The sequence below is a fragment of the Fangia hongkongensis FSC776 = DSM 21703 genome (assembly GCF_000379445.1).
GTDB classification, from domain to species: Bacteria; Pseudomonadota; Gammaproteobacteria; order Francisellales; family Francisellaceae; genus Fangia; species Fangia hongkongensis.
The window spans coordinates 115,343-173,013 of record NZ_KB902271.1; the positions used below are offsets into that span (position 1 = coordinate 115,343).

The following is a 57,671-nucleotide window of genomic DNA, read 5'->3' on the forward strand; positions in this document are numbered from 1 at the left end:
TAAAGCAGCTTTGGATGCAAATGCACCCTGCCACTTATGCTGGGAGCTGTCAGGCTGATGTTGATATCTTATTTCAAAATCTGCCACTTTTTTCATTTATCCAAACTTTGTTCTCAGGCTCAGCAGATTGTGCTAATGTCGACTGGCAGCTGTTTGGAATAAGCCTTGCTGGCTATGGATTTATTTTCTTCATAGTATTTAGTACGGTTCACTTTTATCAGTTTTTATTTTATAACTCATCTTCAAAAAATAATATTCAAAAAACCAAGGATAACCAAAGGGACAACATATGACTGATCAAATACAAAAACCCTCAAGAAAAAAGCTTATTATCGCTTTTGCAGTAGTGATTATCGCACTTTTGATAATTTTTGGGGGCATTTTTGGCTTTGCCCACATGGTAAACAGCAAAAAAGAAGAGGCCATGAAAACATGGAAGATGCAGCCTGCTGAAGTAACAGCAACAACAGCAAAATCAGTCAATTGGAACCCAAGCATTAAGGCTACCGGTCAAGCAGTTGCCATTCAAAGTGTGAATGTAACCACCCAATCAGCAGGTGGCTTAATTGACTCTATCTCATTTGAATCAGGTCAAATGGTTAAAAAAGGCCAAGTTCTCTTTACTCTTGATACGTCACAATTAAAAGCACAGCTCGCACAAGCAAAGGCACAATTGCAACTATCTAAAATCACCTATGATCGAAACAAAGAGTTGATCAAACAAAATGCTGTTTCTGAACAAACGCTTGATCAGTCAAAGGCAACTTATGATTCAGATTTAGCGAGCGTGCAATCTATTGAGGCAGATATTAACTTCAATATTATTCGTGCACCATTTGATGGCAAAATAGGGATTAGACAAATCAGTCTTGGTCAGTTCTTCCAAGCAGGAAATAGCGCTGCAACTCTCACAATGATTTCCCCTATTTACATCAACTTCCCTGTTCCACAAAATCAAATGGATCAAATTCACATCGGTGGAAAAATCAAATTTACAAGTGATGCCTATCCTGGCAAAACTTTTGAGGCAAAAATTACAGCAATTAACTCTGAAGTATCAAGTAACAACTTGGCGCTTAATGTACAAGCTACTTATGATAATAAAGATAAAAAAGCCATGATTTATCCGGGCATGTTCTTAGATGTCAGCGTTGTGCTTCCTGCCATGCCAAACACGATCATCCTACCACGAAATGCCATTAACTATACCTTATATGGTGAGACAGTTGCGGTTTTAAATCCTGTGATGAAAAATGGCAAACCAGTTATGGCTGAATACAGTGCATTTAAAGATGGCTCTGTTCAAATGGTTTCAACTGGTAAAGCACAATACACAGTTAAATTGCAGCCAGTACAAACAACAGCAACTGATGACAATCAAGTCATTGTCCACAAAGGAATAAAAGCAGGTCAGCTGGTTGCTACTTCTGGACAAAACAAACTACAAAATGATGACCCAGCAGTTGTTAACAATGAATTTAACTTCAAGAATAACCCATAGGATTTGAGCTTATGCATTTTATTGATATCTTCATTAAACGGCCGGTACTTTCAACCGTCATAAGCTTGCTTATCCTTGTGGCAGGGATCGGAACGGCATTGACTTTGCAAGTACGCCAGTATCCGTACATGAATAATGCGACTATTACAGTCACCACATCTTACCCAGGGGCTAACCCAAGTGTTATCCAAGGCTTTGTAACCACGCCTATTGAGCAATCTGTAGGTAGTGCAGATGGCATAGATTACATGACATCACAAAGTGCACTTGGAACCAGTACCATTACGGTTAACGTTAAGCTTGGCTCAGATCCAAACAATGTTCTTAGCCAAGTAGTGCAAAAAGTAAATGCTGTATTAAACCAGCTGCCAAAAGCAGCCGAATCCCCTGCCATCACTATGGAATCAGGAAACTCATTCCCTTCACTGATTTTAAGTTTCACCAGTGATGATTTAAATGAGCAGCAAATTACAGCCTATATCAAAAACCAGCTTACACCAAAGCTTCAATCACTAGGCGGCATCTCAAACATTATTATTTGGGGGCAAAAGCCTTATGCCATGCGTGTTTGGTTAAACTATGACAAAATGGCCAAACTGGGTGTTTCACCTGATGATATTGCTAATGCTCTGCAATCCAATAGTTTGATTGCAGCCGGTGGACAAATTAAAGGACCTTATTTTAACATCACCCTAAACCCAACCACTAACCTTGAAACCGCTCAACAGTATGGCTCGCTTGTTGTTAAAAATGCTGACGGGCATCAAATTTACCTTCGTGATGTTGCCAAAGTTGAACTTGGCGCACAGAACTATACATCCAATGTAAGCTTTAATGGTAAAGAAGGGGTATTTGCAGGTGTGGTGGCGGCATCTGATGCCAACGTATTAACAGTTGTTCAAAAGATTCTAGATCAAATGCCAGAGATTCGTGAAGGCCTCCCAAGCGGTATGATCATGAATACAGTGTATAACAACACCACTTATATTAATGCCTCTATTGTAGATGTCGTTAAAACATTAATTGAAGCGGTTATTATTGTGACCGTGGTGTTATTTTTATTTATTGGTTCATTACGCTCTGTGATTATTCCGATTGTCGCCATTCCGCTATCGATGATCGGCGCATTTTTCCTGATGTTCTTAATGGGCTTTTCAATCAACCTGTTAACGCTCTTATCGATGGTGCTTGCCATTGGTCTTGTTGTCGATGATGCCATTGTTGTTTTAGAGAATATCTACCGGCATATTGAAGAGGGACTCTCTCCTTTTAAAGCAGCTGTCCAAGGGGCAAGGGAAATTGCTAATCCTGTAATTTTAATGACCTTAACCTTGGTTGCGGTATATCTTCCAATCGGGATGATGGGCGGACTGACAGGTATTCTATTTACTGAGTTTGCTTATACATTGGCAGGTGCCGTTGTGATCTCTGGGATCGTTGCCTATACTTTCTCACCAATGCTATGCTCTAAAGTGTTATCACACTCTATTACAGAAGCCAAAACAGTTAAGTTTATCGATGCTTTATTTGAGCGCTTAAAAAATGGATATGATAAAGCACTTCATCATATCATGCAGGTTCGTGTTGTAATCATCCTCTTTGCTGTTGTTGTATTGGCAAGTTGTTACTTCCTATTAATCGGTACAAAATCTGAGCTCTCACCAGTTGAAGATCAGGCCTTTATTGGAATTCAAGGGACAGCACCATCTCCTGCTAATATTCATTATTTAAACACATTCACACCTTCTATTTACAAAGAAATGGATAGTATGCCGGGCAAGGAGTCTGCCTTTGTGGTAAATGGTTATCCACAATCCAATAACACATTTGGTGGACTGGTGTTAAAGCCTTGGGATGATCGAAGCAAAACACAGATGGAAATCAAGCCACTATTGCAAAACAAACTAAATAGTGTTGCTGGAACACAGGTTTACACCTTTGAAATGCCATCGCTACCGGGCATTCCATTTGGACCGCCAGTGCAATATGTTGTCCAATCCATTGGTAGCTATCAAGGCATCAACGATGTCGCAAATAACCTTATTCATAAAATGATGACAAGTGGTTTGTTTGTCTTTGCACAAAGCGATTTAAAATTTGATAACCCGCAAATGATGGTTAAAATTGATCGCTCTAAAGCTGCAGCGTTAGGTATTAGCATGCAACAAATTGCAAACACCTTAGGTTATGCTTATTCTGGAGGTTATGTGAATTACTTCAGTCTTCTAGGCTATAGTTATCAGGTTATCCCAGAGCTTCAAGACAGCATGAAACTCACTAAGGAGCAATTAGGGCAAATTCAAATTCAAGCGTCCAATGGCACCTTGGTTCCATTATCAGCTATTGTCACATTTGATACCCAAAGTGTACCACTCAGTTTAAATAGATTCCAACAGCTAAACTCAGCCACCATCTCAGCTGTCCCATCCCCGGGTGTCAGTCAAGGTCAGGCAGTTGATTACCTACAAGGTTTATCTAAAACTGAACTGCCAAAAGGCTACACGCATGAGTACTCTGGCTCAGCAAGACAGTTCTTGGAAAATTCAAACCAAATGGTGATTGCATTTATTTTTGCCATTATTGTTATTTTCCTAATGCTTGCAGCACAGTTTGAAAGCTTCCGTGATCCACTGATTATTCTGATCAGTGTTCCAATGTCGATTTGTGGTGCACTGATTCCGCTTTATATTGGTCAGCTCTTTAACTTTGGTTATGCTTCGATTAATATCTATACACAAGTGGGACTTGTTACCCTGATTGGGCTGATCAGCAAACACGGGATTTTGATTACTGAGTTTGCCAATAAATTGCAAGAAGAGGGCTACAGTAAAGTTGATGCTGTATTGAAATCAGCAAGCCTACGTCTTCGCCCTATTTTGATGACAACCGCCGCAATGGTCGTTGGGGTTCTACCACTTGTTTATGCAACGGGCGCCGGCGCGGTATCTCGCCAGTCAATCGGTATTGTTATTGCATCAGGGATGACCATCGGTACACTCTTCACCCTCTTTGTTGTCCCTGTTGTCTATAGCTACCTTGCTAAAGATAGAAGCAAATTGATCGCAAGATGGAAAGAAGAAGATAAGATGATTGCAGAGATTAATAAATCTCATTCACTTGAATAAGACAACCTATCGCATCTACTATACTTCTTTCTAATTACATTTAGTCAGGAGGATTTTCTAACCTACAAAGATAATGAAGAATGTATCGATGTTCTAATAACAGAGTGTAAATACTGAATTTTCTCATGCAATTCTTCTTTATGCCTACAGCCCAACTTTTCCTTTAAGGCGGCTAGAACCCCCTCAACTGTGCGAACGGATAAATAAGCATGATGGCAAATTTCCTTAGGCTTATATAGCCCACTATAGATGAGCTTAAAAACCTTAAGCTCTGAACGCCCTAAATTTAACTGCTTTGTAATTGCGCTATCAAAGTTATATTGATATGAATTTTCAATATCTCGCATATTAATACACTGACTTATCTCATGCATATCTTGATAATATCTATCTTGAGATATCCTCTGGTATAAGTCATTCAATCCACGATCTACAGCATGCTTCTGAGTTAACAAACACTCAACAGCACTTCTGTTTGGCAACTCTGTCAACAGGGAGATAATTCCACCATCAAGCTGATAACGTTGATAGCTCCATGGATGCAAATTTTTTCCCTTAGCATTATTAAGTAAGCTTAAAAACACATCATTTTTTTCAAGTTTCTCATTTGATTCTAGGTAATGATAGACATCAGCATCAAACGTATTTTGAGGTAGTTTCAACATTGCATTATAGTTAAAATATGGCAAGTTATTATAGATTAGGGAGTACGCCCATATCTCTGCTGTATCTCCACCTTTTAAGACAGCATATAATATTTCACCTGACGGTTTGTATACCAAAATACCAAGGGCACCATTGTAGGAAATAGCTTTTAATGCTTGATCTAAATAAGTATTTAAACTTTTAATTTTCTTCGTATCAATTGCATGATGGATATATTCTATTTTATGCATTGTTATTATTCAGCTTATTTGATATTTTATCATTGTCCAACCCTAACTCTGTAATCTCTGCCTATACAAAATCAAGAAAAGAACAAATAATAATCAAAAATACCTTTCTATGTTAACCTATTTTGACTTTATTTTGAACAATATGGTGATTTAACCGAAATCGCGTTAGAGATACCTTAACCTCCAAAACGCTATTTTATCTTCCATACAATATATACCCCAAAACCAGTTGGCTCGAGATTACTGAGTTTTACAGATCCACCGGTTTGATGCACTGGTGTTTTTAATCCGCCATTTGATATCAGCGATGACTGCTTTATAAAAGGACATAATGATAACTGCCTACTATAAGTGCTCACTGATAGTTTATACATCTATAATAATTATCGCTAAAACGGCTGAGAAATTCCTAACAGGTTCAATATCTGAGCCACAATAACAAGTGCGCCCAAGGTTAAAGCATAATAGTTTTTAAATGGGCTTTTCTCTGATTTATCTAAATACACTGGGGTAAATACAAAAATGACCACAGCAAAAATAGCTGCGTATTGAAGTGCGAGGATAAACCCTTTTGGATAAAACACCGTAAAAACAAATGGTGGAATAAAGGTTAATAAAAATCCAATGACTTTATTCATCTGATAACCAAAACGGCTACAGGTATCTTTAATATAATGATAAAGCGATAGCCCCACACAAATAAAGGATGTGATAATAGATATATTGATAAAGACCGACAAGAAGGTGTTTATCCACGCGCTTTGGGTTGCCACTTTCACTTCAGCCATAAAGCTATTTAAGGTATTGCCTGCCTGAAATATCGACTCATAACTGTGCGCGCCTGTCTGTGGCAAAATCGCCAAACACACTGCCACCCAAATAAGATAAATGACAAGCACCATTAAGCTGCCGATAAGGACACTTTTTCTTACAGCTTTCACATCCCCTTTTTGATACTCATACAGCACAGGGATAATATTTTGAAAACCAAATGATGGCAAAAGCGTTGGCCATGCAAAAATAAGTGCATAGAGCGATAATGGACCATGAATGAAATTCGCCCATTTTAAACAAACCAGCATACTAATCACGCACAAGGCATAAAAGATCAACTTGAGTGATACAAAAGAGCGATTGACATAATCACTTAACTTTGCACTTAAAATAACTAAACCAAAGATTAAAATAAAGACAATTGCATCAATAGACACACTTACATGTTGCGCGGCAGCCACAAGGCTTACTAATGCTGCTCCTTGTGTTGTATAAGCAGCCATCAGTGCATATAACAAAAGCAGATACACAATAGTAAAGATGATTTGCAGGCTTATCGGCATATGAGATTTAATCAAAGTAGTATAATTCACCCCAAGTGGATATTTCTCACAAACACGAATAAGCTTAAGACCTGTAACATACATCACAGACCAAGATAATATAATCAAAATCACCGATGCCCATAAGCCACTTGCTGCGGTAATTAAAGGCAGCGATAACATCCCTGCACCAATGGTTGTTCCCACGACTAAAAAGGCGCCGCCAAGGGATTTTTGCATGTTTCTCTCCAAAGATAAATATAAACAATGTAACGATACACAAATACAATCTATCTGCCAAGTAATAAATGTTTTGTTGTTGGTATCTATAGCAAATTTCAACTATCATGTCAGCGACAACAATAACCGAATATACAGGCAGGGACTATGTTACAACACTTGAATTTAAAAAGACTTCTTGTGATTTTTTCACTTTTATTTTTAGCTTTTTCAAGCTTTCAAATTGCTGAGGCAAAGCGTTTTGGCGGTGGCTCAAGCCATGGCTATTCGCGCTCAGCGGCACCTGCAAAAAACACAAACTCTACCGCTGCCAACCAAACCCAGAAAAAAGGCGGCTTTGGCATGCTTGGCGGAATTTTGGCGGCACTTGGTTTAGGCGCGCTTTTTGCTTGGCTGTTTAGCGCTCAAGGAATGACTGGACTTATTATTGTCCTTTTAATTCTTGCAGCTCTCGTTTTTATGTTCAGACGAAGTAAATTAGCACAACAGATGCAACAAAATCATATGAACTCACAACAAGCTTCAGCGCAAAACACACGAGAAGAGAGTCATCAATCTCAAAGTGCATTTACACAACATGCAAATACACTAGAGGCAACAGCCGCAGAAAACACAAGTGTAGGGATCCAAGATGGTAAATTGCCTGATGGCACACCAGAGTCTGTTTTTAATCATCAGGCATTAAACTTATTCAATCAGCTTCAATCGCTGAATACACAAAGCGGGCTTGAAAAAATCAAAGGCTATTTAACTGAAGATTTATATGTCAGTGTTAAAGATGATATTCATGAAAATACCGACATTGCTGAGTTTAAAGATTTAAACTCCAAGGTGATCTCTTGTGAAAAACAAGGCGATAGCTGGGTTGCCAGTGTGATGTTTATCGGACAGGTAAAAGAAGATAATACTAGCAATTGGGAAAGTTTTGAAGAAGTCTGGCACTTCACTCGCAAAGATCAAGAGCACTTATGGCAAGTTGCAGGTATTCAGCAGTTTTAGTGATTTCATAACAACCTAACTTAACACGTATTCAGTACGCTTTTCAGTCAATATCTTCTTTTATATAATTCCTCCTACATTTTTGTAACAAACCATTAGGAGAGTATAATGAAAGATAAACTAGTAAATAGCATAAAAATTATTCCTGTATTAGTACCATTGTTGTTAGCGGCTTGTGGCACTGGCTCCAATAGTGGGAACAACCCTCAGCCATCACACACAGAGACGTTATCATTTTCTAGCCAAAGCTCTCCTGAATATGCAAACATAACCAGCATGCAATCACCAAGTGGCTTTATTGAAGTAATAGCGACACAAAGTCCAAATATTATGTTCAACATGCAAGCAATAAACTCAATAAGTTCTTTTACTATCTTATCTATTGATGGTAGCGATGGCATTACCATTGATGAGGATCATTCAACCTGTCATACAGGTGATAAACTTTATACTGATGATAAATGTCGCATTTACTATATAATCCACCGTAACAATAAAGCTACTATGGATCAACAAACTATTGATATCACCACCTCTGAGGGGCATTATCAGAAGACTATTCAAACCAAGTTTGTTAATAAATGTGATCAAAATTTAGTCACCATCAATACAAATTCACCAGAAATTTTTACTTCTTTGAATAAGACGACCACATTAAATATAAACCCTAGTGACTTAAACAGTCCAAGTGTCTTAATTGAGCGCAGCTTCTACGATGATTATATTAGCTCTACAAACCTGACTAAAGACTTACCTAGAAAACTAGTACAACCCTTGATAAACGGCAAACGATCAAAAGATTGGTATTACAAAATTTCAAAATTAGATAATCTTAACGCAAATAGCGGGTTAACTATTTTCTGGCTTCAAGGAATGCTTGATAAGCTACCTAATAGCACTTATGCAGCTGAACTTAAGCAACCTAGCAAAAAACCTGTGTTTATTGTTGAAGGGTCCAACTCAAAAAACCAGTATGGGGCATACTATCCAAAGTTCAATATAATACAAACACCTAATAAACACTAGTCGAATAACATCGGCTTTAAAAACGCCCCTGTATAAGAGTCTTTACTCTTAGCAATTTTCTCGGGGGCACCTTCAGCAATGATCTGACCACCACCATCTCCACCTTCTGGACCCAAATCGATAATCCAATCAGCTACTTTAATCACATCTAGGTTATGCTCAATAATCACAATGCTATTTCCCTGTTCTCTTAAGCGCACAATGACATTTAATAGCTGCTGTATATCATGAAAATGTAAACCAGTTGTTGGCTCATCGAGAATATATAATGTCTGCCCTGTTGCCGATTTTGACAGCTCTTTGGCAAGTTTCACCCTTTGTGCTTCCCCTCCTGACAAGGTCGTTGCATTTTGTCCAAGCGTAATATAAGACAGCCCTACATCCATTAAGGTTTGCAGGCGCTTTTTAATCTGCGGGACTGCATGAAAGAAAGACAAAGCCTCCTCGACACTCATATTAAGAACTTCAGAGATATTCTTATCTTTATAAGTCACCTCTAGCGTCTCTCGATTATAGCGCTTGCCTTGACAAACATCACATGGCACATAAACATCCGGCAAAAAGTGCATCTCTACCTTTAATACCCCATCTCCCTGACACGCCTCACAGCGCCCCCCTTTCACATTAAAGCTAAAGCGTCCCGGTTGATAGCCACGAGAGCGTGCTTCGTTGGTTGCTGCAAAAAGCTCACGAATTGGAGTGAAAACGCCGGTATATGTTGCTGGGTTTGATCTTGGAGTACGCCCAATTGGGCTTTGATCAATATCAATCACCTTATCCAAATGCTCAAACCCTTTATATTTATCATATTTCTCAGGGGTTAATGAGTTATTTCTATTTAATAATTTTGCTGCCAAAGGATACAAGGTGCGATTGATTAAGGTTGACTTTCCTGAACCTGAAACACCAGTAATGCAGGTTAAAAGACCAAGTGGCAGTTTTAAATAAACATTTTTTAAATTATTCCCTGCGGCACCAATTACTTCAAGGAAGTGGCCTTTTTTAGGTTTTAAACGTTTAGCGCCTATGGTGATTTTCTCTTTTCCAGAGAGATAGTTTGCTGTCAGTGAACGTTGATTGTCTAAAATCTCACTTAAACGACCTTCAGCGACAATTTCACCACCATGCACCCCGGCCCCAGGCCCAATATCAATAATATGATCTGCCTGTTTAATGGCATCTTCATCATGTTCAACGACAATAACCGTATTGCCTAAATCTCTTAAATGATGAAGGGTATCCAAGAGCTTTTGATTATCTCGTTGATGTAAACCAATCGATGGCTCATCAAGGATATACATCACACCGACAAGGCCAGCTCCTATCTGACTTGCCAAACGAATTCGTTGTGCCTCACCACCCGATAGCGTATCAGCTTGGCGAGATAGGTTTAAATAATCCAAGCCAACATTTACTAAAAACCCTAATCTTGAGAGAATCTCTTTTAACAAGCGCTCTGCAATGACCTTTTTTTGCCCTTTGAGCGAAAGTCCATCTAGCCACTTTACCGCATCTTTAATTGATAATGCGGTCAGATCTGCAATATTTTTATGATCAATAAAGACATTTCTTGCCCCTTCATTTAAGCGTGTTTTATGGCAAGTTGGGCAAGGCAGGTTACTCATTAGTTTCGATAACTCTTCACGAATTAATGCCGAATCCGTCTCTTTATAACGGCGCTCAAAATTGCCCAGCACCCCTTCAAAAGGCTTAATATTATGATAACTTCTGCCTCTTGAGCTTTTAAAATTCACCTCGATTTTGGTTTTGCCTGAGCCATTTAGAACCAGATTTTTTGCCTCATCACTCAAATCCTTAAATGGTGTTGCTAAAGAAAACTCAAAGTGCTTTGCTAGTGCTTCAAGCTGTGCAAAATAATAGCCATTTCGTCTATCCCATCCAGAAACAGCTCCTTGTTGTAATGATAAAGTAGCATCTGGAATAATCTTTTCAATATCAAAGTAAGATTTTGTGCCAAGCCCATCACAGCTCGGGCAAGCACCACTTGGGCTATTAAAGGAGAAAATCCGTGGTGTAAGCTCTTTTAATGAATAATTACAAAATGGACAGGCATGCTTTGATGAGAAAATAATATCCTCTTGCTCCCCTGAGAGAAAGACAAGCTTCGCGATACCTGAGGATAAATCAAGCGCGGTTTCAAAAGACTCTGCCAGTCTTTGCTGATGCTTTTTATGTGGTTTAAAGCGATCCACTATGACTTCAATGGTATGCTTCTTATAGCGATCAAGCTTTGGCGGATTGTCAAGCTCATAGACTTCATTGTTAATACGTGCACGCAAATAGCCTTCTTGGTAGAGCTTCTCCATTAATTGAATATGCTCACCTTTTTTATCAATAATCACAGGTGCCACAATCATTAACTTTTCATCTTCATCAATTGAAAGAGTATGATCCACCATTTGTGTGATGGTTTGTGCTTTCAGTAACACCTTATGCTCCGGACACATCGGATCGCCAATTCTTGCAAAAAGTACCCTAAGATAATCATAAATCTCCGTCACGGTGCCAACGGTTGAGCGTGGATTGTGAGAGGTGGTTTTTTGCTCGATAGAAATAGCAGGAGATAAACCTTCGATATGATCAACCTCTGGTTTATCCATCAAAGAGAGAAATTGTCTTGCATAACTTGATAACGACTCAACATATCGCCTTTGACCTTCCGCATAAAGCGTATCAAAAGCAAGTGAAGACTTACCAGAGCCACTTAAGCCAGTAATAACCGTTAATTTATCTCGAGGAATCTCAAGATCTATATTTTTTAAATTGTGTGTTTTTGCACCTTTAATAAGGATTTTATCCATTATTCAACTGCTTATTGCATCATCAAAACTTCATTGATTATATACCCACAATCACCTTGATGAAAGCTTATACCACCCGCAAACCATTTTACCCTATTTCTGCCATTGAATTTCTTGTTCTTTTGAGTCATCAGATATTGCTAATAGTCCCAGCTATTACCTGCAACCCAATGACTCAAAACTATCAAAAACTTCTTCAACATTAAACACCGCAAAATGATTCGCGAGTGGTATATTGCTTGAGTAATCACAATCACAAAACATTTCAAAGCTCTCTTAGTTTTTTTGCTCTGATGTAATGATAAATCAAGTGCGTGTCTATTTGCTATTTGAATATACAAGGCGCATAATCTTACTATCAAACTGAACGAACACTCAATATGCAAACAAAAAACCAAACTTGGATTGCCTGCACAATTGGCATTATTATGCTAATGGAGCTGATCGATGGTAGTGCACTTAATACCTCTTTGCCTCAAATGGCACAGAGCTTTAACATTAGTCCTATTAATCTAAAAGTTGCCATTACCATCTATCTTTTAACCCTTGGGCTATTTATTCCAGCCTCTTCATGGGTTGCAGATAGAATTGGTATTAAGAAGCTTTTAATCATTTCTGTTTCAGGTTTTATTGTCTCCTCTGTGCTTTGTGGCTTGTCGCAAAATTTGACCATGCTGATTGTATTTCGCGCCTGTCAGGGTTTTTTTGGCGCCTTTACCATGCCAGTTGCCCGTTTAGCACTTATCCGTATATTTAAAGGCAACCTGTTATACGCCATGTCTATTACAGGTGCGATTATTACTGTGGGGCCGATGATAGGGCCACTTTTAGGCGGCGCAATTACAACTTATCTTCACTGGCGATTTATCTTTTTTATTAACATCCCTGTCGGCATATTCACTCTGATTGCAATTATTTATCTTCTACCTTCACTGAACGAGCGAACACAGCCTAACAAGAAATTTGATCTTAAAGGCTTTTTGCTTTTAGGATTTGCTATTGCATTACTAATGCTGTTTGTTGACACCTTAATCGACCCAAGCATTCCCATGAGTATCAAACTCACCTCTCTTGTCATCGCTATCATTTTAGCGATTCGCTATCTATATCATGCTAAGGCTAAACAATCTCACGCGATTATTGATTTTGGGATATTTAAAAATAAACTCTTTCGGTTTTTTATTGCCCATAGTGTCACGCTTCGACTGTCAACTGTGGGGATTATGTTTCTATTTCCACTTTTCCTGCAAACAAAAGAAGGATTTACGCCCCTTGAATCTGGATTGACTTTCTTGGCATTTATCATTCCTGCTTGGATGATAAAACGCTTTATTAAGCGAATTCTAAATTACTTTGGCTTTTACAAGTTATATATCATTATCACCTTTGTATTGTTTCTGTGCTTTGTTTCCTGTGCAGTGATATTTATGCACTTTAACTTTGTGTTTTACTTACTGATCCAAGTTGTCCTTGGCTTATTATTTGGTAGTTATACAACGCTGAGTAATACCGCTGCCTACTCTCAAGCAACCGATGATGAAATGGGTACAGCAAGTGTTATCATGAGCACCGTGATCCAACTTTCAAGCGCCTTTGCAGTTGCTTGGGTTGCAGTGCTTTTAGGGTTTGTCTCTGGCGCCAAAGAAATCAGTGCTGATTTGCCGATTCCAAATTATGCCTTTTCCGCTGTCATGATTGTCAGCGCCGCTGGCATGTTTGTGAGCTTTCTTGCCTCTGTACGCGCCTCTCCAAGCGCACTTAAAGCCATTCAGCTAGATTGATGTAGATGCTACGCTTCAGATTTTAAAACAATAATATGCCTTTTAGCCTCAAGCTGTGGCACTTCAACAGGAAAATTTTGGGCTGATAGTGGCAATTTTGCTATTGAGTCCTCTTCAATCATCTCTCCTTTCATCGCAATCAACTCGCCGCCTTCTTTTAACAAGTGCTTGGTGAGTGCATAAAAGTCACTAACAGAGCTAAATGCCCGAGAGATCACTTGATCAAATTTCTGATCAGGCAGATAAGTTTCAACCCTTGTGTGAATAGGAAAAAGATTATCTAATTGAAGTGCTTTTTTAGCATGATTTAAAAAACGCACTTTCTTGCCGACACTGTCAATTAATGTAAATGATTTTTGCGGATATAAAATCGCCAGTGGAATACCAGGAAGACCACCGCCCGTTCCCACATCAGCAATATGCTCTCCCGTAATAAAAGGCGCCACTGACAAACTATCAAAAAGATGTTTAATCAGCATGTCATTAAACCTTGTAATTGCGGTCATATTGTAGGTTTTATTCCACTTTTGCAACAGCGCCAAATACTCAAGCCAACGATCAATTTGGCCATCAACCACATCAAGCCCAAGCTTCTCAACTGCTTGGCGCACCATTATATGACCATCCCCAGTCATGTCGTTCATGCAATCAATACTTATCATAGATGTAAGATATACTTTAAATAATGAATATCTCTCTATGGTAAAACATTTTGACACAAATAGGCATTACAATTAGAGGATTTAGATCTCAATAATCACCTCCTCTTTGCTTGATCGGAACTTTTCAGGTCGCTCCATTGCGCTATATCCAAAGGCACAAATTGCACCTGAAATATCAAAATCTTTAAAATCAATATTGGTTTCTTTCTCTAACACAGCTTTGACTTCTTCTGGGTAAAATCCCTCAATAGGACAGCTACTAATCCCTAAAGACTGCGCCGCATTTAACATATTAGATAATGCAATATAACACTGCCTTTTCGCCCACTGCGTTGTTTCCTCTGCACTTAAATGCACTGTGACACGCTCAGCATAGGCATCTTGCATTTCTTGAGGCAGTTTTCTTCTGGCAATCTTTTCAGCCACATAGTCTGTTTTGCCTCTGAAGTTATGCCCCAAGCGACTTAGAATCACCACGATAAAACTAGAGTCTGTAATTTGAGGTTGTCCCCAACAATGTGGCTTTAGCTGCTCTCTAAGCGCTTTATTACTAATGGCAACAAACTTCCAAGGCTCCAAGCCAAAAGAAGATGGGGAGAGTCTTCCTGCCTCTAAAATAAATGCTTTATCTTCCTTAGAGACACTTCTGGTTGGATCAAATTTTTTGCAAGCAAAGCGCGCGTTTAATATATCTAAATAATTCATCTTGTGCTCTCTTATTATTTTATTATTGTTATACTAATATAAACCATTATGCCAGCTTTATAGCGGTTAATGTTTTATCATTTGCCATGAATATGACCCACTATTATGCAAGCTTTTTATACCCCTTTCAAAGCATACAAGCAGTAAACATATGAATCAAATCTATCATCATACGGATACTTTATTTAAAAACGATTCAATCACTTCAAAGCTCACTTCAATATTATCATAGTGATGCCCTTGACCTGTTTTGATATCAATATTGGCGCCATTAAAGCCATCAACAGCAAATGCCGCTGGCGTGACAACATCATCTTCTTGCAGCAATAACAGATAATCTTCAAGCGATGTAATCTGAGTTGGCATAAGCGATAACAGCGCTTTTGCATCTTCTGACACCTCTTGATAAGCCGGCAAATCTGCAATTAAATCCAGTCTTGTTGCCGGGTTGATTAAAATCACCTGATCAACATCATCACGAAGCTGCTTAAATAAGTGCGCCATAAATCCACCAAGTGAGCTCCCGATAATCACTTTTTTATCTGCTTTTACATTATCTAAACGCGTATGAATATCCAAAAGAGCACTTTCAGCATGCATTTCAAGCTTTGGTGCATCAATATGTACATTGTTATAGGTTTCATTCAGCCAAGTTTTAAGCTTATTCGCCTTAATTGAGTTGGGGGATCCTTGATAGCCGTGTAAGTACAAAAAATAATATGAATGCATTTTTCTATCCTCTGAAAAAGTGTTGAAAGGTATTAATCAAATGATACCCTGTTGTTGATTTCACTTTGTCAAAATCACTTATGCCTTGATAGTTAACATACTCAACAGGGTTATTGTTCTCAATATAGTTCTTTATAAAAACAGCGGCAGCAGCATCTTTTTTGTGCGCATCCTTGGCAAGTGCATAATAGCGAATTTGCTCCAAAATCGGCCAAATGCGATAGGTGTCATTACTACCTGATTGAATCTCAGGCTTCACTAAACCATTTTCCAACACACCAAGGTGCTCGGCGGATTGCACTATAGATTTTTCATCTATAGTGAGTGTTTTATTGTGCTCTAGCTCAATATTTGTATTAAGACCAAGGCGCTTTGCATCGAGTATCAGCGAGCACCATTCAAAGCTATGCCCCGGTTCATAGAGTGCATTTTCACAAGTGCTATCATACTCTTTAATCAACAATTTCTCTTCATCGTAAAAACGCCTGATGATATTTGCAAGTAACTGCTCTGCATGTAATTTATAGTGACTTTCTTTTGTATACTCATAAGCAGATAAATAGGCCTCAAATAAATGCATCATTGCATTTTGGCAAATCACGCCCTTTTCATCTTTTAATGAGATAAAATCCACTTCAAGGTATTTTGCTTTTATCAGCTCAGCTATTTCTGTAATGTCATCTAAAATCACTTTCTCTTTATAATCATTGTATAAATGTGAAAAAGAAAACAGCAAAAAGGCATATTCATACAAATCATCCATAGGAGCATCATTAGGATATTTACACCAATCCTTAGCACCATGATGATAGTAGTCATTTTTAAGCTTTTGATATAATAGATAGGCTGCTTTTTTTGCATCTTTCACACCAAATAACCTGTGATAACATAACAAAAAGAATATACTTCTTGTTTGGCTAAGCGCCCTTGTTTGTGAAAATGGCTTTTCTTTGGGTTTATTTAAGAATTCAGGGGCATACCCATAGACCGTAATTGCTTGAATAAGCGAAGCATAATAGTGATCTAAAAGCTTTTTTATTGGTTTTATTTGTTCTATTGGAGATTGCATAGCCAACCATAACCTAACAACATTCACACCATCATATCCTATTTCAAAACATGGCTTAATAGAAAATACAAAAATTAATGCTATCGCCACATTGTACTTGGAAATTGTGACTGCTATGATGCCTGCAATATTTGATGGGAGAGCATAAAATGAAAAAAACACTGAGTTTACTTTTAGGAATATCGCTTGTGACAGCGAGCCATGCAGGTCTGATAAACCAAGAAAAACCCGTTAAACATATGGCTGATATTATTCCTTTTGCTGATAAACTTGCCAACACCTATGGCAAGGACAAACTCTGTATTGTCTATGACATTGATAATACGCTGATTACCAATAAAGGGCGTTTTGCCAGTGAAAGCTGGGTATACTGGCAAGCATCTCAAGGCAATAATTATGCCAAAAAACTGCTTGGTGATAATAAGGCTAATATTTATGATTTTATCGATGCCATTCGCTATTTTATTAACTATCAGCCCGTTGAAAAAGACAGCGCTGAAATCATCAGTAAACTACAAGATGCCTACCCTTCTATTGCGCTCACTTCTCGTGGGTTTAGCAGCATCGCCACAACGACAAGACAGCTTCAGTACAATCACTTTGATTTTAGCAAAAATCCCATTGGGGATGGCAACTTTGATAATAGCTACTTGCACTTAAATAAGTATAAAAATGGCTATAGCATGTATATCAATGGTATTCAATTTGCCGCAGGTGGTGATAAGGGCAAGCTTCTACAGACATTAATCCTGAAAGAACGCGCTAAAACTGACAACCCTAATTTATGTCAAGCCATAGTGTATGTTGATGATACCAAATCCAAAGCGGATATGATTAAAAGGGAACTTAAGGGCAAGTTTGCTTACTATTCACTTCATTACACCTACTTGCCAGACCCTGAAGACAAGGAAAACTGGCAGCCTAACAACTGGAAAAAAGCCTCTGGCGAGATTACTGATTTAGTCAATACCTTAAATGGGTAATTGAAAACCTAATAGCAATCATCACTTTTATTATTTCTTTGTTTCTTCAGTTGGACTTTTTGGCTGAATATTTATAGGCTTAAATCATCTTTAAGACAAACCTGATCCGTTATGAAAGTTAAAAAGATCTATCTGCTAAAACTGCTCTCATTAAGCTTTATCATGCTCATATCTTTTGGTTTTACCAGTTATTATCTTTTTAGTTTTGCCCATAGCGAATCCACAGAGAAAGCAAGGCAGGTTTTACGCGCCTTTATTTATCTACAAAACACCATTACCGCTGAATCAAGCTTTATTACACCGCAAAAAAAAGCAGAGCTTCTACACAATATTCAAAAGAACAACAAGAATCTAAGTATTAGTGCAACGCCTTTGTTTACGCCTGTTTCACTTAACCTTTCAGATCAAAGCATTGCCAATGATCTTATCAAAGCCGCTCAATTTGACCAAAGAAACTTTTCGATTTATCTACCCAAATTAGATAAATGGATCAACATTGAGCATCATAACCTTCTTTGGCTAAATATGCTCTTTTTGGTCATTCTACAGATTATTTTTATGAGCTTTTTGATCTATTACAGTTACTCAAGCATCAAGCTTCTTGCCCCTTGGGTTAAAGCAAAAGCCTTATCTCGTAAGATCATCATCAACAATGCCCCCAACCAAAACCCCTCGCTCTCAGGACCAAAGCTGATTGCGCAATCTGCTGATTTAATGGATAAAATCATCTATAAAATTGAGCACTTTGAATCAGAGCGCGCTTTGATGTTAAATGCACTGACACATGATATCAGAACACCACTTGCACGCTTAATGTTATTATGTGAAAAGATCCAAGATGAAACGCTCGCTGAAAAAATAGAAAGTGATATTATCGCGATTAATGATCATCTGACCAAGATGCTAAACTTTACACAAAAAACCTTTAGTCAGGAGGCTGTAACTGAGATTTCCCTTTATCATGCGCTTGAGAAGTTATCGCAAGAATATGACAGTGATAAAGTACAATTTAATGCAGAAAATTCAATGGCAAAGTATCTTGTAAAAGCACAAGAAAACCAATTACTTAGCGCCTTTAAAAACCTCATTGATAATGCGTTAAAATATGCTGGAAACTGTGATATTCATTTACAGCTAAAATCACCGCAGCAAATAGAAGTAATTTTTAGTGATAATGGCCCGGGAGTAAATGAGACATCACTCAATACTCTCAGTCGCCCTTTTTACCGTGAAGATAGCGCAAGAAATACTAAAACCCAAGGATCAGGGCTTGGCTTATCCATTAGCCAACTTATTTTTATCAATCACAACGCCACGATGAAAATTGAAAATAAGCTACACGGCACAGGGCTTGTTATTAGTGTTTGTTTTCAGGTTGGTTAGTGATGTTTTCGGCTATAAAAACACTACATAAACATAAAGTTCAAGGCAACACTGGCTTGCCAGCCTTGTTTCATCTGCGTGCCATTTAAATTTTGATAAATAGGATACCCTGCCTCAATAGCAAGTGATTGACCTTGTAATACACCACTGCCACTGATTCTTGCTGTGGCAAATAAATTAATCACCTTACCACCACTATTTGCAGGGTTATAATCCACGCCCCAGTTTGCATTGGTTCCAGCAGCAACACCATCTGTTTTTGTCGTGATAATGCCTTGAAGTTTTGAGCCAACTGATAGTAATGACAACACTTGATAATTTGCAAGCAACGTTAGCTGATAAACATCACCAAGCTGGTATGATCTGTAGTTTTTATAAAGGCGCTGCAAAGTCTCAAGCTCTGCTGAGGTAACAAGTTTATGCCAAAAATAAGTGTAATTTATTCCCAAAATAGGATCGAATGTTCCAGAGCCCATTTGCATTGGGTAGCCATATAATGTGTCACTCATCATAGGCATATCACCACTGTAGTTAATTCGCCCTGTTGGCAATGACACCCCACCTTGCAACTGAAGCTTTTGCACTTTAGTATTAATCAGATTATAGCCACCGACAACTTGGGTATCACTAAAACCCTCAGAGCGCATGCTAGAGCTTGTTGTTTTGCCCATCATATTCATATCCATGTCCATTGTTTTGATATTGTATGAGTTCATTAACATCACACTCCAATCGCCACGCATATACATTGCCATAAACATCAGCATGTACATGTTCATGCTTTTGGGAACCATCATATCCGAGCTTGAACCAGATACGCTGTTTGTTCCACTTTGGAGCCCATCCATATTCATATACATTGGCATTACATTAAACATCCACATGCCCAGATTATCCATATGATGGTGTTGATGGTTATTCATGGACATTGTCATCATGTCATTTCCACCATTTCCCATGCTTGCCATCTCTTTATTCACAGCAGGCGCTTTCATCTCATTTGCCAATGCAAAATGACTCAATAGCCCTACAGCGAATATTGCTACCATTAATACTCTTTTATACATAAAACTCACCTTCTCTTATAGTCATGCTGCAACCGCTTAAAATCACACGCTTACATTGATGTTTTAGTAGCACCATGTTATCGCGCAAAGTAACGTTGCAACATAAAGCTATCATCTTTTATAAAGTACCCGATTATACATAACTGTTTAATTTACAAAATCCTTTTTGATGCTTTTTGGGCGCCTTTTTTGCTTCTAAAAGCGATATTGCGCTAACAAGGCTTTTTTCAGCAGATTATTTCAATTATATTGATTGAACCTGCATCTGAATTTGGTGTTCTTATAGATGAACCATAAAGAGATAATCAATCATGTTTTAAAAAGTCCAAATCCTAAAGTAAAGCTTGCTATTACCGACATCGATGGGGTACTTAGAGGCAAATATATCAACAAAGAGAAATTTCAATCTGCATTAGAGGGTGGCTTTGGTTTTTGTAGTGTTGTCTTTGGTTGGGACTCAAGTGATGCGCTATATAACAATAGCTCCCCTGTGGCTGGATGGCATAATGGCTACAAAGATCACATTGCTGAGATTGACCTTTCAAGCTACCGCCAAGTCCCTTGGGATGATGAGGTTAGTTTTTTCCTTGCTGATTTTTCACAGTCAAATCATCAAGCTTGCCCAAGAACACTATTGAAAAAAATAGCCCATCAAGCTGAGAATATGGGATTTCAAGCACTTTTTTCACAGGAGTTTGAATGGTTTAACTTTAAAGAGACAAATCAGAGTATCTATAATAAACCACCAAGCGAGCTACAACCTTTAAGCAACGGAATGTTTGGTTACTCTTTATTAAAACTCCAACAAAACCATGATTATCTCAATGATTTGTATAATCTATTGTTACAGTTTAATGTGCCACTTGAAGGTCTGCATACAGAGACAGGTCCGGGTGTTCTTGAAGCTGCCATCTATTACACTGAGATTATTGAATCAGCAGATCGTGCAAGCTTATTTAAAGCAGCAACAAAGGAAATTGCACTTAAACACGGTATTATGCCTACCTTTATGGCAAAGATATCGCCTGATCTCCCCGGCTCGTCAGGACATGTTCACCAAAGTCTCTCAGATGGCAAAAAGAACCTCTTTTTTGATGCTAATGAGACTCATTGCATGAGTCCTTTGATGCAAAGTTATCTTGCCGGTCAAATGAAAGTGTTACCTGAATTGCTACCGATGATCGCCCCAACAGTAAATAGCTATAAAAGATTGGTGGAGGGCATGTGGGCACCGACCATTATGAACTGGGGAATTGATAACAGAACCACCACTTTTCGCGTGATAAACAACAGCGAAAAAGCGATGCGCATTGAAGCTCGCGCCCCTGGTGCTGATGCAAATCCCTATCTTGCCATGGCAGCTTTATTAGCAGCTGGGCTTTATGGCATCAAACATAACCTAAGCCTTGATACCAAAGCCATTGCAGGCAATGGCTATCAAGATGATAACGGGGAAAGGCTAGCGCCTAACCTATGGCAAGCAACACAGAAAATGAAAACCTCCGAAATTGCCTGTGAGTTATTAGGAGAGGAATTTATCAATCATTTTTCAGCCACCCGTGAATGGGAATGGCAAGAATATTCAAAATCCGTCAGCGATTGGGAATATAAACGCTATTTTGAAATTATCTAAGGATTAAACTATGAGCAATATAATGCAATTTAACTTTCCAACCACTATCCGCTTTGGATCAGAAGCGCTAAAAGAAGCACCTTTGTATTTACAACACAATAACTGTAAAAATGTACTTATTGTCACCGACCCAGCCTTAGCACAGCTGCCAATGATTGCGACATTACAAGCGTTATTAAAAGCACAGCAAATTGACAGCATAATCTTCAGTGAGCTTGCCAAAAACCCGACTGAAAAAGATGTAGAAAACGGGGCTGAGTGCTTTAGAAAACACCACTGTGACAGCGTAATTGGAATCGGTGGTGGTGTGAGCATGGATGCAGCCAGAGCCATCATTTTGATGGTCAATCATTCAGGGCACCTGTTTGATTATGAAGATGGCACAGGAAATGATGCTCAGGTTAAAGCAGATAATATCCCTTATTTTATTGCAATACCAACAACAAGCGGAACAGGCAGTGAAGTCGGCAGGAGCGCCATTATTTCTGACAGCACTACCCACCAAAAAAAGGTGATTTTTGCCCCACCACTTTTGGCAAAGGTTATTCTAGCCGATCCAAGCTTAACCTTATCACTGCCCAAATCAATTACTGCTGCAACTGGTATCGATGCACTTGTGCATAATGTTGAGGCTTATCTTGTCGATAGCTTTCATCCAATGTGTGATGGGATTGCCCTTGAGGGTATTCGCCTGATTGATCAATCCCTACTAAAGGCCATTAATACACCCGATGATATCAAGGCAAGATATAACATGATGGCAGCGTCCACTATGGGGGCTGTTGCCTTTCAAAAAGGCCTAGGTGTCGTTCATTCACTGGCTCATGCTTTATCTGCATTTAATAATATGCACCACGGGCTTGCCAATGCATTGATGTTCACCGAGTCACTAAGATTCAATCAAGCGGTTTGTGAGGAGAAGTACCAACACCTAGAGCATATGTTAAAAGTAGAAGATTTTGTCACCTACTGTGATACGCTCATTACTAAAGCTGGGATTCAAACAGGGCTCAATCACTATGGTATTCATGAAAGTGATCTTGACACCATCGCTGAAATTGCACTTCAAGATACTTGTCATTTATCCAACCCTAGAAAAGTCAGCTACTTGGATTTTGTCGCTATTTTAAAGGCAAGCTTATGAGCAAAAGAACCAACATGAAAAAGGTTGGCATCACCTGCTGCACGATGCCCCCTGATCAAAAGCGCTCAACTTTTTCACAAAAAAGCTTATTTTATATCGAATCTGATATGGCTAACTTTTTCTCCTCCAACAATATCATGCCTATTTTAATTCCTGATTTTAGTGACGAAACAATACTTCAAAGCTTTGTCCTTGAGCTTGATGCCGTTATCTTCCACGGAGGGGATGACCTTTGCCCTGAAAGCTATAATGCCCCCTATCTCAATAAAGCAAAATGGCCGGGCAATCGCGCACGTGATATCTATGAGCTTAAAGTAATGGATATTGCTTTTCAGCATAAAATCCCGATCCTTGGTATCTGTAGAGGACAACAGCTTATTAACACCTACTTTGGTGGCACGCTATATCAAGATATTCAAAGCGAAGTCAAAAACGCTCTTGAGCATCGAAATGCCAATGACTATGATAAAATCCACCATTCTATTACCTTCACAGATGATAGCCTCCTTGGCACTACAATCTATCCAGATGAGCAAAAACCCGTGGTGAATAGCGTTCATCATCAGGCAATAAAATCACTTGGGGAAAAGCTTATTTGTGAAGCTTACTCTCCACAAGATCAAGTCATAGAAGCAATACGATATGATGATGAAAAACATTTTATTTATGCTGTTCAATGGCACCCTGAATTCAGTCACACACTTGGAAAATGCGTGCTTGATCCACAGCCACTTTTAGACTATTTCATCCAACAAATAAGTAAAGAGCGCTGAACACTTAAGCGCAAATATTAATCTAAACGAATATAGGGTACTTATACGTGAAAATCTATAATCCTGCAACAGGCAAAGTAATAACGACACTTGAAGCTGACAATGTAAAAACGATAAAAAGTAAACTTGCGAAAATTCATGTGCAAAATAATGCATGGCAACAGCTCGCGCTTGATGAGCGCATCGCTATTATTGACACATTTAAAACCAATTTACTTGAAAGCAAAGATGCACTTACCAATGATTTGACACTCGAGACAGGCAAGCCGATTAAAGAGTCTCTTGCTGAAATTGAAGGGGCGTGCTATCGCATTGATTATTTCACTGCTCATGCAAAGGAAGTCCTGAAAGAGGAATATTTTAATCAAAATACCAATACACAGGAAAAGCTAAGCTATGAGCCCCTTGGTGCAATTGCCAATATCTCTGCCTGGAACTATCCATTTCTTGTTGGCGTAAATGTTTTTATTCCTGCGCTTATTACTGGCAATCATGTTGCCTACAAACCCTCTGAGTTTGCAAGTTTAACAGGGCTTAATATTCAAGCCTCGTTATATCAATCTGGCGTACCGGAAAGTGCATTTCAAACCTTCATTGGGGGCAAAGAGGTTGGTGAGGCTTTATTAAGTGAAGACCTTGATGGTTATTTTTTCACTGGCAGTTATCATACAGGGCGATTCATTGCTGAGAAAGTAGCATATAAGCTTGTTCCTGTCGGGCTTGAGCTAGGCGGAAAGGATCCAGCCTATGTCAGTGAATTTAATAGTGATATCAATAAAGTTGCAAGCAGCCTAGTGGAGGGTGCTTTTTATAATAATGGGCAAAGCTGCTGTGCTGTGGAGCGAATTTATGTTCATACCAAGCATTATCAAGCATTTTGTCAGGCATTTGTTGACCACAGCAAAGGACTTATTGTTGGCAACCCGATGGATAAGCTTGTGACAAATGGCGCGATTACACGCCCGCAACATTTAGCCTTTCTACAAGATCAAGTTGAAGATGCATGCCAAAAAGGGGCAAAGCTGCTCACAGGTGGCAACATCATTCCTTCTGAAGGCAATTTCTTTGAGCCCACGGTTTTGAGCAATGTGAATCATTCAATGAAAGTTATGTATGAAGAAAGCTTTGGCCCTATCATTGGGATCCAAGAGGTAAAAGATGAACATCAGGCGCTTACACTTATGAATGATACGCAATATGGCTTAACTGCTAGCATCTTTAGTGACAATGAAGAAGAGGCCAAACATTTTATGCATCAACTAGATGCTGGCAATGTCTATATGAACTGTGCTGATCGAGTTTCGCCCTTTTTGCCTTGGGCTGGCAGGAAACGATCAGGACTTGGTGCAACACTTTCCAAACATGGCTTATATGCCTTTTGCAAAACAAAAGGCTGGCATTTTCGTAAAGCTTAATTAAACAAAGACTGTACCCTGATGAAATCGAAGTTTCCACTTGCCGTTGTCCTTACGCCAAATTGAACTTCTATTGGCTTTTTCCAATCCATTATAGTGTGTGATACTGATATAAATCACCTGCATCACAGTTTCACTAATAGGCAAAACTTTAAAATCAGGTAATGGAAGCGTGGCTTTAATATCTGCTATTGCTTTTGTATTTAGAATGTCCTTACGAGTATAAATCTTCCCTGAACGGCCAAATTCAATAAAATCTTCAGCTAGAATACTCTCCATGTAATGAGAGTCAAAACGCGTTTCACTTCGCCATAAAGAAGTTTCAAGCTTTTGTAATAACGCGATTAAATCACTCATTACTATCAGGTTTATTGGCTGATTGTTCCTTTTTCACCGCTTCTGTTTCTTGAGGTTTGATCTCAGCATCTTGCTCCTTTTGTGCTGATCCTGCCGGCGTCTTTGGCAGCTCTTTAGCTGGCTTAGACTCATCCTTTGGTACATAACTACTGCCCCAATCGCCAGGCTCTCTAACCGGCTGCCTATCCATTAAATCATCCACCTGCATTGCATCAATGGTCTCATATTTCATTAACGCATCTGCCATCGCATGAAGAATGTCCATATTATCGTTTAATACTTGATAAGCTCTTTCATAGTTCTCATCAATAAGACGTCTGACTTCTTTATCAATATCAAGCGCTGTTTCATCCGCAAAATGCTTCGAATTTTTCCCCATTGACTGTCCAAGAAATGGCTGCTGATCATCTTCATCATACAAAATAGGACCCATTTTTTCTGACAAGCCCCACTTGGTGACCATACTTCTGGCAATGTTAGTCGCCACTTGAATATCATTGGATGCACCTGTTGTCACTTTCTCATGCCCAAAGATCAAATCTTCTGCAATACGACCGCCAAATATACTTGAAAGACGGCTTAATAACTGCTCACGAGACTGACTCACCTGATCACCATCTGGTAGATACATAGTCACACCCAGCGCGCGTCCTCTTGGAATAATACTGACCTTATAGACAGGATCATGATCAGGCACCAAACGTCCAACAATTGCATGTCCTGCTTCATGGTAAGCAGTTAGTCGCTTTTGCTCATCAGTCATTGCCATTGAGCGGCGCTCGCTACCCATTAAAATTTTATCTTTAGCTTTTTCAAACTCTTCCATGCCGACAACTTTTTTGTCACCTCTAGCGGCAAAAAGTGCAGCTTCATTGACTAAGTTAGCAAGCTCAGCACCTGAAAATCCAGGTGTCCCACGAGCAATCCAATCAACACGAACTTCATCTGAAACAACAATTTTACGCATGTGAACTTTTAGAATTTGCTCACGACCTTTAACACTTGGCAAGCCAACTGTTACCTGCCTGTCAAAACGACCTGGTCTTAATAAAGCTGGATCTAAAACATCCGGGCGGTTTGTTGCTGCAATCACAATCACCCCTTCATTGTCAGCAAAACCATCCATTTCAACAAGCATCTGGTTTAATGTTTGTTCACGCTCATCATGACCACCACCAAGACCTGCTCCACGATGACGACCCACAGCATCAATCTCATCAATAAAGATAATACAAGGCGCCCGGCGCTTTGCTTGCTCAAACATATCTCGCACACGAGAAGCACCAACACCAACGAACATTTCAACAAAATCAGAACCCGAAATTGAGAAAAATGGCACTTTTGCCTCTCCTGCAATTGCACGAGCTAACAGTGTTTTACCTGTCCCCGGAGGACCAACCATTAAAACACCACGTGGGATTTTCCCACCAATTTTTTCGTATTTAGTTGGGTTTTTAAGAAAATCAACGATCTCAGCAACTTCTTCTTTTGCTTCATCAACACCGGCAACATCGGCAAGTGTTACTTTAATTTGGTCTTCACCTAAAAGCTTGGCTTTACTTTTTCCAAAGGAGAAAGCGCCGCTTTTACCGCCACCTGCACGCATCATCAAGAATATAAAGAACCCTGCAATTAATAAAAGTGGCAACCAGTTAAATAAAAATGCCAAGAACAAGCTTGGTTTTTCTGGCGCTTTTGCAGAGACCTGAGTCTTCTTCTCTAGCATTTGATCAACAATCTTTTCATTGAGCATTGGGGCATAGGTTGTGAATTTCTCCCCGTCACTTAAGACCCCAGTAAAGGTTCTGCCATTAACATCCACAGACTGGATCTGTCCATTTTGTAGCTGCTGCACAAAGTTAGAATAGTTAATGGTTTTTGTATTTTCAGAGGTTTTGCTCATATTGCTAAATATAAACACAAGCCCAATTGCGATCAGCCCCCAAAATAGTGCATTTCGCAAAAAGTCATTTCTCTTCATAGAAGTGTGATCCCTATTGAGTTTTCTTTATCATCTATCATTCTAGATACTTATTATAATACATCGCTTGCCTTGCGCCTATGGCTATACAGTAAAATCTCATAATCGACTCAAAGCGCCCGCCACCATAGCACAAAAAAGGACCATATGACAAATGACTTCCACCAACATTTGCCCTTTGACTAGCGAATTGGCGTATCTCCACAGCGAAATAGCTCAAGATCATGTTCTTTGACTGCAAGCTGGCTCGAGGCATCTCTTAGCGCAGTTCTCACCCCCTCTTCAACAACTGGGTGGTAAAAAGGCATTGCAAGAATCTCATCAACACTCATACGATTGGCAATTGCCCATGACAGTAGATGCGCTAAATGCTCACCCTCTGGCGCTTGTAGCTCTGCGCCAAGAAGTTTGCCATCAGACGCTCTTGCGTAAAGGTGTAAGAGCCCCTGCTCTTTTGATTTCACAATACTTCGGCCTTGCCCTTCAAAGCTCACCTTTCCTGTAACAAATTCACTATTTGCATCCACTAATTGCTGATAGCGCATACCAACGGTTGCAATATTGGGATCTGAGAATGTAATACCCAAAGAAACCCGCTTAGCAAAACATTGATTTTGATCGCGAACAGCATTAAAGCCTGCTATACGACCCTGATCAGCGGCTTCATGCAAAAGCGGTCTTTCACCATTGGTATCGCCAACAAGATAAATATGTGGATAACTATCCAACTGAAAGGTTGTACTACTGAAGTTCGGCAATCCTCGATCCATCTTGATGCCTAATTTATCAAGTCCAAGTTGAGTCAAATTTGGCGCACGCCCTATTGCTAATAGCGCCTTATCAAATAGCTTAATCTCACCGTCGATATTGACCATAAGCTTATTATCCTCTGAAACCCCAACAATATCCGCACCCTCATAGGAAATATTTAGCTCTTGGCTAAATTTATCAGCGACATAACTTTGAATTTCAGGGTCTGTCAGCCCACCGATGCTTTTACCAAGCCCAACCAATGTGACATCAGCACCAAGTCGAGCAATGGCTTGACCAAGCTCAATTCCAATCACACCAAGCCCAATTACTACCAGTTTTTCTGGAATATTATCAAGCTCAAAAAACTGATCTGTTGTGATAATGTGTTCATTATGCGCACGCCACGGCCCCGGAATGATTGGTGTGGAGCCTGTTGCAATGATTACCTTCTCAGCATGAATAAGCTTGCCAGAGGCTGTTTTAAGTGTATTTGCATCAACAAACTCAACATATTCTCTAACGAGCTTATCCTGCCAGTCATCCATATCACTAAATACACCACGGACGAAGCGATCTCTTAATTGTCTAACAAACCCCATGACCTCTTTGGTATTAATGCTTAAGTGCTCCGCACCATGAATGCCCTCGCTTACAAATGTTTTTCTTCTGGCAAAATCATTTGCCGCTTGAATTAACACTTTAGAAGGCATACATCCTACTCTGGCACAAGTCGTTCCCATATCACCACCATCAAATACAAGATAGTCATCGGTGAGTTTTGAGACTTCACGCCTTGCTGAAAGACCTGCTGTCCCGGCGCCTATAATGGCAATTTTAACCTTTTGGCTATTTTCAACTGATTGTTTTATTTGCTGCATAATTAAACTCTATATATTTCACTTACAACCAGTATACTCAGCCCTTGTAAGAAATATAAATATATTGTTTATTTAAATTTGATAAGTAAATCTTATTGTAAATCGAATTACCTAAACACAATCTTAGTGAAATGCTAATCATACTATTTGTCTAAAGATTCATCACAAGGTATAATTCAGTTATAGTTTCAAAACACGCTCAAGCACTATGTTAAAGTCAACCTTAAACAAGGTCGCAGATATTGTCTTTTTTATTGCCTGCATTGCCTTTATTGTTAGTTTGACGCTTGTTTATTACTTCGGTTATTTTAGTATTTCATTTAGTGACTATACCGTCTATTGGGTCTATATCGCCCCACTTGCAATGGTTGCTTACACGCTTGCAAAAAATTTTTTACTCAAGCCCAAAGCACAACAAGAAGATCAAGCAAACCAAGATAAAACTTAGAAAATAGGCTTGAACTTAACTTTAAAACCCATTAACGTTACTATTACTTTTATACGGTATTAAATATCCTCATATGAGAACAACACAAACCTTGCTTGCAACAGCAAAAGAGACGCCTAAAGGCGCTGAGCTTATCAGTCATCAATACATGCTTCGAGCAGGTCTTATTCAAAAGCTTGCCTCTGGCATTTATACTTGGTTACCAACAGGCATGAAAGTGCTTTCAAAGGTAGAGAAAATCATTCGCGAAGAAATGAATAAAACAGGCGCAAATGAAGTTTTGATGCCTTGTGTTTTACCTGCTGAGCTTTTACAAGAAACCCATAGATGGGAAAAGTTTGGTCCAGAGCTTTTGAAGCTTACTGATCGCCATAATCGTGAGTTTTGTTTTGGTCCAACACATGAAGAGCCAATTGTTGCAATGGCACGAAAAGAGATCAATAGCTATAAGCAACTACCGCTTAATCTTTACCAAATTCAAACCAAGTTCCGTGATGAAATACGCCCTCGTTTCGGGGTGATGCGCGCGCGCGAGTTCATCATGAAAGATGCTTACTCATTCCACGCTAACTCTGAGTCTTTGAATCAGACTTATCAAGATATGTACCAAGCCTATTGCAACATTCTCAAACGTATTGGTTTAGAATACCGTGTGGTTGATGCTGACTCTGGTGCCATTGGTGGCAGCACAACACATGAGTTTCAGGTGCTAGCAGATGCCGGTGAAGATATCATTTGCTATAGCGATAAAGGTACTTATGCTGCTAATTTGGAGCTTGCCACATATCAAAAACCTGATTTATCTCAAAGAGAAAAAGGGATTGAAAAGCTTGAAAAAGTTGCCACACCTAATATTAAAACCATCAATGCACTTTGTGAAAAATTTAATCTCTCTTCAGAGCAAACCATTAAAACTTTGATTATTAAGGACGCAGATGACAAATACTTCGCACTTATTATCAGAGGGGATCATACTCTAAATGAAATCAAAGTTGAAAAACTCGCACAAATCAAGGCACCTTTTCGCTTTGCATTGGATGAAGAGATTCAACATATTATGAACGCTGATGCTGGCTCTCTTGGCCCTGTGAGGACAAAGATCCCGCTTATTGTTGATTATAGCGCTGCAATGTTAAGCGATTTCTCCTGTGGTGCAAATGAGTCAGGTTTTCATTACTTTGGCGTTAATTGGGAAAGAGATGTTGATAAAATCACCCTTGAGGACATTCGTAATGTTGAGATGGGTGATACGGCGCCTGATGGTGGCAAGATTCAACAACAAAGCGGCATTGAAGTTGGGCATATTTTTCAACTGGGTGATGTCTACTCAAAGGCAATGGATGCAACTATTTTAGATGCCAATGGCAAAAAAGTGCCACTGATCATGGGCTGCTATGGTTTTGGCGTTACACGGATTATTGCCGCGAGTATTGAACAATCGCATGATGATAAAGGAATTATCTGGCCACAGGAAATTGCACCATATGATGTGGTTATTATTCCAATGAATATGCACAAATCCCAAAAAGTAAAAGATACTGCTGAAAAGCTTTATCATGATCTTACTCATGCTGGATTTGATGTGCTATTTGACGATCGAAAAGAGCGTGCAGGCATTATGTTTGCTGATGCTGATTTAATTGGTGCCCCACATCAGATCATTATTGGCGAGCGCTCACTCGATAATGGGTTAGTTGAATATAAGTGTCGCAAAACACAGCAAAAATCTGAAATTGAAAATAATGCCAACAGCATTATTCAAATGCTTAATTCTAAATAATCTAAATAGGCCTTATCTGAGTACGTAGTTATTCCTATTAAATGTACTCAGGCACCTCCAATGAACGCTGCAATTTTGCCATATCAAGTGCCGCTTGAAGTGCATATTTCCCCTTATGACCTTTTGCGCCGCCTACGCGTGCTAGGGCCTGCTCTTTATTATTCGTTGTCAACACACCAAAAATAACAGGCAAGTCATATTCCATCATCACAAGCTGAGTGCCTTGTGATACTTGATCGCAAACATAGTCATAATGATCTGTTTCGCCTCGAATGACGCACCCTAGCAAAACAATTGCATCATATTTGTCTGTCTTGGCAAGTTGTTTAGCGGCAAATGGCAACTCAACGGCGCCTGGCACTTTAACCACAAAAGGCATCTCAATATTTTGCATTTTTGCTTCTTCCAAAGCACCTTCTAACAATTTACTGGTAATTAAATCATTAAACTCACTGACTGCAATTGCAATTTTAGTCATCTATATCACTCCTTTAATGTTGTGTTTAAGTTGATGTTTTTTTACAGATAAGTACGACTGGTTCCACTGATGAATCTCTGATTCTGACACTCTGGGACTCACAGAGATACCACACGTTTCAAGTGCATTTATTTTATCGGGGTTATTTGATAATAACTGACATTTCTCAATACCCCAAAATTTTAAAACCTGTATCGCAATATCATACGATCGTGCATCTATTGGTAAATGTAATGCTTTGTTTGCCTGAAGCGTATCAAGCCCCTCTAGTCGTTGAAGTTCGTAAGCCTTGAGCTTATTGACAAGACCGATATTTCGCCCTTCTTGATTTAGATAAATTAATATTCCACCCTCTTTAGAGATCTCTTTTAATGCATGGTGTAATTGTGACTGACAATCACATTTCAAAGAGCCAAATAAATCTCCTGTCATGCAGGAAGAGTGAAGCCTAACAAGTGGATTGTCACTGATGTTTTTACTAAGCACGGTGACTTCATCGTTTGTTACAGGATCAATAAACACACTCATATCCATCACGCCATGTTGCTTAAATGGTACAGGTGTTGTAACTGCTTTTTCAATGATTTTTTCATGTGCTAAACGATATAGTCGAATATCCTCAATGCTGAGTGTCTCAAGTGAATGCGCTTTAGCAAATGCTTCAATCTCAGCGCCTTTCATCATTGAGCCATCTTTATTCATCAGCTCACATAGCACCGCTGTCGGATAAAATCCTGCAAGCTTAACCATATCAACACTTGCCTCTGTGTGCCCTTGGCGCCCAAGAACACCATGTTCATTCGCAATCAAAGGGAAAATATGCCCAGGCTTGCTGATATCTTCAAAAGAAGCATCTCGGGTGCCTGCCACTTTGATTGTATGTGCTCTATCTTTTGCTGAGACGCCTGTTGTTACCCCCTCTTTTGCCTCAATGCTAATTGTAAATGGGGTATGAAACTGACTGGTATTATCCTCTTTTGGCACCATGGGTTTAAGCTTAAGCTTCTTTGCATGCGAAAAAGGCATCGCTAAGCAAATAATACCACTTGCGTGTTGAAGCATTAAATTTACATTCTCTTGATTTACCATTTCAGCAGGGAAGATTAAATCCCCTTCATTTTCTCTATCTTCATCATCTAATACGATAATACTTTTCCCTGAGCTAAGTGCTGAAATAGCCCTCTCAACACGATTTTTTATCTCATTGTAGTGCACGATATTTCTCCATATATGCATGTATTTGTTTACCCAGAGGATCAGCTTCTAAATTAACCATTTGCCCCACTTTATATGTTTGAACTATTGTCGCTTCAATCGTATGTGGAATAAATGTTACACTAAAATCATTTTCGGTAACCTCAATCACCGTGATACTCATCCCATCAATCGCGACAAAGCCTTTATTAACGAGATATTTCAAAATAGCTTCTTTTGCTTGAATGCGAACAATCAGTGCCGCATCTTCTTTTGCAATATGAGAGATTTGCCCAACACCATCAACGTGTCCCTGAACCATATGACCACCAATATAATCACCCAGTTTCACTGACAACTCGATATTGACATAATCGCCGACCTTAAACAAAGAGAGGTTTGTTTTTCTCAGTGTCTCTGGCACCGCATCAAAGCTAAGCGTACCCGAGTCTTGATCAATTTCAACCACGGTTAAGCATACGCCATTAATAGAAACACTATCCCCTATTTGACATAAATGCCCTTGTTTTAGGCTGATTTTTAAGCGAATGCATTGCATATTTGTATCTGTTGGTTCTTGTCCTAGCCCTTCAATTGCCACAACTTTACCGATCTCTTGCACAATCCCGCTAAACATATTCTATCTCCTTTTTCTTCATATTTGCTGTTATCTCTACATCATTTTCACAATCAAGATGGACATTAATATCATCCAGTGTCTGTTTTTTGTTTTTCCCTAAAATGAGCTTAGGCGCAATAAACCCTTTCACTTCATTTACAGCATCGGCCTTTAAGAAGCTTTGAAGTAAATGCGCTCCTCCTTCTAACAGCACACTTGTAATGCCCTTTTGGGCCAATGACCTTAAAATATCCTTCGGGTTTATTTCTTTTTCTTTATTGCAAGGAAGTACTGTAATTTCTACTGATTTCTCCCTTAATGCAAAGAGTGTTTTGATATCTGCATGGTTTGTTGTCATTAAAAGCGTCTGGGCTTTATTATCATTAAATACACGTGCGTTTAGTGGAAGGTTGGCAGTTGCCGATACGATAACACGAATAGGCTGGCGAATAATGCTTGCTGAAGATAATCTGACCGTTAAGCTTGGATCATCTTCCTTTAATGTATTGCCTCCAATCATAATGGCATCTAGGCGATTTCTTAAATCATGTACCGCCTGTTGAGAGTAACTTCCAGTGATCTGCTTACTATCCCCTTTGGAGGTAACAAGCTGACCATCTAGTGACATACCCCACTTTGCAATCACATAAGGCACTCTATGTGCAAAAAAGTAAAAGAAGATTTTATTTAATGCCACAGCCTGCTGTGCAGCCACACCTAAAACAACCTCAATACCTGCCTCTTTTAGCATTTGAATGCCTTTCCCCTCTACCTTAGGGTTAGGATCTTCAACCGCAATAATCACTTTTCTCACCTTGGCATCAATGAGCGCTTTAGCACAAGAGCCAGTTCTGCCAATATGACTACATGGCTCGAGGGTAACATATACATCAGCGCCCTGTGGATTTTCTTTTGCTGCCTTAGCTTTTTTTAATGCCATCACCTCAGCATGATCCTCCCCTTGGCATTGATGCCAGCCTTCTGCAATAATTTTGCCTTTTTTAACAATCACACAGCCAACCATCGGATTAGGTGAAACACTTAGTTTACCTCTTCTTGCAAGCGCTAAAGCTTGATTCATGTAGTATTGATCAATTGGAAACATCAACTGCCCTAACATTCATTTTTTACAACAACAGGGCGAGAGTAAAGCTAAAGCGCAAAGAAAAGCAAAACCAGCGATATTACTTTCCTCTATAATAGTCACTTACGAGATAACTTATGGATCATAGATACAGATTTTTTGAGTATAAACCCCAAAATGACTGCTTACTTATCATCTCACAAGCCATAAACATAGCATATAATTACATTCTCTCTCATCCGGACTATTACCGTCGGCTCTGGCTTTTCACCAGATCTGCTAACCCTTTTATAAGTAACTAAAAGGTGCTCGTGGGCTCCCTGCATAACAGGATACCACCGGTGGGGAATTACACCCCGCCCTGAGAACTTATGATAATTGTATGCTGAATTAGCGATAAAATCTATCAAAATCACAAGCATAGTTGTCAGACAGTTAGGAAGGAAGGGGGAAACAAGTACTGCCAACCATGCTTAATGAAAAGTATACGCTGCGTTGAAACAAAAAATAGCGTACTGAATACTTAGAGCTCACATTTTTGCTCTAGAAACTGTGGCGCAGCCTTTGATAAAAGATAATGAATAATTCCCATCGCCCCGTGCGCATAAATATAAAACTCAATCAATCCTGTTAGTGTTTTATGCCAGCCTTGTAGTACTTTTACATTTGACCATGAAAAAACCCAAGCATTTAACCATAAAAAACCAGAAACAAGCACAATAACCAATGCCAAAAGCCCAAGACCTTGCACAATTGCTGCAATCCCTCCTGAAGATACATTAGGCAGCTTGCATTTCAACAGCGTATAACAATCTTTCTTAAGCTGAGTATAATCATTAAATAGGTAGGGATAAAAATAGCGAAATCCACGTTTTTTAAATATCAACGAAAACATAATGACAGCTAAAATAGCAATTAAACTACCAACACCAATATGAAAATACACCCCTAAATTTAGCGCATAGGTTGGCTGATAGTGAACTGCCATAAAACTGCTATCAAGAATCTGTAAAATAATCAAAGCTGCTACAAGTAGATGAACAATACGGAAGCTTTTTGTTTGCGTCGCTTCTAAATATGTCCAAAACCCTGCTACCCAGTCCCATATCCTCTGTATCATACATTATCCTTATGCTTTATTAACATTAGATGACTTAGATTATATAGAATACAGATATTTTATAAATCAAAAACCGTAGTAGCTACTGTGGTTATTTTTTTAGCTAGTGTTCAAATTTCTCCTATTTCTCTTTATCCTATTGCTCACAAACGACCCAATTGACTATAAATGGCTTGTTTGAACTGTATAAGATGATCTTCACACAAATTTAAGAATCACCGCAAGATGCTCTGTAACAGGGGTATACATCCTCACCATCAAAGAGTACTCTGATTACTTTACTGCCATTTTGTGCTTTGCACATTATGGGTATTCAGATACAAAAGAGGGAGAGATGGAATACATGCCAGAGAAAAGCTTAGCTCAAGCGAACCCACCTTTAAGCTTACTTGCAATCATACCGATTGTACTTACTGGATTTTTCTATTTGTATGAGTATATATTGCGTGTTTATCCAAGTGTTTTTCGCATTGAGATCGAACAATTTTATGCGTTTTCCGGCGCTTCTGGCTTTGGCTTTTTTGCCTCAAGTTACTATTATCTATACACACCATTACAACTATTTGTTGGGATTCTAGCAGATAAATTTCGCTTGCAAAGTCTACTTGTTTTTTCTATCAGTGGCTGCCTATCAGGGCTTTTATTATTACTTGTCCCAATTGATATCGCTGCATTTTTAGGCCGGATGCTTTTAGGGATGGCCTCTGCCGCCGGTTTTGTCCTTATCATTAAAGCAACCTCACTCTACGCACCAAGGCATTATTTTGCATTTTTTTGCGGCCTTGGAATTTGTCTTGGTTATATGGGTGCACTAATTGCCACGCCCATGAGTACTTTTTTAGTGAAACTTGGACTTGGCTGGCGCGAGACCAATATCCTTTTTATCCTATTTGCGCTCATTATTCTTGTTGTTATCCTGATTGGATTTAGAATAACAAAGCACACGCAGAACACCTCACAATCACACTCTATCCCTCCCAAACCTGTTTCATTTTTAGAGCTTGCTAAACAATTTGGCAAGCTGGTGAGAAACAGTAAACTGCTCTATCTTGGGTTTATCTCATTTTTTGCCTATATTCCATCGATCACCTTTTCAGACCTCTGGGGAATTTCCTATCTAAAAGAAGTTCAACAACTCAGCGCCTATCAGGCATCTGTTGTTATTGCTCTTATCTATTTTGGCTGGCTAATTGGATCAGCTTTTAATGGTTGGATGCTAAGCTATATCAGAAACCCTAAAAAAATCATCCTAACGGGTTTATCCATTGCAATGGTTGCCATGTCGATGATTCTCTACCTTGATCTGCCTTATTTTATTATTTCAACCTTAGCTGTCATTATTGGTCTTAGTAACTCTGTACAAATTCTTTGTTTTGCACTGGTTTCTCATATTGCGCCTAAAGCTTATGTCGCCTCCGCAGCCAGTATTGTCAATTTTATTACCATGTTTAGCGGCATTATATTTCAAAGCGCTATTGGCTACTTCTTAACTGAGACTGGCTCCTATCAAATCACTTTTCTTGTAATCCCAGCTTCCTTTGTAATCAGCTTTTATCTCGCATATCGGCTTTTTAAGCAAAATAGTTTCACTTAAAAACATCATAAAGACAAGTACACCCCGTGAAAAACACATATTCACATGCTACTGTTTACAGAATAACGGATTTATCTTAACGACACATTAGGGTTTATTATGACTAATTTTGACTATGATGCCATTATTATTGGTGCTGGACACAATGGTCTTGTTACTGTAGATGCTAGCACAGCATCTCAGTTAGATTGTAAGTTATAGGATATATTGACTTAAGTCTCGATCTTGGATCAAGTCACCTAGTTTTTCATTGACATAGTCATCATTTACAACAAGTATTTTTTCTTCTCGATCAGAGGCATCAAAAGAAACTTCTTCCAATAAACGCTCAAGCACAGTGTGAAGACGTCTTGCACCAATATTTTCAACCTCTTCATTGACACGATAAGCAATCTCTGCAATGCGTTTGACTGCTGAGTCATCAAAGTTCACTTTCAAACTCTCGGTACCTAAAAGTGCCACATATTGCTTTAATAGTGAGTAATCAGGCTCAGTTAAAATACGCACGAAATCTTCTACTTCAAGCGAGCGAAGTTCAACACGTATTGGCAAACGTCCTTGCAGTTCTGGAATTAAATCAGAAGGCTTTGCTACGTGGAAAGCGCCAGAGCCAATAAACAAGATATGATCTGTTTTGATCATGCCATATTTAGTTGATACGGTTGAGCCTTCAACAAGCGGAAGAAGGTCTCTTTGCACACCTTCACGTGATACATCACCCCCTTTGTTCTCTGATTTTTTACAGACCTTGTCAATTTCATCAATAAAGACAATACCATTTTGCTCTACCGATTCTACCGCTTTAACTTTGATATCATCCTCATTCACCAATTTGCTGGCCTCTTCATCCTGCAATAACTTCATCGCTTGAGTGACTTTTACTTTGCGGCGTTTTTTCTTGTCATTACCAAGTGAAGAAAACATACTTTGAAGCTGATTGGTCATATCCTCCATTCCAGGCGGCCCCATGATCTCCATATTCATTTGCGGCATAGAAACTTCAATTTCAATTTCTTTGTCATCTAGCTCGCCATTTTTAAGCTTTTTACGAAAAAGTGCTCTGGTGCTACTCTCTGCTTTTTGATCCACTTCAACAGGCTCATTAGCAAAGCCCACTTTACTCTCTCTTGCCGGCGGTAAAAGCGCATCTAAAACACGCTCCTCAGCCAACTCTTTTGCTCTTTCTGCCACTTCTGATTTCGCCTGCTCGCGATACATTTTTACAGAGATGTCCGCTAAGTCACGAATAATAGAATCAACATCTTTTCCTACATAACCCACTTCAGTAAACTTAGTTGCTTCAATTTTGATAAACGGCGCATTAGCAAGCTTTGCAAGTCTTCTTGCTATCTCAGTTTTACCCACACCTGTAGGGCCGATCATCAAGATATTTTTAGGGGTAACCTCTTGGCGCATATTCTCTTCTAGTTGCATGCGTCTCCAGCGATTTCTAAGTGCAATTGCAACAGCTTTTTTGGCATCTTTTTGCCCAATGATAAAGCGATCTAATTCAGAAACAATTTCTTTTGGTGTCATCTGTGACATATTCTACCTCTACTTAAAATAGTTAGACTGATGCCTTATTCGGCAAAGTTTCAATGGTTAAATTATGATTGGTGTAAATACAAATATCCGCAGCAATACTCAAGCTTTTCTCAACAATTTCACGTGCAGATAAATCAGTATTTGCGACAAGTGCATGTGCCGCTGATTTTGCATATGCCGAACCTGAACCAATGGACAGAACCCCTTGCTCATCTGCCGCCATCACATCACCAACACCAGAGATCAAAAGAGAGGTTTTTTCATCTGCAACAATAATCATCGCCTCAAGCTTACTCATCATTCTGTCCATACGCCATTCACGCACCATTTCCACTGACGCCCTTTCTAAGTTCCCTTGATAAAAATCAAGCTTTTGCTCAAATTTCTCAAATAGTGTAAATGCATCAGCAGTCGAACCTGCAAAGCCTGTTAACACTTTGCCATCACTTAAGCGCCTTACCTTAACGATGTTATCTTTAGCAACCGTATGCCCCAATGTTGCTTGGCCATCGCCACCGATAACCACTTCATCACCTTTACGAACACATAGGATCGTAGTACCTTTCATTATTTCCATAGTATCCTCGTTTAGACTGTTCACAGTCGCTATAAATTTTATTAACCTTTAACCCGCATTTAGATGATTTCAAGGCGAATATCCCTAACTAGATTGCGCTGAAATATGAAATTACAAGAATAAATTTTAAAATAATTGATAACGCATCCCCAAGGCTTTACTTTTCAGCCCAAATAATCAGTGCTATGATATCAACTTCAATAATGAAATACCTTTTAAGTATGTCTGTTACCCAAGCTGAACTAAAACGCATATTATCTCTCTCAAAGCTTGATGCATCAGAGGATGAATTAGCTGCTTTTAATCAAGATCTCAATAGTGTATTGGCCCTATTTGAGAATATTCATCACATAGATACCAATGACACTCATGCAATGACATCTCCTGTACAAACGCATAAAGCATTAAGAGCGGATATTCCTATCAAGGAGAATAATATCTCAAACTTTAAGCATTTTGCACCTGAATTTGAAGATGAGCACTTCATTGTCCCCAAAGTTATTGATTAACAGCTAAGAAAATAGGTTCCTTCCATGAGTTTACTAAAGAGTTTACGTAAAAAGCTTGATAGCAAAGAGATCTCTTCTCTAGAGCTCACAAAGCATTATTTAAACAATATTCAAAAGTTGAATCCAACGATTAATTCAGTGATTAGTGTGTGTGAAGATAAGGCTATTGAAGAAGCTATCGCGGCTGACAAGCTTATCTCCCAAAACAAGCAGCAATTTTTAACAGGCATCCCAATCATTCATAAAGATAATTTTTGTACAAAGAACATTTTAACAAGCTCAGGCTCTAAAATATTGAGTAACTTCAAACCACCCTATAGTGCAACGATCGTACAAAAGCTTGAACAAAGTGGAATGATCACATTGGCAAAAGCAAATATGGATGAATTTGGAATGGGATCAACAAATGAAAACAGCTACTATGGTGCCGTGAAAAACCCCTATGATTTAGAATATGTCTCAGGCGGATCATCTGGTGGCTCGGCAGCAAGTGTTGCCGCGAATATGACACCTGTTGCAACAGGCAGTGACACAGGCGGCTCTGTCAGACAACCTGCTAGTTTTTGTGGCTTAACTGGCATCAAACCGAGTTACGGTAGCGTTTCTCGTTTTGGACTTATTGCCTATGGCTCTTCTTTTGATCAAGCAGGCGTGATTTCAAGATCAGTATCTGATTGTGCCTATGTGCTTGATGAGATGTCCGGCATAGATGACAAAGATGGCACAAGTATTGCAACTGATAAGCACTTTTTTAGCGCTTTACTTGAAACACCTTGCTCTTTTAACATCGGCTTTGACCCAAACTTACTCAAAGGTCTTTCTAGTGAGGCTGAAAAACTGATGCTAGAGACGCTTGATACCTTTAAATCAAAAGGGCATACAATTAAAGAAATTACGCTACCCGATTTAGAACCTGCTGTATCTATTTATTATATCTTGGCACCCGCTGAGGCAGCCACCAACCTCTCTCGTTTTGATGGTGTGCGCTTTGGATATAGAAGTAAAAATGCAAATACGCTGGGGGATCTTTATATTAACACACGCACGGAGGGCTTTGGCAAAGAAGTCAAAAGACGAATTGTCATTGGTAACTATGTACTAGCAGCCAGCCAATATGATGCTTATTACCACAAAGCACAACAAATCCGCCAAAAATTTCATCAAAGCTTTCAACAAATTTATCAAGATGTTGATATGATTTTAATGCCGACAAGCGCCACTAGTGCATTTAAACTCAATGCACAAAAAGACCCCGTAGCGACTTACTTAAGCGATATGTATACCGTTCTTGCTAATGTGACTGGGAGCCCTGCGATTTCCTTTCCAGTAGGACAGCTCAATAATATGCCTTTTGGTGCTCAGCTTATGGGGAATTACCTTGAGGATGCCAACCTTATCAATGCTGTGCATTATTTCCAACAAGACACCACGCACCACTTACATCAAGCAAAATATCAAGGAGAGTCATTATGAGCTATGAAATGGTGATTGGTCTTGAAGTGCATATTCAACTTCAAAGCGCCTCTAAAATTTTCTCAGACTCCCCGACAACCTATGGACAACCAGCAAATACACAAGTTTCATGGATTGATCTTGGCATGCCTGGGACTTTGCCAATCATTAACCAAAAAGCGATTGATATGGCAATTATGTTTGGTCTTGCTACGAATGCCACCATTTCAAAAAATAGTTTTTTTGCACGCAAAAACTACTTCTATCCAGATCTTGCTAAAGGGTATCAAATTAGCCAATCTGATAATCCAATTGTGCAAAATGGTAGACTCACAATCAAACTGCCAAATGGTGAAAAGATCATTCACATTGAGCGTGCACACCTTGAGGAAGATGCGGGAAAATCCGTACATCATTTAATTGGAGATGAAACAGGAATCGATTATAACCGCGCTGGCACAGCACTTTTAGAGATTGTGACCGAACCTGATTTTCGCTCAAGCGAGGAGGTGCTTTGTTATTTAAAAACACTTCACCGCTTAGTTCGTCATCTGGGCATTTGTGATGGCAATATGCAAGAGGGCTCATTTCGCGCTGATGTCAACCTATCTATTAGAAAACAAGGGGACAAAGCTTTAGGCACCCGGGCAGAGTTAAAGAACATCAACTCATTTCGCTTTATTGAAGCGGCTATTCAAAGTGAATTCCAGCGTCAGGTTGATATTATTGAATCTGGCGAAGCAGTTAAACAAGAAACACGTTTATATGATCCTGATAAAAATGAGACCAGAGCAATGCGATCTAAGGAAGATGCCTTTGATTATCGCTACTTCCCAGACCCTGATTTACTGCCAATGACACTGACAGATGCATATATTGAGACAATAGAAAAGACAATGCCGCTTCTGCCAGAGGCGCGCCTTACAAACTACACTAAGGTGTTATCTGATGAGCAGGCAAACTATTTAATGGATAACCCTGAAATAGCGAATTACTTTGACAGATTAAGCCAAAGTATTACGCCAAGTGTCGCTTTTAACTGGATTAGCATTGAATTGCAGTCACTTTTTAATCGCCAGCAAATTCCATTTAGCGAGACAATCATTCCTGCAGAGGTGCTAGGTGAGATTATCAATGCGGTAAATAGTGAGCAGATTTCAATGAAATCAGCAAAACAGGTTCTCCAATCCTATTATGACTCACCTGATAAAATAGAGCATATCATCGACACATTAGGCGTAAGACAAGTGAATGACAGCGCACTGATCGAAGCCTTAGCTGATGAGATTATTGCGAAAAACCCTGATCAAGCAGCGGAACTTAAAGCCGGAAAGACGAAATTGATGGGCTTTTTTGTTGGTCAAATCATGAAAGGTGCTAAAGGAAAGGCAAACCCTAAACAAGCCAATGAAATTATCAAGCAAAAGCTTTCTTTGTAAAACGACAAGGTCATTAATCAACCTAATAAAGAGTGATATAAAATCAGTTTTTGCAGCGCAATGTAAAGCACATCCTATATGACATGAGCGCTTTTAGTGATTTTCTCAAAACCAATTGCTTTTTGATCAAAAAAGTAAAACAATGGAAGATGCTATATTTTATTTGATATAGCAACCTCTCATGGATGACATTAATTATAACAAGGATAGATGGAATACTATTTTCTTGAATGTATCAACGTGCTTTAAGGAGGAATGTATGAACCGCAGAAAAAAACTCTACAGACAAGTAAGAGAGCTGCTTGATCTTGGTATGCCGCTTAACATCGTTGCTAAAGTTTTAAAGATCCCCCGGTCTCAAATTGTTCATTTAGCCGATAAAAGCTTCACTTCAGTCTAAAAAGCCTCTTTTCACTACCATTTGTCTCTTTCAGATGGTAGTTTTTGTCAGATGTTTACTCATAGAGACTTTCTTCACCCTCTGGTCTTGTTTTATAGCGTCGATGCTGCCATAAATATTGATCTGGAAATGCCAAAATAGCCTTCTCTAAAATTTCATGATAACGAAGCGCATCTTGATAGTCATCCCCTGTTGGAAAGTTCTCTAAAGCGGGTAATACATAAATATCATAACCACTTAAATCTTCTTTTCTTATATAGTAGCAAGGAACCACTTTAGCCCCTGTGAGTTTTGCCAAAAGTGCTGTTGCCGTTAAAGTAGCACATGCCTTGCCAAAAAAAGGCACAAAAATACTTCTTTCATTACCAAAATCCTGATCTGGCGCATACCATACAGAGCCTTTACGCTTCAAATGTTTAACAATAGAGACAACATTTTTTCTTTGTAATGCTTTTGTAACATAACCCTCCCTAGAGCCGGTCATGACTTTTTCAAACAGATCATTTTTATGTTTTTGATACACAAGGTAAAAAGGATCATAATGCTCACCAATATAGCGGCCAATCATTTCCATACAGGTAAAGTGCGAGCCTAACAATAACGTGCCATGGTTATCATCTTGATGCGCAGACTCAAAGTGCTCCATGCCATGGCCATCAAATTTAATCTTGTCAAAGTGCTTTTTAGGCATAAACCAAGCGATCATCATTTCAACCCCAGACATTGACACGGATTCAAAGCATTTTTTGGCAAGTGCATCCAGCTCTTTGTCTGTTTTATCTGGAAAAGCAATTTTCAAATTCACAATCGCTATTTTCTTACGCCGCTTTAAAAGGGGATAACTTATCCTGCCAAGCCACCTGCCAATATGCATCTGAGTTTTATAAGGCAATAACACAAACAACTTTGCAAAGCCAACAAACAACCAGATACCCCAATACTTTGGTAATAAAAATTGTTTTTCAATATGCATGTTACTCTGTCTTTTCTATTCACTCTTTTAACTTATTTCAGCTTTTATTTATAAGGCTAACCATTTCAGGTTCAACAGAGTTTCTCATTGCTCAATGAAATGAGTTTAATCTCTATCAATACCCATTATAATAAACACTTATCACAAAACTAAAAAAATGACTGATTAATTATCAGGTGAGCAGCAATACTAGCAAAATAGCCAAGCAAAATCACCCAACTCCATTTCAAATGGCCAAGAAAAGTATATTTACCATGTGCTTTTCCCATCACTGCAACCCCTGCTGCTGACCCTATTGATAACAGACTTCCACCAACCCCTGCCGTCAACGTAACCAAAAGCCACTGACCTTCGCTTAAAGGTGGGTGCATACTTAACACAGCATACATTACAGGGATATTATCAATGATGGCCGACAAAAGGCCAATAATTGCATTAGCTTGTGTTACATGATCAAAAAGCGCTGGGAAAATGGAGCTACTATCATGATATAGCACATTTGAAATATAACCTAGATAACCAAGTGTTGCCAAGCCTTGAACAGAAATTAAAATACCAAAGAAGAACAATAAAGTATCCCACTCTAAATCACGTATTTTACTAAAAATATCAAAATAAGCTCGATGTGATTGTGCGTTTTCTTTGTTATTTTTTCTCTTTAAGTAATAGCTTAGCATCATCAAATAGCCAAGACCTGTCATCATTCCAAACGCAGGAGGCAGCCCAAGGAAATTTTGAAAGCAAACAGCGGTAATAATCGTTGCCAGAAAAAATCCAATGACAACGAGTGCTTTGGGCTTCATTGAGACTTTTTCTGTTTCTTTATTTATCATCATGTGATTTTTAGGCAACGCAAAACTCATCACAATGGCAGGAATGAGAAAGTTCACAAGAGCTGGAATAAACAAACTAAAGAAATCCCCAAAAGGCACCACTTTTCCCTGCCAAACCATCAAAGTGGTAATGTCCCCAAATGGGCTAAAGGCACCACCTGCATTTGCCGCAACAACAATATTAATACAGCTAAGTGAAATAAACTTTGTATTACCACGCCCAATGGATAAGACAACTGCGCTTAAGATGAGCGCCGTTGTTAAATTATCAGCAAATGGCGAGATAAAAAAGGCCAAAATGCCCGTTAACCAATACACACCTCTAAAGCCAAACCCTAAGCGAAGAAGGTAGCTTTTTAATGCTTCAAATACATAGCGCTCTTCCAACACATTAATGTAGGTCATTGCAACCAGTAGAAATAAAAATAGCTCCGCATATTCTAGTAGTCCGTGATTGAGGCTCTCAGAGACAACTGTACTTTGACCTGTTTGCTGAGCCAAAACAGCAATTAATACCCATATAATGCCTGCTGCCAAAATAACTGGCTTTGATTTACTTAAATGAATCACATCCTCAAGCATCACTAAGACATAGGCAAAAACAAAGACCACCACTGCCAAAATGGCATAGGGACTTGTCAGCTTATCAACAAAAACATTCTGGGATTCAGCAGCCAGCGATAAACAGGGCAGTAAAAAAAGCCCAAAGGTGGCCAATAATTTTTTATACATCTACACTTTTCATGGAAAATTCGGTATTAAAAGGATATCAAATCACCTCGCCAATCGCGACCTATTTGTGAAGATTTGCCATTAACATAATCGGTTTTTTGGCCAGCACAGTGATGAGCGTAATAATAACCCCCAGCACAAAACTTAAGACAAAAAGCTCTGCCCAGCCGTAGCTATATTGAACATAACCGGCTAAAGGACCAACAAACACCCTTCCTAAAGAATCAATCGAGCTTAGGATCGCAAACTGCGTTGCTGAAAAGCGCTTATTAACCAGACTCATAATCATCGCCACCAGCACTGCTGTACCCATTGCACCAACAAAATACTCAACTGCCACTGAGATCACCATTAGCGTATAGCTTTTGCCAACAATGGCCAATAGCGCGTACATTAAATTGGCTGAGGCCATCATAAAGCCAAAGGCAATAAAGGTGCGAAAAAGCCCAAAACCTTTTGCACACATGCCTCCAACAACAAGCCCTAATAAGCTAAAAATAAGGGCATTGGTTTTGTATGAAAGCGCAATTGTCAGCTTATCAAATCCAAGTGAGGAGAAAAAAACCGTATTAAGCGAGAAAGCCAGTGCATCGGCAAATTTATAAAAAATAATAATCAATAAAATAACCACTGCAATAGCAATATTGCGCCTTGTGAAAAACTCATAAAATGGCAGCCTTACCGCCTGTAGAAAAGTTTTGGGCTGATTGGGCACTTCTACCTCTTTGGCAAGCACGGTGCCTAAAACCCCAATAATAAAAAAAGGCAATAATGCCAAGATACCATGCTGCCAATTATTATTAAAATATTGCACAAAGATCAGCAAAAGTGCCCCAGTCACGAGCATTCCCACTCGGTAGCCTAGTACACCAACAGCAGCGCCAAGCGCCCTTTCATCTTCATCCAGCACTTCTGTTTGATAAGCATTGATGGCAATATCCTGTGTTGCTGAAAAAAAACAAATCAAAAAAGCAATGACCGCCATGGTTAATGGCGCTTTATCTGGCGATAGCATACTCAATGCAACGAGGGATAATATCAGCAAAAATTGCATTGCATAAATCCAACTTTTTCTGCGACCGATCCATTGAATAGAGAATCTATCAACAAAAGGCGACCATAAATACTTAATCGTGTACGGCAGCGCAACAAGTGATAATAGCCCAATCTCCTTGATACTGATCCCAGCATCACTATACCAGAGCATTAAAGAGGATGCTGTTAACATTAGTGGCAAACCAGAGGAATACCCCAAAAGGAACATCACCAGCATTTTTCTGCCTGTAAAAACACCTACAATGCTATCCACCGTTGCGGATTTTAGTGATTTATAAAACGCCACTTTACACCCTCTTTATGCTTTTGAAAATATCGTATCATAAACGCGGTATCTTGTTGTACAATAGATTTACTATTTGCAATCTTTATACAAACACGTGCTGAAAAACTTCAAAAATAACGCGCTAAAACTCATAATCAAAATGCTTTCTCTTTTTGCAAAACGTGAAGAGCAGAGCGCTTCCCATATTTTAATTTTATCAAATACAGCTATGGGTGACACACTTTGGGCAACACCAGCCCTTAGATATTTGGCAGATACAAAACCTGATACAAAAATTACCATTTTAACCTCTAAGATTGGCTCTGAAGTCTTCAAGAGAAACCCATTTATTACTCAAGTACTAATTAGTGGCAAACTTTCCACAAATTTTAAAAATATCATTACTATTATAAACACGCCATTTTCAGAAACATTCAACTTCCATACTGCAAAGCGCCTTGAAGCTTATTATGGCTATTTAGGAAGTCCTAGGCGATATTTTGGCATTTACCCCGAGTGTAAAGGTAAACGTATGTTGAATGATGGCATTCACTCTCCTGAGTTTGAGTCTTTGCATAAGATTGATATGCGTATTTTACTTTTACAACGTTTTTTAAACTTACCACCACCTAAAAAACAATATCGTATTGAGGTTTTTCCCAATCAAACTGATCAAAAAGTTGCGACAAAAGCACTTAAAAACATTCCCGTGAACAAAATGGTTTTTATCCAGCCGGGAGCGAGTTTTCCATCTAAATGTTGGGACCCCCAGAATTTTGCCTATTTAATAAAATGGCTTGATGACAGGGAGTACCACTGTATTTTTGCAGGCAATGCAAGAGAAGAAGTGTTAATCGATAGTATTACTAAAGGGTGCAAGCACGTTATTAAGCTCGGCTCTCGCTATTCACTTCTAGAGCTTGCTGAAATTCTTAAGCAATGCCGTTTTATTATTACCAATGATACAGGGCCTATGCATCTTGCCGAAGCAGTTAACCTTCCTATTTTTAGCTTTTTTTGGGAAGAGAATATTATTCCCGCAAAACCTCTTATCACTAATTATTGTAAAATTTATAGCACACCCAGCAGTAAAACTTATATGTCACAACCAACACCAAATAAGGTTATTAGTGACATTTGCTATGCTATTGAAAATAAGTTGATATAATACACTACAAACACAAGCTTCAACCATCTACGTTTATGGATAAGTTAACTGTCATAATTATTACCAAAAACGAAGAAAAGAACATTGCCCGGTGCTTAGACTCAGTAAAGTGGGCGGATGAAATTATTATTGTTGACTCAGGCAGCACCGATAGAACAATTGATATCGCATCCCAATACCCTAATGTTAAGGTATATAAGCAACAATGGTTAGGCTATGGCCCACAAAAAAACATTGCCCTTTCTTATGCAACAAATTCATGGATACTCGCCCTTGATGCAGATGAGGTTCTCTCTTCTGAGTTAACAGATAATATACAAAAAAAAATACAGCAAGAACATTCTGCCTCAGTATATAAGTTCAAGCGTTTATCTCAGTTTTGCGGCAAGTGGATACATCATGGCGACTGGGGAAATGATATTATTCCTAGACTATTTAAAAAAGATTCAGCCAGATACTCCAATGATATGATCCATGAAAAGCTTATTTACAATGAAAAAGATGCTTTGTTGTCTGGGATACTGAAGCACTATTCACAAGAGTCCATTTCAATCTCTTTAAGTAAGCTTAACAACTACAGTGATGCTACCGCAAATAGGCTCCTTCTTAAAGGGAAAAAAACCACCTTATTCAAAGCTAGCATCCATAAAAACTGGACATTTATTCGAGGTTTTTTTATAAAAGCTGGCTTTTTGGACGGATCACATGGTTATCTCATTGCTAAACTCTCAGCCTATGGGTCCTATTTTAAATATGTAAAGCTATGGGAAAAACAGCAAAATGACAAAAAATAGTTCATATAACGGTCTTATCTCTGTTGTTATATCTACCTATAATTGGCCCGAGGCGCTCTATCTTGTATTACTTTCTTTTCAACATCAGGTAGATAAGAACTTTGAAGTGGTTATCGTTGATGATGGCTCCACTATAGAGACAAAAAACACCATTGATCAATTTTCCAAAGTCGCTCACTTCCCTATTACACACCTTTGGCAAGAAGATAAAGGTTTTCGTTTATCACGTGCTCGAAATATGGGTATTCAAAGCGCTAAAGGAGATTATCTTATATTCATAGATGGGGACTGTATTGTGAGGCCATCATTTATTCAAAATCATCGAGCACTTGCTGAAAAAGGCTATTATGTTGCAGGCAATAGAGTTTTATTAAGCCAGAGATTTTCAACGTATATCCTAAAAAATCGTATCGATATATCAAACAAATCTCTTTTTAGCTTTTCACTTTATCGCTGCAAAGGCTACATAAATCGATTCCACAGCCTATTATCTTTATCAACAAACCACCCTAGGCGCTATGCAAAAAAAACAAACTGGCAAAAAGGCAAGGGCTGCAATATGGCCTTTTGGCGAAAAGATCTAATACAGGTTTATGGGTTTGAAGAAGCTTTTGAAGGCTGGGGATATGAAGACTCCGATATTATGATACGATTAATTAATCACGGCACTATGAGAAAATCCGGATACTTTTCTACCACCATTTTACACTTATGGCACCATGAAGCATCCAAAACTCTGGAAAAAGAAAATTACCAACGTTTGGAAGATACACTTAAAAAAGCATATACCCTACCCACAAAAACCAGCCTAATAGCTTAGTCTTTTGATTATAGTATATGCATACATCTTAACCTTGGCTTAAAATGAATTTTAGTAACTCTTTTAATGACAACAAAAAGCACATCATGTAAAATCATCTAAATTTTATGAATGGCATGCTTAGATGTTCCCTAGCAATGTACTCGTATATGTTTTACACGTTGATGAGTCCAAATATCAAAGTAGAAAAAGTCATATCCAGCAAACTATGCGTTTACATAATATACCCTTTAAGTGGATGCTAAAGGGGGATATTAAAGATATTGACAATCATATTTTATCACAATTTTTTTCTCCTGCATTTACCACTTCCAGTACGGCAGTTGCTTCATGTTGCTATAAACATTACCTTGTATGGCAAGCATTTCTTCATTCAGACTATCAATACTGTCTGGTTTTTGAAGACGATGTATTTTTAGCCCCTGATTTTGTAAAAAAGTTTATGCTTTCAATAGAAGAGCTTGAGAGAAAAGCACTTAGAAAGGTCTCAATTCAATACAGTAACGCTGCTAACCAGTATACCGCTAAATCAAAAATCAGACCACACCAACATTTATATGCTAACCATGGGTGCCGTGCAACCGATGCCTATCTAATAACCAAAGAAACTGCTGAGCTGCGTTGCAACTATATCGAAAAATATAAATTCACTCATCCAGCTGATTGGCAAACAAATATTATGGATAACAATATGAGCATCCAGTTTTTGTGGTTTGAGCCTACTATAGTTGAGCAAGGAACTCAGGCAGGTAAGTTTCCATCCATAATACAGAAAAATAAATATCCTTTATGGGTAGTTAAGATCAAATGGCAAATTAAAAAGTTTTTTAGGCAGAGAAAATAAAATGACTAATAAAGGAAATAAAATTACTCTACAGTTTTGGAGTAAGTCTATTGAAAACCTAGGTGTTTTCAGCTGTATCATGCTTGGTTTTTGGACATCCATTGGAACAGCTGGAGCAACTATCAGCACTGGCTGTTTATATTTCTGTTTTGTTTTATCAGGAAATTGGCGTAAAAAGTTTAGATTACTACAACATCCTATAGCCATTTTAGCAATATTAATTTTTGTTTGGGGACTAATTGGCGTTCTATATAGCGCAGGAAGCTGGGAAGAGTCATTAAATATTGCACTAAAGTATAACAAACTGCTTATTATTTGGTGTGCGTTATATTTTATAAATGGAAATATCAAACGGTTTTCATGGATGCTAGGAGCATTAGCTCTCGGCATTATTCTCAATCTGATTGCTATTTATGTAAACTATTTTTTTATCCCAAGAGCATGGGCGATATCTTTCACTGGAGGGGCTAGTTGGCCCGCGGCTCAAGGACATGGACAATATGCGTTATTTACACTTATATTTGCTTTTAGCTTCCTAGCCACTACCTCAATAAAAATAATTGACAAGAAATGGCGATATATCTTTTTTATGATAGGAGCATTAGCAATGGTTTCCGAAATTTTTTTAAACAGCTCTAGAACTGGCTATGTAATGGAGTTTTTTGTACTTTTATTTTTGCTATTTCAAGCACGAAAAGTTTTGACTATGTTTGGTATCTTATCTTTTATTATTGTACTATTTGGCGGTGCATACCTATTATCACCAATATTTCAACAGCGAGTAGATATAGCAGTCACTAATGTAGCTCATTATACTGAGGGGAAAAGCAATACTACTTCCGTTGGATACCGTCTGTATTTCTATGAAACCTCATATGATATTTTAAAGAAAAACCCTGTTGATTTAATATTTGGACATGGGTCTGGAAGTTATAAAACTGTCACACAACACTACTTTAATCAGTTATCAGATAAAAATCCTAACTTTGCATATAGTAATTTTCCAAACCCTCATAATCAGTATATTTTATTTCTATTTGAAAACGGCATAATAGGACTTCTATTATTTTTATTTTTCCTATATACACTTTGGCGTTACGCAACGACACTACCAATCATCTGGCAAGATGTAATTATTATAAGTATAATAGGTATGGCTGTGAATATGTTGTTCAACTCGACCTTCATGGACTACCCAACCTCCATTATTTTTGTTTCTATTACAGCTCTCTTTGCTTCATATAGACCCAAGATCACCTTTCAGGATCTGAAAATTATACAAAAAGCAACCCACAAAAACTACAAACTCTAAGTATACCGCGAATGGAAAAAAGTTAGCCAATGCACATACAGCTTACTGGAATAGCCCAATGAAAAAAATTAATATTATAACTCCCTCGGTTAAAGAAGGTGGTGGCATGGAACGCTATATTACTGAGCTTACTTCATACTTATCATCAACATATAAGGTTGACGTATACTGTTTAAAATATGATGAATCTGTATATAAAGGTAATAAACATATTACGATCCATCAATCAAAGATTCTGCGTTTCTTCCCACGTTTTTTAAAATATCTTGCCTTTGCGCTTAAGATCTACTTTAAAACAAAAAATAAGCATATCCCTAATATTGCAACCGCACGTATTTTCAATCCCACAGTGTCGATTGTTGGTGGCACGCATATGGCTCATAACAATGAAATGGGAGATAAAAATGGCCTTTATGACCGGATAGAGATATTTTTAGAGAAGAAATCCTATCTAAATGCCAAGTATATTATTGCTCATTCACCTTTAATGGAAAAAGAGATAAATGATTACAACCTTGGTGTAGAAGATAAGATTAAAATGCTTTTTCCGCCTATTAATCTTCATAAGTTCCATTTTCAATCGCATGATAAAGGCGCTTTGAGAGAACAACTAAAGCTACCTCAGAATAAATATATTCTGCTAATTGCAGGCACAGAAGATAAGAGAAAAGGCGTTCCTAATGCTGTTAAAGCTATGAAAGCCCTTGGCGATGATTTTTTCTTAATAATTTTTGGTAAAACATGCAAACTTGATTTACCTCAAAATGCCAAACACTTTGGCGTGGTTGATAATATTGAGCAATACTATGCTGCAACTGATGTAACACTAGTTCCATCTATTTATGAGCCTTTTGGTCTTGTTGTTGCCGAATCTCTGGCAACTGGGACACCGGTAATTCTCTCAAAAGAAACAGGCGCTCGGGTTTTAGTTAATGACAATAACAGCATTACCTTAGAGAATAACTCTCCCGAAGCAATCACCAAGGCAGTACTACACACTAAAGATAAAAAATGGCAGCTTGAACATGATTTTGCACAAAAATCAAAACTTACTTGGGATGAGCATATCAGTGAAATAGAAAAGCTCTTAGACTTAAATCCACAGAGCTCACATTAATACTTAGCTATAGGTTTAAAAGCTTCTGGCGATAGTATTTCATCTCATCAATTGACTCTTTAATATCATCCAGTGCCAAGTGGGTATTTTCCTTTTGAAATGCCTCGACAAGCTCTGGTTTCCACATTGAGGCGGCTATTTTAAATGAGCTCACATCTAAAAGCCTATAGTGGAAGTAATCTTCCAGCTCTGGCATATATTTAGCCAAAAATTTTCTATCTTGCCAAACAGAATTGCCACAAAGTGGAGAGGCATGTTTATTGACATGAGGCTTAATGAAATTGAGAATCATTTTTTCTGCTTCTTCTAGTGAAATATGACTCGCTCTCACTCGCGCTGTTAAACCTGACTCGCCATGTGTCTTAGTGCACCATGTGTCCATTTTTGCCAAAACCTCTTCTGGCTGGTAAATTGCAATCGCATCAGACTCGGCAACAACATTAAGCTCACTATCGGTAATAATGGCGGCAATTTCGATAATATGACAGTTATAAATATCAAGCCCTGTCATCTCCAAATCTAGCCAGATTAAATGTTTTATTTTGCTCATAATTGCTAGTCCTTTGCGCGTGAGACATACTCTCCTGTGCGCGTATCCACCTTAATCAGCTCTCCTTGTTGAATAAACAAAGGCACGCGAACAACTGCACCTGTTTCAAGCGTTGCAGGCTTTCCTCCTGTTCCAGCAGTATCCCCTTTAAGACCTGGATCTGTCTCAGTAATCGTCAGTTGCACAAAATTCGGCGGCGTCACGCTAATTGCCTCACCATTAAAAAGTACAACTGTACACTGATCTTGCTCTTTTAGCCATTTTTTAGCATCACCAAGCGCAACCTCACTCACGCTATATTGCTCAAATGTTTCATCATGCATAAAAACATAAAATTCACCATCAAAGTAAGAGTAGCTTGCAGTTGTTTCAACAACATCGGCAGCCTCAACACTTTCACCTGATTTAAAGGTTTTCTCAATCACGCGCCCATTTTTTAAATTTTTAAGCTTAACCCTGTTAAATGCTTGCCCTTTTCCAGGCTTGACAAATTCATTCTCAACAATGGCCATCGGGTTTCCATCAATCAAAACTTTTAGACCACCTTTAAATTCATTTGTACTAAAACTTGCCATCTTAAACCTCTTTAGTATATTAACGTAAATTTTGATATAAATGCTAAACCAGAATATGATACACGAAAAAGCCCCCACTCAACAGAAAATCGATTCAGTTGACTGGAAAAAGTCCCTGCAAAATGCCTTTTCAAACTGGCAGGATTTGGCTGCTTATCTAGAAATTCCCCTTAATGCAGTTAATATATCAAACAGAAAACACTTTGCTATGCGTATTCCTTTAAGCTTTGCTAAGCGCATGGAAAAATCCAACCTCAAAGATCCACTTCTAGCGCAAGTCCTGCCACTTCAGCTAGAACACAGCTCTCCTTCAAGATTTAGTAGCGACCCACTTGATGAAGCTTCATTCTCCCCTTATCCAGGTTTATTGCATAAATATAAAAATCGTGTTCTTTTAATTACTCATCCAGCTTGTGCGGTGCATTGTCGTTACTGTTTTCGACGTGAGTTTGATTACAAAACCCATCAGCAATCAAAAGATAATTGGCAAGATGTTTTTAGCTATATTAATGCACATCCTGAAATTGATGAGGTGATCTTAAGCGGTGGAGATCCGCTGATGCATAACGATTCATATCTGGCTTATTTTGTAGAAAACCTCTCAAAAATTGCACATTTAAAAAGATTTCGCATTCACTCTCGCATTCCTATCGTACTACCAGAGAGAATAACTAAAGAGCTAATCAAAACGCTCTCTAGAACGCATTTGCAAAAAATACTGGTCCTTCATATGAATCATCCAAATGAAATAGCCAATGATGTTATCACTGCTATCAGCGCATTAAAAGCTGCCGGCTTTACGCTATTAAACCAGTCTACTTTGCTTAAAGGGGTGAATGATTCTGTAGCTATTTTAAAAAAACTTTCAGAAAGCTTGTTTATGCATGGCATTATCCCGTATTATCTACATGTATTAGATCAAGTAACAGGCAGCGCACATTTTGCCATCACTGATAATGAAGCAATTGCGCTACATAACAAACTGAAAGCTGAAACCTCAGGTTATCTTGTCCCTAAACTGACAAGGGAGCTTGCCCATGAGCCTGCTAAAACCTGGTTAATTTAAAAGAGAGAATAAGAATGCATATAATAAAAAAATCTTTAATGTTGGCAGCTGTCATTACATCTGGAGCCTATGGAATGAATTGCGATAATACAAATGTTCAAACTGTTTTCAACCTAATTTCATCACGTGCAAATTTAATGCAAAGCGTTGCCGCGGATAAATATACGCAAAATAAAGCGCCTTACGCCGCAGCGCAAGAGCTTAAAGTGCTGAATAACATCGAAAAAATTGCCGCCTCTCAAAAGCTTCCACTGTATCCGCTTTTAACCTTCGCGCAAATACAAATGGACTTCTCAAAACAAATTGAGCAGTACTGGCTAGATAAATGGCATGAAAATCCTCAATCTTTTAACCAAAAGGCAGTTCCACTGGATCAAATTCGACAAGAAATTCACTCAATCGACAGCAAATTGTATCCAGCGATTAAAGCGGCTATTCCTGAGCTTAAATCTTGCCCAATAACAGAACTTTCAGGCCTTTTCTCCCATTCGCTTAAAGCTATTCAAGGGATTCCTAAAAAGCCTGATTATAACCAGATTATGATTCACGCGCTTGTTGTTGTCGCTCAAAATGCTGAATAACTTTATTAGGCGTTAAATCATTCATACATTTCATGTGCCCAAGAGGACAGGTGCGTTTAAAGCAAGGTCGACAGGGTAAATCTTCAACAAAAAGACTCTGCGCTTTTTTGCTTAAAGGTGGCGTAAACTTATCTGAGGTAGAGCCATATATCACCGTCACAGGCACATCAACAGCACAGGCAATATGCATCAACCCTGAGTCATTACTCACAACATGTTCACAAGCTGAGAGTAAATATACCGCATCTTCAAGGCTCGTCTTCCCTGCTAAATCATAAATATTTTTCCCTTTAGAAGATGCCGCAATTTCTTTTGTGCTATCAGTATCTTTTGGGCTGCCTAACAATAACACTTGATAGTCATTTTTAATAAAATACTGTGCGAGCTCTGAGTAATATCGAGTTGGCCACTTTTTAGCAGGTCCAAACTCCGCTCCAGGGCAAAGCGCAATTATTCTCTGACTACTATCCAGCTGATATCTATCAAAAATCAAACGGGCTTTATCAGATTTGAGCCCAAATTTTGGATACGGCAGCACATTAGGTAATGGCGCTTTTTTTTCTATTGCCAGTGCGCAAAAACGCTCGATCATCAATGGATATTGCTTTTTGTTCAGTCGTCTTCGATCATTGAGTAAAATAAAACGCTCTTCCCCATGCCAACCTGTGCGCCGTTTGATCGAAGAGAAAAAAGGAATTAGTGCAGATTTCCATGAGTTTGGTAAGATAATAGCATGAGTATAGCCTTTTCCTTTGAAAGATTTAGCCATTTTTCGCCTTGCAAAAAAACCAAATTCGCCGTGCTTAAACTCAAGGATATGCGCTTGATTTACCTCTGGCATAAATTTTGCAAGCTCAGCACAATGCTTTGGTGCTGCAATATCAATTGAGCAATCTGGATAGCATATTTTCAAATAGCGATAAAGTGATTGCGACATCACCATATCACCCACCCAAGAAGGCGCTATAATGAGATATTTATTCATCAAAATCTATTATTTCTTAACCACAAACTTCGTGCTGCAATATGGGCACACACCCTCATCTTGGTCTCTCAGATCAATATATACCCTAGGATGCTGATTCCAAGAAGCATGCTCTGGTAAAGGACAGCATATACGATGATTTTCCTCTACTTCCACCGTTAAAATATTCTTTTGCATTATCAATTATTCCAGCGACTATTTGTGCGTAGTCTATCACAATATGTTAAGTGCATTAAGCAATACTTACACAACCTGACTTCAGCATTAAAAGACATGACCCATTAGGAAATAAACAGATCTCAAGCCCATTATTCTTGGAAAAGTAAGCGCGTAACAGAAGTGTTACATAGAAATACATACTTGAAACAGCTTTTTTCATTAGAAACTTTTATAGTTGTTGCTGAAGGAAGCGAATGCGTTCTGTGGAAACAAATAAAATTAGTGAGGTGTATGATGATACATGTAGGCTACTATTATATGTCAGAAGTAAGAAGACAAGATGAAGCAAGAAAACGTGCTCAAG

The 57,671-nt window shown here is 38.7% G+C and carries 52 protein-coding genes and 1 riboswitch (1 of these 53 cut by a window edge); of the genes, 27 read left to right on the forward strand and 25 right to left on the reverse strand.

Annotated elements, in window-relative coordinates; all coding sequences use genetic code 11:
- The 3 genes in view from A37Q_RS15345 to A37Q_RS0111160 are tightly spaced (at most 11 nt apart) and all read left to right on the forward strand, a layout consistent with a single transcriptional unit that may run on beyond the window.
- Positions 1 to 293, forward strand: partial view of a disulfide bond formation protein B gene (locus A37Q_RS15345; RefSeq protein ID WP_018300357.1) — the 3' portion only. The gene continues 253 nt to the left of window position 1, outside the view; only the last 293 of its 546 coding nucleotides appear in the window; the start codon falls outside the window, past its left edge; it ends in the stop codon at positions 291 to 293.
- Positions 290 to 1,501, forward strand: a complete 1,212-nt coding sequence (locus tag A37Q_RS15350; protein ID WP_018300358.1) for an efflux RND transporter periplasmic adaptor subunit — start codon at positions 290 to 292, stop codon at positions 1,499 to 1,501. The genes A37Q_RS15345 and A37Q_RS15350 overlap by 4 nt, the downstream gene beginning before the upstream one ends.
- A gap of 11 nt (positions 1,502 to 1,512) precedes the next feature.
- Positions 1,513 to 4,626, forward strand: coding sequence for an efflux RND transporter permease subunit (locus A37Q_RS0111160; protein WP_018300359.1), 3,114 nt, complete (start codon positions 1,513 to 1,515; stop codon positions 4,624 to 4,626).
- 62 nt (positions 4,627 to 4,688) lie between these two features.
- On the opposite strand, the gene A37Q_RS0111165 is transcribed toward A37Q_RS0111160, so the two are convergent.
- Both A37Q_RS0111165 and A37Q_RS0111170 read right to left on the reverse strand, forming a co-directional pair.
- Positions 4,689 to 5,522 carry a helix-turn-helix domain-containing protein gene (locus A37Q_RS0111165; protein ID WP_018300360.1) on the reverse strand — a complete coding sequence of 278 codons (834 nt, stop codon included), beginning with the start codon at positions 5,520 to 5,522 and terminating at the stop codon, positions 4,689 to 4,691.
- 389 nt (positions 5,523 to 5,911) lie between these two features.
- A complete protein-coding gene (locus A37Q_RS0111170; RefSeq protein WP_018300361.1) occupies positions 5,912 to 7,078 on the reverse strand; it encodes an amino acid permease in 1,167 nt (388 codons plus the stop codon).
- Positions 7,079 to 7,225: 147 nt separating this feature from the next.
- Here A37Q_RS0111170 and A37Q_RS0111175 point away from each other — a divergent pair, with 147 nt between their 5' ends.
- On the forward strand, positions 7,226 to 8,077 hold the full coding sequence (locus tag A37Q_RS0111175; RefSeq protein WP_018300362.1) for a TIM44-like domain-containing protein: 852 nt from the start codon (positions 7,226 to 7,228) through the stop codon (positions 8,075 to 8,077).
- A gap of 108 nt (positions 8,078 to 8,185) precedes the next feature.
- Entirely contained in the window at positions 8,186 to 9,103 is a 918-nt protein-coding gene (locus tag A37Q_RS0111180) for a hypothetical protein (RefSeq protein ID WP_018300363.1), read from the forward strand.
- Here the strand turns inward: A37Q_RS0111180 and uvrA are convergent.
- Positions 9,100 to 11,925 carry an excinuclease ABC subunit UvrA gene (gene uvrA, locus A37Q_RS0111185; RefSeq protein WP_018300364.1) on the reverse strand — a complete coding sequence of 942 codons (2,826 nt, stop codon included), beginning with the start codon at positions 11,923 to 11,925 and terminating at the stop codon, positions 9,100 to 9,102. The genes A37Q_RS0111180 and uvrA overlap by 4 nt on opposite strands.
- Before the next feature lie 380 nt (positions 11,926 to 12,305).
- Between uvrA and A37Q_RS0111190 the strand changes: the two genes are divergently transcribed.
- A complete protein-coding gene (locus A37Q_RS0111190; protein ID WP_018300365.1) occupies positions 12,306 to 13,706 on the forward strand; it encodes an MFS transporter in 1,401 nt (466 codons plus the stop codon).
- A gap of 8 nt (positions 13,707 to 13,714) precedes the next feature.
- Here the strand turns inward: A37Q_RS0111190 and rsmG are convergent, their stop codons facing one another.
- The 4 genes from rsmG to A37Q_RS0111210 all read right to left on the reverse strand — a co-directional run bounded on the left by rsmG (position 13,715) and on the right by A37Q_RS0111210 (position 16,898).
- Positions 13,715 to 14,359 carry a 16S rRNA (guanine(527)-N(7))-methyltransferase RsmG gene (gene rsmG, locus A37Q_RS0111195; protein ID WP_411763042.1) on the reverse strand — a complete coding sequence of 215 codons (645 nt, stop codon included), beginning with the start codon at positions 14,357 to 14,359 and terminating at the stop codon, positions 13,715 to 13,717.
- A 90-nt stretch (positions 14,360 to 14,449) separates the two neighbouring features.
- The gene (locus tag A37Q_RS0111200) at positions 14,450 to 15,073 is read right to left on the reverse strand and encodes an NAD(P)H-dependent oxidoreductase (protein WP_018300367.1); all 624 of its coding nucleotides are present in this window, start codon (positions 15,071 to 15,073) and stop codon (positions 14,450 to 14,452) included.
- Between the two features lie 168 nt (positions 15,074 to 15,241).
- A complete protein-coding gene (locus A37Q_RS0111205) occupies positions 15,242 to 15,802 on the reverse strand; it encodes a YqiA/YcfP family alpha/beta fold hydrolase (RefSeq protein ID WP_018300368.1) in 561 nt (186 codons plus the stop codon).
- A 4-nt stretch (positions 15,803 to 15,806) separates the two neighbouring features.
- Entirely contained in the window at positions 15,807 to 16,898 is a 1,092-nt protein-coding gene (locus A37Q_RS0111210) for an AGE family epimerase/isomerase (RefSeq protein ID WP_154648684.1), read from the reverse strand.
- Positions 16,899 to 17,020: 122 nt separating this feature from the next.
- Here A37Q_RS0111210 and A37Q_RS0111215 point away from each other — a divergent pair, with 122 nt between their 5' ends.
- Positions 17,021 to 17,854: a DUF2608 domain-containing protein gene (locus tag A37Q_RS0111215; RefSeq protein ID WP_018300370.1), complete on the forward strand. Its 834-nt coding sequence runs from the start codon at positions 17,021 to 17,023 to the stop codon at positions 17,852 to 17,854.
- Between the two features lie 111 nt (positions 17,855 to 17,965).
- Entirely contained in the window at positions 17,966 to 19,237 is a 1,272-nt protein-coding gene (locus tag A37Q_RS0111220) for a sensor histidine kinase (protein WP_018300371.1), read from the forward strand.
- 23 nt (positions 19,238 to 19,260) lie between these two features.
- Here the strand turns inward: A37Q_RS0111220 and A37Q_RS0111225 are convergent, their stop codons facing one another.
- Positions 19,261 to 20,304 (reverse strand): transporter, encoded by a 1,044-nt coding sequence (locus tag A37Q_RS0111225; protein WP_018300372.1) that lies wholly within the window; start codon positions 20,302 to 20,304, stop codon positions 19,261 to 19,263.
- 286 nt (positions 20,305 to 20,590) lie between these two features.
- Between A37Q_RS0111225 and A37Q_RS0111230 the strand changes: the two genes are divergently transcribed.
- From A37Q_RS0111230 to A37Q_RS0111245, 4 genes are read left to right on the forward strand one after another with little or no spacing between them, the layout of a single operon-like run.
- Positions 20,591 to 21,937, forward strand: coding sequence for a glutamine synthetase family protein (locus A37Q_RS0111230; protein WP_018300373.1), 1,347 nt, complete (start codon positions 20,591 to 20,593; stop codon positions 21,935 to 21,937).
- Positions 21,938 to 21,947: 10 nt separating this feature from the next.
- Entirely contained in the window at positions 21,948 to 23,081 is a 1,134-nt protein-coding gene (locus A37Q_RS0111235) for an iron-containing alcohol dehydrogenase (protein WP_026196667.1), read from the forward strand.
- The gene (locus tag A37Q_RS0111240) at positions 23,078 to 23,854 is read left to right on the forward strand and encodes a gamma-glutamyl-gamma-aminobutyrate hydrolase family protein (protein WP_018300375.1); all 777 of its coding nucleotides are present in this window, start codon (positions 23,078 to 23,080) and stop codon (positions 23,852 to 23,854) included. Before A37Q_RS0111235 ends, A37Q_RS0111240 begins: the two co-directional genes overlap by 4 nt.
- 47 nt (positions 23,855 to 23,901) lie before the next feature.
- A complete protein-coding gene (locus A37Q_RS0111245) occupies positions 23,902 to 25,269 on the forward strand; it encodes an aldehyde dehydrogenase family protein (RefSeq protein WP_018300376.1) in 1,368 nt (455 codons plus the stop codon).
- Here A37Q_RS0111245 and A37Q_RS0111250 read toward each other — a convergent pair whose 3' ends face one another.
- From A37Q_RS0111250 to A37Q_RS0111260, 3 genes are all read right to left on the reverse strand, one after another.
- Positions 25,270 to 25,626 carry a nuclear transport factor 2 family protein gene (locus tag A37Q_RS0111250; RefSeq protein WP_018300377.1) on the reverse strand — a complete coding sequence of 119 codons (357 nt, stop codon included), beginning with the start codon at positions 25,624 to 25,626 and terminating at the stop codon, positions 25,270 to 25,272. It abuts the gene before it with no gap.
- A complete protein-coding gene (gene ftsH / locus A37Q_RS0111255; RefSeq protein ID WP_018300378.1) occupies positions 25,619 to 27,607 on the reverse strand; it encodes an ATP-dependent zinc metalloprotease FtsH in 1,989 nt (662 codons plus the stop codon). The genes A37Q_RS0111250 and ftsH overlap by 8 nt, the downstream gene beginning before the upstream one ends.
- A gap of 182 nt (positions 27,608 to 27,789) precedes the next feature.
- On the reverse strand, positions 27,790 to 29,238 hold the full coding sequence (locus tag A37Q_RS0111260; protein ID WP_018300379.1) for a dihydrolipoyl dehydrogenase: 1,449 nt from the start codon (positions 29,236 to 29,238) through the stop codon (positions 27,790 to 27,792).
- A 208-nt stretch (positions 29,239 to 29,446) separates the two neighbouring features.
- Between A37Q_RS0111260 and A37Q_RS0111265 the strand changes: the two genes are divergently transcribed.
- The gene (locus tag A37Q_RS0111265) at positions 29,447 to 29,686 is read left to right on the forward strand and encodes a hypothetical protein (RefSeq protein WP_018300380.1); all 240 of its coding nucleotides are present in this window, start codon (positions 29,447 to 29,449) and stop codon (positions 29,684 to 29,686) included.
- A gap of 73 nt (positions 29,687 to 29,759) precedes the next feature.
- Positions 29,760 to 31,466, forward strand: coding sequence for a proline--tRNA ligase (locus tag A37Q_RS0111270; protein ID WP_018300381.1), 1,707 nt, complete (start codon positions 29,760 to 29,762; stop codon positions 31,464 to 31,466).
- A gap of 37 nt (positions 31,467 to 31,503) precedes the next feature.
- On the opposite strand, the gene ribH is transcribed toward A37Q_RS0111270, so the two are convergent.
- The 5 genes from ribH to A37Q_RS0111295 form a co-directional block, all read right to left on the reverse strand.
- The gene (gene ribH, locus A37Q_RS0111275) at positions 31,504 to 31,944 is read right to left on the reverse strand and encodes a 6,7-dimethyl-8-ribityllumazine synthase (protein ID WP_018300382.1); all 441 of its coding nucleotides are present in this window, start codon (positions 31,942 to 31,944) and stop codon (positions 31,504 to 31,506) included.
- Positions 31,945 to 33,159 (reverse strand): 3,4-dihydroxy-2-butanone-4-phosphate synthase, encoded by a 1,215-nt coding sequence (ribB, locus tag A37Q_RS0111280; protein WP_018300383.1) that lies wholly within the window; start codon positions 33,157 to 33,159, stop codon positions 31,945 to 31,947.
- Positions 33,146 to 33,775 (reverse strand): riboflavin synthase, encoded by a 630-nt coding sequence (gene ribE / locus A37Q_RS0111285; protein ID WP_018300384.1) that lies wholly within the window; start codon positions 33,773 to 33,775, stop codon positions 33,146 to 33,148. The genes ribB and ribE overlap by 14 nt, the downstream gene beginning before the upstream one ends.
- Positions 33,768 to 34,862, reverse strand: a complete 1,095-nt coding sequence (gene ribD, locus A37Q_RS15355) for a bifunctional diaminohydroxyphosphoribosylaminopyrimidine deaminase/5-amino-6-(5-phosphoribosylamino)uracil reductase RibD (protein WP_018300385.1) — start codon at positions 34,860 to 34,862, stop codon at positions 33,768 to 33,770. The genes ribE and ribD overlap by 8 nt, the downstream gene beginning before the upstream one ends.
- A 202-nt stretch (positions 34,863 to 35,064) precedes the next feature.
- A riboswitch (FMN riboswitch) is annotated at positions 35,065 to 35,214 on the reverse strand.
- Between the two features lie 150 nt (positions 35,215 to 35,364).
- Positions 35,365 to 35,961 carry a cytochrome b/b6 domain-containing protein gene (locus A37Q_RS0111295; RefSeq protein WP_018300386.1) on the reverse strand — a complete coding sequence of 199 codons (597 nt, stop codon included), beginning with the start codon at positions 35,959 to 35,961 and terminating at the stop codon, positions 35,365 to 35,367.
- 334 nt (positions 35,962 to 36,295) lie between these two features.
- Here A37Q_RS0111295 and A37Q_RS0111300 point away from each other — a divergent pair, with 334 nt between their 5' ends.
- Positions 36,296 to 37,555: an MFS transporter gene (locus tag A37Q_RS0111300; protein ID WP_018300387.1), complete on the forward strand. Its 1,260-nt coding sequence runs from the start codon at positions 36,296 to 36,298 to the stop codon at positions 37,553 to 37,555.
- Between the two features lie 195 nt (positions 37,556 to 37,750).
- Here the strand turns inward: A37Q_RS0111300 and hslU are convergent, their stop codons facing one another.
- Together hslU and hslV are read right to left on the reverse strand one after the other, a co-directional pair.
- Positions 37,751 to 39,100 (reverse strand): ATP-dependent protease ATPase subunit HslU, encoded by a 1,350-nt coding sequence (gene hslU, locus A37Q_RS0111310; RefSeq protein WP_018300389.1) that lies wholly within the window; start codon positions 39,098 to 39,100, stop codon positions 37,751 to 37,753.
- 22 nt (positions 39,101 to 39,122) lie between these two features.
- Entirely contained in the window at positions 39,123 to 39,677 is a 555-nt protein-coding gene (hslV, locus tag A37Q_RS0111315) for an ATP-dependent protease subunit HslV (protein ID WP_026196671.1), read from the reverse strand.
- Positions 39,678 to 39,880: 203 nt separating this feature from the next.
- On the opposite strand from hslV, the gene gatC reads away from it, so the two are divergent.
- The 4 genes from gatC to A37Q_RS16310 all read left to right on the forward strand — a co-directional run bounded on the left by gatC (position 39,881) and on the right by A37Q_RS16310 (position 43,477).
- Positions 39,881 to 40,186 carry an Asp-tRNA(Asn)/Glu-tRNA(Gln) amidotransferase subunit GatC gene (gene gatC, locus A37Q_RS0111320; protein WP_018300391.1) on the forward strand — a complete coding sequence of 102 codons (306 nt, stop codon included), beginning with the start codon at positions 39,881 to 39,883 and terminating at the stop codon, positions 40,184 to 40,186.
- Positions 40,187 to 40,210: 24 nt separating this feature from the next.
- Positions 40,211 to 41,659, forward strand: a complete 1,449-nt coding sequence (gene gatA / locus A37Q_RS0111325) for an Asp-tRNA(Asn)/Glu-tRNA(Gln) amidotransferase subunit GatA (protein WP_018300392.1) — start codon at positions 40,211 to 40,213, stop codon at positions 41,657 to 41,659.
- A complete protein-coding gene (gene gatB, locus A37Q_RS0111330; protein WP_018300393.1) occupies positions 41,656 to 43,077 on the forward strand; it encodes an Asp-tRNA(Asn)/Glu-tRNA(Gln) amidotransferase subunit GatB in 1,422 nt (473 codons plus the stop codon). Before gatA ends, gatB begins: the two co-directional genes overlap by 4 nt.
- 259 nt (positions 43,078 to 43,336) lie before the next feature.
- A complete protein-coding gene (locus tag A37Q_RS16310) occupies positions 43,337 to 43,477 on the forward strand; it encodes a hypothetical protein (RefSeq protein ID WP_018300394.1) in 141 nt (46 codons plus the stop codon).
- A 55-nt stretch (positions 43,478 to 43,532) separates the two neighbouring features.
- Here A37Q_RS16310 and A37Q_RS0111340 read toward each other — a convergent pair whose 3' ends face one another.
- The 3 genes from A37Q_RS0111340 to A37Q_RS0111350 all read right to left on the reverse strand — a co-directional run bounded on the left by A37Q_RS0111340 (position 43,533) and on the right by A37Q_RS0111350 (position 47,288).
- Entirely contained in the window at positions 43,533 to 44,450 is a 918-nt protein-coding gene (locus A37Q_RS0111340; protein ID WP_018300395.1) for an LpxL/LpxP family acyltransferase, read from the reverse strand.
- A 149-nt stretch (positions 44,451 to 44,599) separates the two neighbouring features.
- Complete coding sequence (gene nhaD / locus A37Q_RS0111345) at positions 44,600 to 46,015, reverse strand: sodium:proton antiporter NhaD (RefSeq protein WP_018300396.1); 1,416 nt, start codon at positions 46,013 to 46,015, stop codon at positions 44,600 to 44,602.
- A 61-nt stretch (positions 46,016 to 46,076) separates the two neighbouring features.
- A complete protein-coding gene (locus tag A37Q_RS0111350; RefSeq protein ID WP_051074492.1) occupies positions 46,077 to 47,288 on the reverse strand; it encodes an AmpG family muropeptide MFS transporter in 1,212 nt (403 codons plus the stop codon).
- 277 nt (positions 47,289 to 47,565) lie between these two features.
- On the opposite strand from A37Q_RS0111350, the gene A37Q_RS0111355 reads away from it, so the two are divergent.
- The 6 genes from A37Q_RS0111355 (at position 47,566) to A37Q_RS0111380 (ending at position 53,391) form a co-directional block, all read left to right on the forward strand.
- Positions 47,566 to 48,504, forward strand: coding sequence for a glycosyltransferase family 9 protein (locus A37Q_RS0111355; protein WP_169710306.1), 939 nt, complete (start codon positions 47,566 to 47,568; stop codon positions 48,502 to 48,504).
- A 35-nt stretch (positions 48,505 to 48,539) separates the two neighbouring features.
- Positions 48,540 to 49,298, forward strand: coding sequence for a glycosyltransferase family 2 protein (locus tag A37Q_RS0111360; protein WP_018300399.1), 759 nt, complete (start codon positions 48,540 to 48,542; stop codon positions 49,296 to 49,298).
- The gene (locus tag A37Q_RS15360; protein ID WP_018300400.1) at positions 49,285 to 50,118 is read left to right on the forward strand and encodes a glycosyltransferase family 2 protein; all 834 of its coding nucleotides are present in this window, start codon (positions 49,285 to 49,287) and stop codon (positions 50,116 to 50,118) included. The genes A37Q_RS0111360 and A37Q_RS15360 overlap by 14 nt, the downstream gene beginning before the upstream one ends.
- Before the next feature lie 124 nt (positions 50,119 to 50,242).
- Positions 50,243 to 50,962 (forward strand): glycosyltransferase family 25 protein, encoded by a 720-nt coding sequence (locus A37Q_RS15365; protein WP_018300401.1) that lies wholly within the window; start codon positions 50,243 to 50,245, stop codon positions 50,960 to 50,962.
- A 1-nt stretch (position 50,963) separates the two neighbouring features.
- Positions 50,964 to 52,274 carry an O-antigen ligase family protein gene (locus tag A37Q_RS0111375; protein ID WP_018300402.1) on the forward strand — a complete coding sequence of 437 codons (1,311 nt, stop codon included), beginning with the start codon at positions 50,964 to 50,966 and terminating at the stop codon, positions 52,272 to 52,274.
- Positions 52,275 to 52,332: 58 nt separating this feature from the next.
- Positions 52,333 to 53,391: a glycosyltransferase family 4 protein gene (locus A37Q_RS0111380; RefSeq protein ID WP_018300403.1), complete on the forward strand. Its 1,059-nt coding sequence runs from the start codon at positions 52,333 to 52,335 to the stop codon at positions 53,389 to 53,391.
- A 7-nt stretch (positions 53,392 to 53,398) separates the two neighbouring features.
- Here A37Q_RS0111380 and orn read toward each other — a convergent pair whose 3' ends face one another.
- Both orn and efp read right to left on the reverse strand, forming a co-directional pair.
- Positions 53,399 to 53,941 carry an oligoribonuclease gene (gene orn, locus A37Q_RS0111385; protein ID WP_018300404.1) on the reverse strand — a complete coding sequence of 181 codons (543 nt, stop codon included), beginning with the start codon at positions 53,939 to 53,941 and terminating at the stop codon, positions 53,399 to 53,401.
- Positions 53,942 to 53,946: 5 nt separating this feature from the next.
- A complete protein-coding gene (gene efp, locus A37Q_RS0111390; RefSeq protein WP_018300405.1) occupies positions 53,947 to 54,516 on the reverse strand; it encodes an elongation factor P in 570 nt (189 codons plus the stop codon).
- 55 nt (positions 54,517 to 54,571) lie between these two features.
- Here efp and epmB point away from each other — a divergent pair, with 55 nt between their 5' ends.
- Complete coding sequence (gene epmB, locus A37Q_RS0111395) at positions 54,572 to 55,582, forward strand: EF-P beta-lysylation protein EpmB (RefSeq protein WP_035405281.1); 1,011 nt, start codon at positions 54,572 to 54,574, stop codon at positions 55,580 to 55,582.
- A 14-nt stretch (positions 55,583 to 55,596) separates the two neighbouring features.
- A complete protein-coding gene (locus A37Q_RS0111400; RefSeq protein ID WP_018300407.1) occupies positions 55,597 to 56,163 on the forward strand; it encodes a chorismate mutase family protein in 567 nt (188 codons plus the stop codon).
- Here A37Q_RS0111400 and waaF read toward each other — a convergent pair.
- Both waaF and A37Q_RS16150 read right to left on the reverse strand, forming a co-directional pair.
- Positions 56,120 to 57,148 carry a lipopolysaccharide heptosyltransferase II gene (waaF, locus tag A37Q_RS0111405; RefSeq protein WP_018300408.1) on the reverse strand — a complete coding sequence of 343 codons (1,029 nt, stop codon included), beginning with the start codon at positions 57,146 to 57,148 and terminating at the stop codon, positions 56,120 to 56,122. The genes A37Q_RS0111400 and waaF overlap by 44 nt on opposite strands.
- A 9-nt stretch (positions 57,149 to 57,157) precedes the next feature.
- The gene (locus A37Q_RS16150) at positions 57,158 to 57,325 is read right to left on the reverse strand and encodes a zinc-finger domain-containing protein (protein ID WP_083907059.1); all 168 of its coding nucleotides are present in this window, start codon (positions 57,323 to 57,325) and stop codon (positions 57,158 to 57,160) included.
- Positions 57,326 to 57,671 lie beyond the last annotated feature (346 nt).

Bases quoted from the DNA above. Each gene is read 5' to 3' on its own strand.
- A37Q_RS0111200 (WP_018300367.1), bottom strand. From the start codon at position 15,073: ATGAATTATTTAGATATATTAAACGCGCGCTTTGCTTGCAAAAAATTT.
- A37Q_RS16150 (WP_083907059.1), bottom strand. From the start codon at position 57,325: ATGCAAAAGAATATTTTAACGGTGGAAGTAGAGGAAAATCATCGTATA.
- A37Q_RS15365 (WP_018300401.1), top strand. From the start codon at position 50,243: ATGTTCCCTAGCAATGTACTCGTATATGTTTTACACGTTGATGAGTCC.
- A37Q_RS0111350 (WP_051074492.1), bottom strand. From the start codon at position 47,288: ATGCTGGTGATGTTCCTTTTGGGGTATTCCTCTGGTTTGCCACTAATG.
- A37Q_RS15350 (WP_018300358.1), top strand. From the start codon at position 290: ATGACTGATCAAATACAAAAACCCTCAAGAAAAAAGCTTATTATCGCT.
- waaF (WP_018300408.1), bottom strand. From the start codon at position 57,148: ATGAATAAATATCTCATTATAGCGCCTTCTTGGGTGGGTGATATGGTG.
- A37Q_RS0111165 (WP_018300360.1), bottom strand. From the start codon at position 5,522: ATGCATAAAATAGAATATATCCATCATGCAATTGATACGAAGAAAATT.
- ftsH (WP_018300378.1), bottom strand. From the start codon at position 27,607: ATGAAGAGAAATGACTTTTTGCGAAATGCACTATTTTGGGGGCTGATC.
- hslU (WP_018300389.1), bottom strand. From the start codon at position 39,100: ATGTCACAGATGACACCAAAAGAAATTGTTTCTGAATTAGATCGCTTT.
- gatC (WP_018300391.1), top strand. From the start codon at position 39,881: ATGAAATACCTTTTAAGTATGTCTGTTACCCAAGCTGAACTAAAACGC.
- A37Q_RS0111375 (WP_018300402.1), top strand. From the start codon at position 50,964: ATGACTAATAAAGGAAATAAAATTACTCTACAGTTTTGGAGTAAGTCT.
- efp (WP_018300405.1), bottom strand. From the start codon at position 54,516: ATGGCAAGTTTTAGTACAAATGAATTTAAAGGTGGTCTAAAAGTTTTG.
- A37Q_RS0111270 (WP_018300381.1), top strand. From the start codon at position 29,760: ATGAGAACAACACAAACCTTGCTTGCAACAGCAAAAGAGACGCCTAAA.
- gatB (WP_018300393.1), top strand. From the start codon at position 41,656: ATGAGCTATGAAATGGTGATTGGTCTTGAAGTGCATATTCAACTTCAA.
- A37Q_RS0111340 (WP_018300395.1), bottom strand. From the start codon at position 44,450: ATGCATATTGAAAAACAATTTTTATTACCAAAGTATTGGGGTATCTGG.
- A37Q_RS0111355 (WP_169710306.1), top strand. From the start codon at position 47,566: ATGGGTGACACACTTTGGGCAACACCAGCCCTTAGATATTTGGCAGAT.
- nhaD (WP_018300396.1), bottom strand. From the start codon at position 46,015: ATGTATAAAAAATTATTGGCCACCTTTGGGCTTTTTTTACTGCCCTGT.
- A37Q_RS0111300 (WP_018300387.1), top strand. From the start codon at position 36,296: ATGGAATACATGCCAGAGAAAAGCTTAGCTCAAGCGAACCCACCTTTA.
- A37Q_RS0111250 (WP_018300377.1), bottom strand. From the start codon at position 25,626: ATGAGTGATTTAATCGCGTTATTACAAAAGCTTGAAACTTCTTTATGG.
- A37Q_RS16310 (WP_018300394.1), top strand. From the start codon at position 43,337: ATGAACCGCAGAAAAAAACTCTACAGACAAGTAAGAGAGCTGCTTGAT.
- A37Q_RS0111220 (WP_018300371.1), top strand. From the start codon at position 17,966: ATGAAAGTTAAAAAGATCTATCTGCTAAAACTGCTCTCATTAAGCTTT.
- epmB (WP_035405281.1), top strand. From the start codon at position 54,572: ATGATACACGAAAAAGCCCCCACTCAACAGAAAATCGATTCAGTTGAC.
- A37Q_RS0111215 (WP_018300370.1), top strand. From the start codon at position 17,021: ATGAAAAAAACACTGAGTTTACTTTTAGGAATATCGCTTGTGACAGCG.
- A37Q_RS0111240 (WP_018300375.1), top strand. From the start codon at position 23,078: ATGAGCAAAAGAACCAACATGAAAAAGGTTGGCATCACCTGCTGCACG.
- A37Q_RS0111160 (WP_018300359.1), top strand. From the start codon at position 1,513: ATGCATTTTATTGATATCTTCATTAAACGGCCGGTACTTTCAACCGTC.
- orn (WP_018300404.1), bottom strand. From the start codon at position 53,941: ATGAGCAAAATAAAACATTTAATCTGGCTAGATTTGGAGATGACAGGG.
- A37Q_RS0111235 (WP_026196667.1), top strand. From the start codon at position 21,948: ATGAGCAATATAATGCAATTTAACTTTCCAACCACTATCCGCTTTGGA.
- ribH (WP_018300382.1), bottom strand. From the start codon at position 31,944: ATGACTAAAATTGCAATTGCAGTCAGTGAGTTTAATGATTTAATTACC.
- A37Q_RS0111260 (WP_018300379.1), bottom strand. From the start codon at position 29,238: ATGCAGCAAATAAAACAATCAGTTGAAAATAGCCAAAAGGTTAAAATT.
- A37Q_RS0111205 (WP_018300368.1), bottom strand. From the start codon at position 15,802: ATGCATTCATATTATTTTTTGTACTTACACGGCTATCAAGGATCCCCC.
- A37Q_RS0111265 (WP_018300380.1), top strand. From the start codon at position 29,447: ATGTTAAAGTCAACCTTAAACAAGGTCGCAGATATTGTCTTTTTTATT.
- A37Q_RS0111400 (WP_018300407.1), top strand. From the start codon at position 55,597: ATGCATATAATAAAAAAATCTTTAATGTTGGCAGCTGTCATTACATCT.
- A37Q_RS0111360 (WP_018300399.1), top strand. From the start codon at position 48,540: ATGGATAAGTTAACTGTCATAATTATTACCAAAAACGAAGAAAAGAAC.
- A37Q_RS0111230 (WP_018300373.1), top strand. From the start codon at position 20,591: ATGAACCATAAAGAGATAATCAATCATGTTTTAAAAAGTCCAAATCCT.
- A37Q_RS0111175 (WP_018300362.1), top strand. From the start codon at position 7,226: ATGTTACAACACTTGAATTTAAAAAGACTTCTTGTGATTTTTTCACTT.
- gatA (WP_018300392.1), top strand. From the start codon at position 40,211: ATGAGTTTACTAAAGAGTTTACGTAAAAAGCTTGATAGCAAAGAGATC.
- ribE (WP_018300384.1), bottom strand. From the start codon at position 33,775: ATGTTTAGCGGGATTGTGCAAGAGATCGGTAAAGTTGTGGCAATTGAA.
- A37Q_RS0111380 (WP_018300403.1), top strand. From the start codon at position 52,333: ATGAAAAAAATTAATATTATAACTCCCTCGGTTAAAGAAGGTGGTGGC.
- A37Q_RS0111190 (WP_018300365.1), top strand. From the start codon at position 12,306: ATGCAAACAAAAAACCAAACTTGGATTGCCTGCACAATTGGCATTATT.
- uvrA (WP_018300364.1), bottom strand. From the start codon at position 11,925: ATGGATAAAATCCTTATTAAAGGTGCAAAAACACACAATTTAAAAAAT.
- A37Q_RS0111180 (WP_018300363.1), top strand. From the start codon at position 8,186: ATGAAAGATAAACTAGTAAATAGCATAAAAATTATTCCTGTATTAGTA.
- A37Q_RS15360 (WP_018300400.1), top strand. From the start codon at position 49,285: ATGACAAAAAATAGTTCATATAACGGTCTTATCTCTGTTGTTATATCT.
- hslV (WP_026196671.1), bottom strand. From the start codon at position 39,677: ATGGAAATAATGAAAGGTACTACGATCCTATGTGTTCGTAAAGGTGAT.
- A37Q_RS0111170 (WP_018300361.1), bottom strand. From the start codon at position 7,078: ATGCAAAAATCCCTTGGCGGCGCCTTTTTAGTCGTGGGAACAACCATT.
- ribD (WP_018300385.1), bottom strand. From the start codon at position 34,862: ATGTTTCCAATTGATCAATACTACATGAATCAAGCTTTAGCGCTTGCA.
- A37Q_RS0111295 (WP_018300386.1), bottom strand. From the start codon at position 35,961: ATGATACAGAGGATATGGGACTGGGTAGCAGGGTTTTGGACATATTTA.
- A37Q_RS0111225 (WP_018300372.1), bottom strand. From the start codon at position 20,304: ATGTATAAAAGAGTATTAATGGTAGCAATATTCGCTGTAGGGCTATTG.